This window comes from Kitasatospora sp. NBC_01539 (genome assembly GCF_045040525.1).
Taxonomy (GTDB): Bacteria; Actinomycetota; Actinomycetes; order Streptomycetales; family Streptomycetaceae; genus Kitasatospora.
The window spans coordinates 4119127-4176797 of sequence record NZ_CP109390.1 but is presented as its reverse complement, the minus strand read 5'-3'; the positions used below and the strand labels follow the sequence as shown (position 1 = coordinate 4176797).

General features: G+C 73.0%; 49 protein-coding genes, 2 tRNA genes, 3 rRNA genes, 1 pseudogene and 1 riboswitch (2 of these 56 only partly in view). Of the genes and pseudogenes, 28 read left to right on the top strand and 27 right to left on the bottom strand.

Annotated elements, in window-relative coordinates; all coding sequences use genetic code 11:
* Together OG335_RS17875 and OG335_RS17870 are read left to right on the top strand one after the other, a co-directional pair.
* Nucleotides 1-1037, top strand: partial view of a YhgE/Pip family protein gene (locus OG335_RS17875; protein WP_405012113.1) — the end only. Its footprint begins 1222 nt before the window's first position; the window shows 1037 of its 2259 coding nt (coding positions 1223-2259); its start codon lies beyond the left edge, outside the window; it ends in the stop codon at nucleotides 1035-1037.
* A gap of 152 nt (nucleotides 1038-1189) precedes the next feature.
* Complete coding sequence (locus OG335_RS17870) at nucleotides 1190-1774, top strand: TetR/AcrR family transcriptional regulator (protein WP_405012112.1); 585 nt, start codon at nucleotides 1190-1192, stop codon at nucleotides 1772-1774.
* 88 nt (nucleotides 1775-1862) lie between these two features.
* Here OG335_RS17870 and OG335_RS17865 read toward each other — a convergent pair whose 3' ends face one another.
* The 9 genes from OG335_RS17865 to OG335_RS17825 form a co-directional block, all read right to left on the bottom strand.
* Nucleotides 1863-2972 (bottom strand): cytochrome P450, encoded by a 1110-nt coding sequence (locus OG335_RS17865; protein WP_405012111.1) that lies wholly within the window; start codon nucleotides 2970-2972, stop codon nucleotides 1863-1865.
* Nucleotides 2936-4354: a cytochrome P450 gene (locus OG335_RS17860; RefSeq protein ID WP_405012110.1), complete on the bottom strand. Its 1419-nt coding sequence runs from the start codon at nucleotides 4352-4354 to the stop codon at nucleotides 2936-2938. The genes OG335_RS17865 and OG335_RS17860 overlap by 37 nt, the downstream gene beginning before the upstream one ends.
* A complete protein-coding gene (locus OG335_RS17855; RefSeq protein WP_405012109.1) occupies nucleotides 4351-4953 on the bottom strand; it encodes a GTP-binding protein in 603 nt (200 codons plus the stop codon). The genes OG335_RS17860 and OG335_RS17855 overlap by 4 nt, the downstream gene beginning before the upstream one ends.
* Nucleotides 4931-5299: a DUF742 domain-containing protein gene (locus tag OG335_RS17850; RefSeq protein ID WP_405012108.1), complete on the bottom strand. Its 369-nt coding sequence runs from the start codon at nucleotides 5297-5299 to the stop codon at nucleotides 4931-4933. The genes OG335_RS17855 and OG335_RS17850 overlap by 23 nt, the downstream gene beginning before the upstream one ends.
* Nucleotides 5296-5712 (bottom strand): roadblock/LC7 domain-containing protein, encoded by a 417-nt coding sequence (locus OG335_RS17845; protein ID WP_405012107.1) that lies wholly within the window; start codon nucleotides 5710-5712, stop codon nucleotides 5296-5298. Before OG335_RS17845 ends, OG335_RS17850 begins: the two co-directional genes overlap by 4 nt.
* Nucleotides 5693-7054: an ATP-binding protein gene (locus OG335_RS17840; RefSeq protein ID WP_405015440.1), complete on the bottom strand. Its 1362-nt coding sequence runs from the start codon at nucleotides 7052-7054 to the stop codon at nucleotides 5693-5695. The genes OG335_RS17845 and OG335_RS17840 overlap by 20 nt, the downstream gene beginning before the upstream one ends.
* Before the next feature lie 211 nt (nucleotides 7055-7265).
* Nucleotides 7266-7481 (bottom strand): hypothetical protein, encoded by a 216-nt coding sequence (locus OG335_RS17835; RefSeq protein WP_405012106.1) that lies wholly within the window; start codon nucleotides 7479-7481, stop codon nucleotides 7266-7268.
* Nucleotides 7482-7651: 170 nt separating this feature from the next.
* The gene (locus tag OG335_RS17830; RefSeq protein ID WP_405012105.1) at nucleotides 7652-8077 is read right to left on the bottom strand and encodes a PaaI family thioesterase; all 426 of its coding nucleotides are present in this window, start codon (nucleotides 8075-8077) and stop codon (nucleotides 7652-7654) included.
* Nucleotides 8078-8272: 195 nt separating this feature from the next.
* On the bottom strand, nucleotides 8273-8443 hold the full coding sequence (locus OG335_RS17825) for a hypothetical protein (protein WP_405012104.1): 171 nt from the start codon (nucleotides 8441-8443) through the stop codon (nucleotides 8273-8275).
* A 179-nt stretch (nucleotides 8444-8622) separates the two neighbouring features.
* Between OG335_RS17825 and OG335_RS17820 the strand changes: the two genes are divergently transcribed.
* A complete protein-coding gene (locus OG335_RS17820) occupies nucleotides 8623-8853 on the top strand; it encodes a 4-oxalocrotonate tautomerase family protein (protein ID WP_405012103.1) in 231 nt (76 codons plus the stop codon).
* 28 nt (nucleotides 8854-8881) lie between these two features.
* On the opposite strand, the gene OG335_RS17815 is transcribed toward OG335_RS17820, so the two are convergent.
* Nucleotides 8882-9172: a YiaA/YiaB family inner membrane protein gene (locus OG335_RS17815; protein WP_405012102.1), complete on the bottom strand. Its 291-nt coding sequence runs from the start codon at nucleotides 9170-9172 to the stop codon at nucleotides 8882-8884.
* A gap of 223 nt (nucleotides 9173-9395) precedes the next feature.
* Nucleotides 9396-9556, top strand: a riboswitch (cyclic di-AMP (ydaO/yuaA leader).
* Nucleotides 9557-9567: 11 nt separating this feature from the next.
* Here OG335_RS17815 and OG335_RS17810 point away from each other — a divergent pair.
* Nucleotides 9568-10350, top strand: coding sequence for a M23 family metallopeptidase (locus tag OG335_RS17810; protein ID WP_405012101.1), 783 nt, complete (start codon nucleotides 9568-9570; stop codon nucleotides 10348-10350).
* A gap of 10 nt (nucleotides 10351-10360) precedes the next feature.
* On the opposite strand, the gene OG335_RS17805 is transcribed toward OG335_RS17810, so the two are convergent.
* Entirely contained in the window at nucleotides 10361-11251 is an 891-nt protein-coding gene (locus OG335_RS17805) for a hypothetical protein (RefSeq protein WP_405012100.1), read from the bottom strand.
* 369 nt (nucleotides 11252-11620) lie between these two features.
* On the opposite strand from OG335_RS17805, the gene OG335_RS17800 reads away from it, so the two are divergent.
* Nucleotides 11621-12340: a sensor domain-containing protein gene (locus OG335_RS17800; RefSeq protein ID WP_405012099.1), complete on the top strand. Its 720-nt coding sequence runs from the start codon at nucleotides 11621-11623 to the stop codon at nucleotides 12338-12340.
* Nucleotides 12341-12431: 91 nt separating this feature from the next.
* Nucleotides 12432-13121: a hypothetical protein gene (locus OG335_RS17795; RefSeq protein ID WP_405012098.1), complete on the top strand. Its 690-nt coding sequence runs from the start codon at nucleotides 12432-12434 to the stop codon at nucleotides 13119-13121.
* A gap of 59 nt (nucleotides 13122-13180) precedes the next feature.
* On the opposite strand, the gene OG335_RS17790 is transcribed toward OG335_RS17795, so the two are convergent.
* From OG335_RS17790 to OG335_RS17755, 8 genes are all read right to left on the bottom strand, one after another.
* Nucleotides 13181-14185 carry a hypothetical protein gene (locus tag OG335_RS17790; protein ID WP_405012097.1) on the bottom strand — a complete coding sequence of 335 codons (1005 nt, stop codon included), beginning with the start codon at nucleotides 14183-14185 and terminating at the stop codon, nucleotides 13181-13183.
* 525 nt (nucleotides 14186-14710) lie between these two features.
* Nucleotides 14711-14784: transfer RNA gene (locus OG335_RS17785), tRNA-Met, on the bottom strand.
* Nucleotides 14785-14830: 46 nt separating this feature from the next.
* Nucleotides 14831-16111 carry a PrsW family intramembrane metalloprotease gene (locus tag OG335_RS17780; RefSeq protein WP_405012096.1) on the bottom strand — a complete coding sequence of 427 codons (1281 nt, stop codon included), beginning with the start codon at nucleotides 16109-16111 and terminating at the stop codon, nucleotides 14831-14833.
* Nucleotides 16112-16228: 117 nt separating this feature from the next.
* Nucleotides 16229-17059, bottom strand: coding sequence for a tRNA (guanosine(46)-N7)-methyltransferase TrmB (gene trmB / locus OG335_RS17775; protein ID WP_405012095.1), 831 nt, complete (start codon nucleotides 17057-17059; stop codon nucleotides 16229-16231).
* Between the two features lie 73 nt (nucleotides 17060-17132).
* Entirely contained in the window at nucleotides 17133-18368 is a 1236-nt protein-coding gene (gene lhgO, locus OG335_RS17770) for an L-2-hydroxyglutarate oxidase (RefSeq protein WP_405012094.1), read from the bottom strand.
* A 74-nt stretch (nucleotides 18369-18442) separates the two neighbouring features.
* Nucleotides 18443-20023, bottom strand: a complete 1581-nt coding sequence (locus OG335_RS17765) for a TROVE domain-containing protein (protein WP_405012093.1) — start codon at nucleotides 20021-20023, stop codon at nucleotides 18443-18445.
* 370 nt (nucleotides 20024-20393) lie between these two features.
* A tRNA-OTHER gene (locus OG335_RS17760) sits at nucleotides 20394-20487 on the bottom strand.
* Nucleotides 20488-20621: 134 nt separating this feature from the next.
* A complete protein-coding gene (locus tag OG335_RS17755; protein WP_405012092.1) occupies nucleotides 20622-22043 on the bottom strand; it encodes an MFS transporter in 1422 nt (473 codons plus the stop codon).
* Nucleotides 22044-22830: 787 nt separating this feature from the next.
* Here OG335_RS17755 and OG335_RS17750 point away from each other — a divergent pair.
* The 3 genes from OG335_RS17750 (at nucleotide 22831) to OG335_RS17740 (ending at nucleotide 26486) form a co-directional block, all read left to right on the top strand.
* A complete protein-coding gene (locus tag OG335_RS17750) occupies nucleotides 22831-24978 on the top strand; it encodes an asparagine synthase-related protein (RefSeq protein ID WP_405012091.1) in 2148 nt (715 codons plus the stop codon).
* Nucleotides 24979-25095: 117 nt separating this feature from the next.
* Nucleotides 25096-25599, top strand: a complete 504-nt coding sequence (locus OG335_RS17745; protein WP_405012090.1) for a universal stress protein — start codon at nucleotides 25096-25098, stop codon at nucleotides 25597-25599.
* Nucleotides 25600-25787: 188 nt separating this feature from the next.
* A complete protein-coding gene (locus OG335_RS17740; protein WP_405012089.1) occupies nucleotides 25788-26486 on the top strand; it encodes a DsbA family oxidoreductase in 699 nt (232 codons plus the stop codon).
* A gap of 70 nt (nucleotides 26487-26556) precedes the next feature.
* Here OG335_RS17740 and OG335_RS17735 read toward each other — a convergent pair whose 3' ends face one another.
* Entirely contained in the window at nucleotides 26557-28566 is a 2010-nt protein-coding gene (locus tag OG335_RS17735) for a sigma-70 family RNA polymerase sigma factor (RefSeq protein WP_405012088.1), read from the bottom strand.
* 247 nt (nucleotides 28567-28813) lie between these two features.
* Complete coding sequence (locus OG335_RS17730) at nucleotides 28814-29659, bottom strand: TetR/AcrR family transcriptional regulator (protein WP_405015439.1); 846 nt, start codon at nucleotides 29657-29659, stop codon at nucleotides 28814-28816.
* Nucleotides 29660-30070: 411 nt separating this feature from the next.
* On the opposite strand from OG335_RS17730, the gene OG335_RS17725 reads away from it, so the two are divergent.
* The 13 genes and pseudogenes from OG335_RS17725 (at nucleotide 30071) to pstB (ending at nucleotide 48573) form a co-directional block, all read left to right on the top strand.
* The gene (locus OG335_RS17725) at nucleotides 30071-31480 is read left to right on the top strand and encodes an NAD(P)/FAD-dependent oxidoreductase (RefSeq protein ID WP_405012087.1); all 1410 of its coding nucleotides are present in this window, start codon (nucleotides 30071-30073) and stop codon (nucleotides 31478-31480) included.
* A gap of 183 nt (nucleotides 31481-31663) precedes the next feature.
* Nucleotides 31664-32935 (top strand): annotated as a pseudogene (locus OG335_RS17720) (PP2C family protein-serine/threonine phosphatase); the annotation flags it as partial.
* Nucleotides 32936-33500: 565 nt separating this feature from the next.
* Nucleotides 33501-35022 (top strand): 16S ribosomal RNA (locus OG335_RS17715).
* 280 nt (nucleotides 35023-35302) lie between these two features.
* Nucleotides 35303-38412, top strand: a 23S ribosomal RNA gene (locus tag OG335_RS17710).
* Nucleotides 38413-38509: 97 nt separating this feature from the next.
* A 5S ribosomal RNA gene (rrf, locus tag OG335_RS17705) occupies nucleotides 38510-38626 on the top strand.
* Together the 16S, 23S and 5S rRNA genes form the textbook arrangement of a ribosomal RNA operon.
* 157 nt (nucleotides 38627-38783) lie before the next feature.
* Nucleotides 38784-39761, top strand: a complete 978-nt coding sequence (mshD, locus tag OG335_RS17700) for a mycothiol synthase (protein ID WP_387586388.1) — start codon at nucleotides 38784-38786, stop codon at nucleotides 39759-39761.
* Nucleotides 39762-40025: 264 nt separating this feature from the next.
* On the top strand, nucleotides 40026-42422 hold the full coding sequence (locus tag OG335_RS17695) for an RNA degradosome polyphosphate kinase (RefSeq protein WP_405015438.1): 2397 nt from the start codon (nucleotides 40026-40028) through the stop codon (nucleotides 42420-42422).
* A 101-nt stretch (nucleotides 42423-42523) separates the two neighbouring features.
* On the top strand, nucleotides 42524-43582 hold the full coding sequence (locus OG335_RS17690; protein WP_405012086.1) for a CHAD domain-containing protein: 1059 nt from the start codon (nucleotides 42524-42526) through the stop codon (nucleotides 43580-43582).
* Nucleotides 43567-44127 (top strand): NUDIX hydrolase, encoded by a 561-nt coding sequence (locus OG335_RS17685; protein WP_405012085.1) that lies wholly within the window; start codon nucleotides 43567-43569, stop codon nucleotides 44125-44127. The genes OG335_RS17690 and OG335_RS17685 overlap by 16 nt, the downstream gene beginning before the upstream one ends.
* Before the next feature lie 310 nt (nucleotides 44128-44437).
* Nucleotides 44438-45574 (top strand): phosphate ABC transporter substrate-binding protein PstS, encoded by a 1137-nt coding sequence (gene pstS / locus OG335_RS17680; protein ID WP_387586392.1) that lies wholly within the window; start codon nucleotides 44438-44440, stop codon nucleotides 45572-45574.
* A 137-nt stretch (nucleotides 45575-45711) separates the two neighbouring features.
* On the top strand, nucleotides 45712-46695 hold the full coding sequence (gene pstC / locus OG335_RS17675) for a phosphate ABC transporter permease subunit PstC (RefSeq protein ID WP_387586393.1): 984 nt from the start codon (nucleotides 45712-45714) through the stop codon (nucleotides 46693-46695).
* Nucleotides 46692-47759, top strand: coding sequence for a phosphate ABC transporter permease PstA (gene pstA, locus OG335_RS17670; RefSeq protein ID WP_387586394.1), 1068 nt, complete (start codon nucleotides 46692-46694; stop codon nucleotides 47757-47759). Before pstC ends, pstA begins: the two co-directional genes overlap by 4 nt.
* A 37-nt stretch (nucleotides 47760-47796) precedes the next feature.
* Nucleotides 47797-48573, top strand: a complete 777-nt coding sequence (gene pstB, locus OG335_RS17665) for a phosphate ABC transporter ATP-binding protein PstB (protein WP_387586395.1) — start codon at nucleotides 47797-47799, stop codon at nucleotides 48571-48573.
* A 128-nt stretch (nucleotides 48574-48701) separates the two neighbouring features.
* Here pstB and OG335_RS17660 read toward each other — a convergent pair whose 3' ends face one another.
* The gene (locus OG335_RS17660; protein ID WP_405012084.1) at nucleotides 48702-49697 is read right to left on the bottom strand and encodes an anion permease; all 996 of its coding nucleotides are present in this window, start codon (nucleotides 49695-49697) and stop codon (nucleotides 48702-48704) included.
* 5 nt (nucleotides 49698-49702) lie between these two features.
* The gene (locus OG335_RS17655; protein WP_387586396.1) at nucleotides 49703-50323 is read right to left on the bottom strand and encodes a DUF47 domain-containing protein; all 621 of its coding nucleotides are present in this window, start codon (nucleotides 50321-50323) and stop codon (nucleotides 49703-49705) included.
* Nucleotides 50324-50555: 232 nt separating this feature from the next.
* On the opposite strand from OG335_RS17655, the gene OG335_RS17650 reads away from it, so the two are divergent.
* Nucleotides 50556-50957: a metal-sensitive transcriptional regulator gene (locus OG335_RS17650; protein WP_405012083.1), complete on the top strand. Its 402-nt coding sequence runs from the start codon at nucleotides 50556-50558 to the stop codon at nucleotides 50955-50957.
* 115 nt (nucleotides 50958-51072) lie between these two features.
* Here OG335_RS17650 and OG335_RS17645 read toward each other — a convergent pair whose 3' ends face one another.
* On the bottom strand, nucleotides 51073-51300 hold the full coding sequence (locus tag OG335_RS17645) for a hypothetical protein (protein WP_387586397.1): 228 nt from the start codon (nucleotides 51298-51300) through the stop codon (nucleotides 51073-51075).
* A gap of 138 nt (nucleotides 51301-51438) precedes the next feature.
* Nucleotides 51439-52278: a hypothetical protein gene (locus OG335_RS17640; protein ID WP_405012082.1), complete on the bottom strand. Its 840-nt coding sequence runs from the start codon at nucleotides 52276-52278 to the stop codon at nucleotides 51439-51441.
* Between the two features lie 159 nt (nucleotides 52279-52437).
* Here OG335_RS17640 and OG335_RS17635 point away from each other — a divergent pair, with 159 nt between their 5' ends.
* Nucleotides 52438-52620 (top strand): hypothetical protein, encoded by a 183-nt coding sequence (locus OG335_RS17635; RefSeq protein ID WP_405015637.1) that lies wholly within the window; start codon nucleotides 52438-52440, stop codon nucleotides 52618-52620.
* A gap of 45 nt (nucleotides 52621-52665) precedes the next feature.
* On the opposite strand, the gene OG335_RS17630 is transcribed toward OG335_RS17635, so the two are convergent.
* Nucleotides 52666-53394, bottom strand: coding sequence for a phosphatase PAP2 family protein (locus OG335_RS17630; protein ID WP_405012081.1), 729 nt, complete (start codon nucleotides 53392-53394; stop codon nucleotides 52666-52668).
* A 150-nt stretch (nucleotides 53395-53544) separates the two neighbouring features.
* Nucleotides 53545-54594: an NlpC/P60 family protein gene (locus OG335_RS17625; protein WP_387586400.1), complete on the bottom strand. Its 1050-nt coding sequence runs from the start codon at nucleotides 54592-54594 to the stop codon at nucleotides 53545-53547.
* A gap of 276 nt (nucleotides 54595-54870) precedes the next feature.
* Here OG335_RS17625 and OG335_RS17620 point away from each other — a divergent pair, with 276 nt between their 5' ends.
* From OG335_RS17620 to OG335_RS17605, 4 genes are all read left to right on the top strand, one after another.
* On the top strand, nucleotides 54871-55194 hold the full coding sequence (locus OG335_RS17620) for a hypothetical protein (protein WP_405015437.1): 324 nt from the start codon (nucleotides 54871-54873) through the stop codon (nucleotides 55192-55194).
* 112 nt (nucleotides 55195-55306) lie between these two features.
* Complete coding sequence (locus tag OG335_RS17615) at nucleotides 55307-56122, top strand: hypothetical protein (RefSeq protein ID WP_405012080.1); 816 nt, start codon at nucleotides 55307-55309, stop codon at nucleotides 56120-56122.
* Nucleotides 56112-57365: a hypothetical protein gene (locus tag OG335_RS17610; RefSeq protein ID WP_405012079.1), complete on the top strand. Its 1254-nt coding sequence runs from the start codon at nucleotides 56112-56114 to the stop codon at nucleotides 57363-57365. The genes OG335_RS17615 and OG335_RS17610 overlap by 11 nt, the downstream gene beginning before the upstream one ends.
* A 54-nt stretch (nucleotides 57366-57419) precedes the next feature.
* Nucleotides 57420-57671 carry the start of an SCO6880 family protein gene (locus tag OG335_RS17605; RefSeq protein WP_405015436.1) on the top strand. It continues 1272 nt past the right edge of the window, so 252 of the gene's 1524 nt are visible here — the first part of the coding sequence; the start codon lies at nucleotides 57420-57422; its stop codon lies off the right edge, out of view.

Genomic DNA, 57671 nt, shown 5'->3' with positions numbered 1-57671 from the left:
CCGGCCTCGACCTCGCGGCGGAGTTCGACGCCCGGGTCGCCGCGGTCCACCGGCTCGACGACGGCGCCCACCAGGTCGCCGACGGCGCCGACCGGCTCAAGCAGGGCACCGCGCAGGCCCTCACCGGCGTGCGCACCCTCGACACCGGCCTCGGCCGGCTCGACACCGGCGCCCACAGCCTCACCGGCGGCCTCCACCGGCTCTCCGACGGCGCCGACACCCTCGACTCCGCCGCCGGACGCCTCGCCACCGGCGCGGCCGGCCTCGACGACGGCCTCGGCGAACTCGCCGGCGGTGCCGACCGGCTCGCCGCCGGGCTGCGCGACGGCGCGGACGCGATCCCCGACTACACCGACGGCCAGCGGGCCGCCCGGGCCGCCGCCATGAGCGACCCCGTCGCCCTCGCCCGCCAGGAGCTCAACAAGGCCCCCGACTACGGCACCGGCTTCGCCCCGTACTTCGTCCCGCTCGCCCTGTGGGTCGGCGCCATGGTCACGTACATGCTGCTGCGGCCGCTCTCGCCGCGCGGCCTGGCCGCCAACGGGCCCGCCTGGCGGGTGGCGTTCGCCGGCTGGCTGCCCGCGGCGGCACTCGGGCTCGGGCAGGCCGCCGCGCTGCTCGCGGTGCTGCACTTCGGCCTCGGCCTGGAGACGGCCCGCCCCGCCGGGGTGGCGGCCTACCTGGCGCTCACCGTGCTCGCCTTCACCGCCGTCATGCAGTGGATCAACGCCCGGTTCGGCCCGGCGGGCCGACTGCTCGCGCTGGCCCTGCTGATGCTGCAGCTCACCTCCGCGGGCGGCACCTACCCGGTGGAGTCCAGCCCGGGCTTCTTCAACGCGATCCACCCCTACCTGCCGATGACGTACGTCGTCGCCGGGCTGCGGCGGCTGATCAGCGGCGGCGACCTCGCGGTGGTCCGCACCGGCAGCCTCGTCCTGCTGGCGTTCTGGGCGGGCGCGCTGGCCCTCACCGTGCTGACCGCCCGCGGCCGCCAGGTCTGGACGGTCTCCCGCCTGCACCCCGAGCTGTCCCTCTGACGGCCCGTCCGCCCGCTGCGGCCCGTCCGCCCGCTGCGGCCCGTCCGCCCGCTGCGGCCCGTCCGCCCGCTGCGGCCCGCCGGGCCGCAGCGGCGGGTGCGCGGTACGATCCGCCCGCCCGGCCCGATCCCCCCACCCACCCGGAAGCACCCATGAGCGATCGCCGCAGCGCGACCCGGCAGAAGCTGTACGAGGCCGCCGTCACCCTCATCGCCGAACAGGGGTTCTCGGCCACCACCGTGGACGAGATCGCCGAGCGCGCGCAGGTCGCCAAGGGCACGGTCTACTACAACTTCGCCAGCAAGACCGAGCTGTTCGAGGGCCTGCTGCGGCACGGCACCGGACTGCTCACCGACTCGCTGCGGAAGGCCGCCGAGGGCAGGCCGCCGATCGAGGGCGTCGACGCGATGATGCGGGCCGGCCTCGACTTCATCGCCGCCTACCCGGCGTTCGCGCAGCTCTTCGTCGCCGAGACGTGGCGCACCAACCGCACCTGGCACGACTCGCTGCGGCTGATGCGGGACGGCGCGGTCGCGGTGGTCGCGGAGGTGCTCGACGAGGCCGTCCGGGCCGGGCAGCTCTCCGCGGACCTGGACACCCAGCTCACCGCGTCCGCGCTGTTCGGCATGGTGCTGGTGGTCGCCCTCGACTGGCTGGCCTTCCAGCCGGAGCGCACCGCGGACGACGTGCACGCGGCGCTCGTCCGGCTGGTGCACGGCCGGATCACCCCGGCCTGATCGCCCGGCCCGGCCTGATCGACCGGCGGCCCGGCGGCCCGGCCCGGCCCGGTGGCCGAACGCGCCGCCGGGCCGTGGCCGGGAGCGGTCAGGCGATCCGCACCGGCAGCGTCCGCACGCTGTTGGAGATGAACGAGGCGATCGGCTCCGGGGCGGGCCCGTCCGCGGCGGCCAGGGTCGGGTAGCGGCCGAACAGGCCGCTCAGCGCGGTCTCCGCCTCCATCCGGGCCAGTCCCGCGCCGAGGCAGAAGTGCGGGCCGTGGCCGAACGACAGGTGCCGGCCCGCGTGCCGGGTGACGTCGAAGCGGTCCGCGTCCGCGAAGTGCCCGGTGTCCCGCCCGGCGGAGGCGTACGAGGCGAGCAGGGCCTCGCCGCGGCGGATCACCACGTCGCCGACCGCGATGTCCTCGACGGCGTAGCGCAGCGGGAACTGCCCGACGGGCGAGTCGTACCGCAGGGTCTCCTCGACCACCGCCGACCAGGTCGCCCTGCCGTCCCGGACGAGCTCCAGCTGCTCCGGGTGGGCGAGCAGCGCGCGCACCGCGTTGGTGATCAGGTTGAGCGTGGTCTCGTGGCCGGCGACGAGCATCAGCAGCAGCGTGCCGACCAGCTCCTGCTCGGTGAGCCGGTCGTCGGCCTCACGGGCGGCGATGAGGTCGGTGGTGAGATCGTCACCGGGACGCTCCCGCTTCGCGGCGATCACCGAGCCGAGCAGGGCGAACAGCCCCTGCTGCGCGGCGACCGCGGCCTCCGGGGTGGCCGAGCTGCTGACGAGCGTGTCGGAGAGCGCGTGCAACTCGTCCTGCTGGGCGGCCTCCAGGCCGAGGAGCTCGCCGATGACCTGCATCGGCAGCGGGTACGCGAAGTGCTCACGCAGGTCGAACTCGCCCTCCAGCAGGGCGAGACCGTCGAGGAGGCGGGCGGTGCGGGCCTGGATCGCGGGGGCGAGCTCGGCGATCCGGCGCGGGGTGAACGCCTGCGTGACGAGGGCGCGCAGCCGCCGGTGGTCGGCGCCGTCCACCGTGATCATGCCGGGCACCGTCACGAAGTTGATCAGCGGCCAGCCCTCGGGCAGCCGGCCCTCCCGGAACGTCTCCCAGAGCTGCGGGTTCTTGCCGACCCGCGGGTCGGCCAGCAGCTCCTGCAGGGTGTCGTGGTGGGTTATCGCCCAGACCACCACCCCGCCAGGGAGTTCCACCAGGACCGCAGGGCCGGCCTCGCGGAGCCGCGCGTTCTCCCCGTGCTGGTCGCGGCCGAAGGGGTCGAGGATGACGGGGGCAGGACGGGCGGCGGTGTCCATGTCGGCCTTTCGTGCGGGGCGGTGGGGCGGGGCGGGGTGAACGCGCTGTACAGCACCGGCAGATCGACCAGGGCACGCGACCACGGAGACGGACGCCACGCCAACTCGGGGGCCGGCACGGCGAGCTGGAGGTCGGGCAGTCGGTGCAGCAGGGTCTCGACCGCCGTCTCGACGATCAGCCGGGCCGGGTGCTGGGCCGGGCAGACGTGCCGCCCGGCGCCCCACGCGAGGTGTGCGCGGTTGCCGCCGATGCCGTCCGGCCCGTGTACGGAGGGGTCGGCGTTGGCGCCGGCCAGGCCGAGCACCAGCATGTCGCCGGCGGTGATGTACTGGCCGCCGAGCACGGTGTCGCCCGTCGCCCACCGGCCGGGGAAGTTCTGTGTGGGCGGGTCGCGCCACAGCACCTCGTCGAGCGCGTCGGAGACGCTGAGCCGGCCACCCGCCAGCGTGTTGCGGAAGCGCCGGTCGGTCAGCAGCAGCCGCAGGGTGTTGCCCGTCCAGTTGATGGTCGTCTCGTTGCCGGCGACGAGGATCACCACGAGATGGTGCACCGCCTCCTCGTCGCTCAAACCCGCGTCGTGCGCGAGCAGCCACGAGGTCAGGTCGGCGCCGGGCTCCTCCCGGCGGCTGCGCACGAGGTCGACCAGGATCGCCTGGAACTCCGCGTTCGCCCGGACGGACTTCTCGCTGCTGTCGACGAAGTGGCTGATCAGCTCGATGAGATGGGGCCCGGCCTCGGCGGGCAGGCCGAGCAGCTGGGTGAAGACGAGCAGCGGCAGCCGCCGGGCGTACTGCGCGATGAGGTCGGCGGTGCCGTCCGGCCCCCAGCTGTCGATCAGCGCGTCGGCGGCGGCCTCCGTGGTGGCGCGCAGCTGCCGGTGGTCGATCCGGGCCAGGGTGTCCGCCACGGCGGCGCGCAGCCGCTGGTGCTCGGCGCCGTCCAGGTTGAGCAGGGTGGGCCGCCAGGAGGTCATCGGCAGCAGCCGGGAGTCGGCGGCGAGCCGGCCCTCCTTCGGCACCCGCCAGCGCCGCGAGTCCTTGGAGAACAGCTGCTCGTTGCGGGTGAGTTCGAGCAGTTCCGGGTAGCCGAGCACGAGCCAGGCCTCGACGCCGGGTTCGAGTTCGATCGGGGCGACCGGCCCGTGCTCCGCGCGGAGCCGGGCGTACAGCCCGTGCGGGTCGTCGGCGACGGCGGGTCCGAAGAGCGGCGCCGCCGCGCCCCGGTGCATCGGGCAGCCGGGCGGCGGGGTCGTACCGGCGTCGGGCAGGGGCGTGGTCATGTCTGGAGCTCCAGGACGGACGTGGAGTGCAGGTGGGCGACGAAGTCGATCAGCACGTCGTACGCGGCCTGCCGGTCACGGACGTCGCAGTGCAGGATCGGCACGCCGGGCAGCAGGTCGAGCGCGGTGCGCAGCTCGTCCTCGGGGTGCTGCGGGGAGTCGGGGAAGAGGTTGACGACCACCGCGAACGGGATGCCCTGCTCCTCCAACTGCCCGAGCACGTCGAAGCTCTCGTCGATCCGGCGGCTGTCGACGATGGCGAGGGCGCCGAGCGCCCCGCGGGACAGGTCCTCCCACAGCGGCCAGAACCGCTGCTGCCCCGGCGTGCCGAAGAGGTAGAGCGCGAGCTTCGGGTTGAGCGTGATCCGGCCGAAGTCGAGGGCGACGGTCGTCGTGGTCTTGCCCGCGCGGCCGGTGAGGTCGTCGATGCTGGCGCCCGCCGCCGTCATGGTCTCCTCGGTGCGCAGCGGGGCGATCTCGCTGAGCGAGCCGACGAGGGTGGTCTTGCCGACCCCGAACGGGCCGGTGACCAGCACCTTGACGGCGCCCTGCACGGTGGCGGGCAGGTACGACGGCTCAGCGGAGTTGACGGAGGCCAACGAGCACCTCCTCGAGGAGTGCGGTGGGCAGGCGCTCGGCCCGCGGGACGTCCGGCGACCGGTGGACGGCGGTCGCCGGGGGCAGGACGTGCACGGCGCCGAGGTCCCAGAGGTCGCCGACCAGCACCTTCACGACGCTGAGCGGCAGGTGCAGGTGCGCGGAGATCTCGGCGACGGCCAGCAGTCGGCCGCAGAGCGCGAGGATGCGCCGGTGCTCGCGGTTGAGTTCGGCGCCGGCGGTGTCGGCGCCGGGCACGGTGGAGACCAGGCTCTCCAGGGCGAGCACGTTGCGGCTGGGCCGGCTCCGGCCGCCGGTGATGACGTACGGCCGGACGGGGCCGCTCATCGCACGTCCCCGGCCGGCTGCTCCACCCGGGGCGGGCTCGTCAGGTGGGCGCCGATCCGCTCGACCAGCACCTGCATCTGGTAGGCGACGAGGCCCGCGTCGACGGCCTCGCCGGTGATGACGGCGAGGTGCGTGCCGGCACCGGCGGCGACGATGAACAGGTAGCCGCCGCCGTACTCGACGACGATCTGCCGGGTGGTGCTGGTGTGCCCGCCGAAGCCCTGGGCCACGCCGCGGGCGAGCGACTGCAGGCCGGAGCAGGCGGCCGCGAGCCGTTCGGCGTCGTCGCGGCCGATGTCGGAGCTGCGGCCGATCTCCAGGCCGTCGTTGGACACCACGACGGCGTGCCGCACCTCGGGCACGGTGGCGATGTCCTTGAGGAGCCAGCCGAGGTCAGGGTTGCTGGTGGTCATTGGGGTCTCCTGCCCGCAGGGGCTGTTGGGGGGAGGCGGGGAGCGTGCCGGCCGGCCCGGTGGGGGGCTCGGCCGGTGTGCCGGGGGGCTGGTGGTGCGGGGCGGCCGACCGTCCGCTCGCGGTGCCGGCCTGGAAGAGCGCCATGAACGCCTGTGCCTCCCGCGCCGAGCGCGGCGGCTCGGGGGCGGCGGCGGACACGGTGTCCGGCCGGGGGGCCGCGGGGGCGGCGTTCCGGCGGTTGGACCGGCGCGGCAGGGCGCCGTCCGGTGCGGTGGTGGCGGCCTCGTCCGCGTCGGCCGCGTCGGCTGCCGCGGTGCCCGCGGCCACGGTGTCCGGCCGGGTGCCGGCGCGGTCGGCGGCCGTGTCGCCGGGCAGCGGCCGGTGGGCGCGCGGACGGTCCGCGGACGGCCGGGCCGCGGCGTACGGGTCCGGGGCGCCCGGGCCGCCCATCTCGGGCAGCGGGTCGGTGAGGAGGGCGCTGGGCAGCAGGACGACGATCCGCACGCCGCCGTACGGCGAGGGGGCGGAGCTGAGCGTGACCCGGAAGCCGTACTGCTCGGCGAGCCGGCCGACCGCGGCGAGGCCCAGCTGCGGCACCTCGCCGAGCCGGGACACCTCCAGCCCGCCGCCTCCGGCGAGGGCCGCGGCGGCCTTCTCGACGGCCTGTTCGGGCATGCCGACGCCGGCGTCGTCGATCTCGACGACGGCGCCGTTGTGCACGGGGAGCAGGGTGACGAAGACCTGGGTGCTGGGCGGGGAGTAGCGGGTGGCGTTGTCGAGGAGCTCCGCGACGGCGTGGATGAGGGCCTCGGCGGCGGCGCCGATCACCGCGGTCTCCAGCCGGCTGCGCACCACGACCCGCTGGAACGGGAGGATGCGGGACTGCGCGCCGCGCACCACGTCCTCCAGGGAGACGGGCTCGGGCCAGTTGCGTCCGGCGCGGGCGCCGCAGAGCACCGCGAGGGTCTGGGCGAGGCGGGCCTGCTGGGCGGCGGCGTGGTCGGCCTTGAGGAGGCCTTCGAGCAGGGCCGGGTCGTCGTGGGTGCGTTCCATCTCGTCGAGGCCGGCCTGCTGGTCGTGGGCCATGACGAGGATGCGGCGCGCCACGCTGAGGAAGGCGCGCTGGGTGGCGGCGGTGACGTCCTGTTCCTGCCGGGCGGCGGCGTGCTCGGCGCTGCTGCGGGCGAGTTCGGACGCCAGCTGTCCGCGCAGGGTTTCGAGTTCGTCCTGCTGCTGCGCCTGGCGTCGGCGCAGTGTGAGCCCGACGGCCCGGTAGCGCGCGGCGGTGAGCGCCGCGAGGACGGCGAGGACAACGGCTGCCGCCGCGCACCACTGAGTCATCGTCACGCGGCGAATTCTAAGAGGATGATCCTACGAGAGTGTGAACAGATCGCAGGATTGGTGAGCTGCACGCGTCAACGGACCCTGTCCGACAGGTGGCGGACCGTCACTCCGACGCCGGGTCAACCACCCCGTCCCGGAGCCGGACGACCCCTCCCACCTGCACCGGAACCCGCCGGTCCGCCCGGAGGTCACCGGCCGCGGGCCGCCCTCACTGGCCGTCGACCTCGCCGTACGGCTCCGGAGACCGCGCCGCCACCGGCCGCAGCCCGCGCAGCCCGCGGGCCACCGCGAAGGCCCGGCGGAGCGTCGCGCCGACACCGTCGGCCCGGACCGCCCCGGACCCGGCGGACGGAGGCTCGGTCGGCGGGCGCTGTCCCGGGATGAATCCGGTGGCGGGTGGAGCCGTCCGGGCCGTCTGCGTCATCTCTCCACGTCCTTCGTGTTCCTGCCGGATGCCGCCGGAGGCGGACCGCGCTCGTGTCGTCCCTGCGACACCTACCCCGCAGGACTGCAATTCTTGTCGCGTTTCGGAGACGGGACGGTCTCGGAACCCACCCGAATCGGTACCGATCGCCCGGATCGTCCGGCCCGCCGTCACGGAGCGGAGTCGACCGCGATCATCGTGCCCTGCAGCAGCGCGACCTCCTTGCCCGGAACCCCGGCGGTGACCGACCGTATCTCGGCCCCCACGACGGTGATGGTCCGTCCGCTGCGCACGACGGTGCCGGTCGCCCGCAGCCGCTCGCCGACACCGGGACTGAGCAGGTTGAGCTTGAACTCGACGCTCAGCACGTCCTTGCCCTCGGGCATCAGGGAGAGCGCGGCCGCGCCCGCCGCGGCGTCCGCCAGGGTGGAGATCGCGCCCGCGTGGACGAATCCGTTCTGCTGGGTCACCTCGGGGCGGACGGGCAGGTCGAGCACCACCCGGCCGCGGGCCAGCTCGACGATCTCGACGCCGAGGGTCGCCAGCAGCGGCTGACCGGTGAGGTTGCTGCGGAGTCGGTCGGTGAGCGTTTCCATGCGGCGGTCCAGGTGCGCGGTGCGGGCGGGGCTCCCTGCACCCTCCGTCGGCGACCGGCCCGGCGTCAACCCTCGCCCCGGCCGGCAGGGCGCCCCGGACGCCGGAAAGCACCGAGGCCCGCGCGGCGGCGCGGGCCTCGGTGCTGTGGGGGCCGTGCGGGCCCCGGGGCGGGCGTGGGCGCCCGCGGGAGGGGGTCAGACGAGGTCGGCGTCGCCGTCCGCCCGGTCGTCGGCGCCGCTGTCGGGCAGTTCGCTGCCGGTCACGGCCCTGGCGTCGCCGATGCGGTGCTGCTGCCCGTCCGCGTGGGCGCTGGGTGCGGTCAGCGAGGCGACGACGCCGACGGCGAGGGAGGCAAAGGCGAGCATGCTGCGCTTCTTCATACCCTGCACAACGCGCGGCACGGCAGGGGGTCACGGCCCGGCCCGCGCGGGTGTCCGGGCGGCCCGTCCGCGGGGTTCCGGCGGGCCCTGCGGTACCGTGCGCCCGGCCGGTGGTCCGCCGCCCACCGGGCGGCACCGGCCGCACCACCGAACCGGGAGGCCCCGTGCCCTTCATCACCGTCAAGCAGCTGGCCGGCCGCACCGAGGAGCAGCGCGCCGAGATCGCCCGCGCCCTCACCGAGGCCTACGCCCGGGCCACCGGCCTGGCCCCGGACAAGGTCTGGGTGGCCATCGAGGAGGTGCCCGCCGAGAACTGGGCGATCGGCGGCGAGACCCTCGCCGCCCGGGCCCGGGCGGCCGCCGGCCCCGGCGGAGCCACCGGCGCCACCGGCTGAGCGCCGGCCCGGCGGGGTGCCCGCCGGCTCAGATGCCGTCGACCTTGAACGGGTCGTGCTCGGCCAGCAGCCGGTCGAGCCGGGCCTGGTCGACCCGGGAGGTGATCGCGCCGGCGTCCTGGCGGTCGCGGACGACCTTCGCCAGCGTGAACGCCGAGGTGATCACGTACAGCAGGGCGACGGCCAGGAAGGCGCGCATCCACGCGTCGACCGGCAGGTAGGCGATCCCGATCGCGAGGGCGGCCGTCGCGAGGGCGAACGAGAGGACGGCCTGCGCGTAGTAGGCGGCCGTGGTGCGGGACTGGATCGGTGCGCTCATGACGGCAGCGTCCCGGAGGCGGGTCCGACCGGCATGAGTACGGGTACTCAGCTTCGCAGCTCGTTCACCCTCCGTGACCGCCTCTCCGACAAACCATCGTAAATCGCCCATTCCTCGCGTAGACCGAACGAATCAACCGGCTCAGGCGCTTGGAATCAAGGCAGGCATAGCATTAACGTTTGATAACGCAGCGCGGTCGGCAACGCCGTACCGACTCGGCACCGTGCGCGTGTCGCTCAATCCCGCGGTCTGCCTTCATCGGTGGGCCCGGGAGCCGGGGAACCACTTTCCGTGGGGTGAATCGGCCGGGCCCAGGCCCAGCCGTAGGAGACCTTCCTGCTCCGAACCCGTCAGCTAACCCGGTCGGCGAGAGGGAAGGAAAGGAGTGCGCCTCCGTGGCGTCGACGCACTCGGCGGAGCCCACCGCCGCAGCCACCCAGCTCCTCGACCACCCGCGTGAGCAGGCCGACCAGGCCCGCCACCGGATGCCCCGTCAGACCAGGGGTGCAAGCCCGCTGTTCGGCGTCACGGCCACCATGGCCGCCACCTTCGGCGCCGCCGGCCTGACCGCCGCCGCCGCAGGCCCCGCCGCCGCGGCCGAACCCGCCGTGTCCGCGCCCGACGAGGCGGCCGACGCCGACCCCGCCGCCGACCCCGGTCTCGCCCTCGCCGCCCGCATCCAGCAGCAGGCCGACACCCGTCGCACCGCCGCCGACGAGGCCGCCCGGCTCGCCGCCGCACAGGAGGCCGAGGCCCGCCGCGCCGCCCAGGCCGCCGTCGACGACGCCGCGCTCGCGCTGCCCACCACCGGCTACACCCTCGGCACCTCGTACGGCCAGTCCAGCACCTGGGCCCACCTGTACACCGGCCTCGACTTCGAGGCGCCCGCAGGCACCCCGGTCACCGCCGTCGCGGCCGGCACCGTCACCTCCGCCGGCTGGGCCGGCTCGTACGGCTACCGCGTCGTCCAGACCCTGCCCGACGGCACCGAGATCTGGTACTGCCACCTCTCCCGCCTTGCCGCCACCGGCGGCCAGGCCCAGCGCGGCGCCGTCCTCGGCGCGGTCGGCGCCACCGGCACCGTCACCACCGCCAGGCTCCACCTGGAGGTACGGCCCGGCGGCGGCGCACCGATCGACCCGCTCGGCTGGCTCCGCTCGCACGGCGTCCAGCCGTAACGGCCCCCGCCTAGACGCCGCCCGGCTCGTCCCGGGCGGCGTCCGCATAGGCCTGCAGCTCGGCCGTGCCCGGCTCCGGCGCCAGGTCCGGGTACTCCCACAGCAGCAACTCCGGCAGGCCCGGCAGCGTCCAGTCGCCGCACAGCCACAGCGCGCCGTCCTCCGCCACCTGCTCGAACTCCTCGAACCCGCCCGACAGCTCGTGCGGCATCGGCTCGCCCAGCGCGGTCAGCCCGGCCAGATTGCGGTAGCTGCGCCGCATCAGCCCGTACTCCAGCAGCCGCCGCGCGCCGTCCGTGGCCATGCCGATCGCCAGCAGGTGCGCCGGCCCCCAGCCGAGCCCGCCGTCCGCGTCCTCCATGGCGTCCAGCGTGCCGGCGTCCACCAGTGCCGCGTACGCCGCGACGCGCTCCTCCGGCTCCAGCGCGCGGAACGCGTCCAGCCAGTCCCGCACCGCGTCGATGTCGCCGGTCTCCACCCCGTCGGCCTGCAGCAGCAGGGTGTACAGCCGCGGCCAGGTGAGCAGCTGCGGCCGGCGCAGCAGCGTGCCCAGCAGCTCGCCCTGCCACTCCGCCTCCGCGTGCAGGCGCTCCCACCGCTTCGCGTTGAGCCGCCGCGCCGCCCGCTGACGGTCGATCAGCAGCCGCACCGCCGCCCCGTACGCCTCCGGCTCCGCCCAGGGCTGCACGTACAGGTGGAGCCGCTCGTGCAGCAACTGCTCCACCACCGCCGACCCCAGCTCGGGCCAGCCGTCGTGCAGCGGCGCGCCGCCCAGTTCGAGCAGCGTCAGCACCGCCCGTACGGCCTCCTCCGGCACCGGGGGCAGGCCCTCGGCCTCCGCCCAGGCGAGCAGCTCCTCGGTGCGGGTACGGGGGATGAGCTGCAGGTCTTCGTCGTCCACGCCCCGTACGGTAGCCGGTGCGCCCCGTGCCGCGCGGCCCGGCCGCCCTGTCGGCCGCCCTCGGGGCAGGGTCGGCCGCCATGACCTCGGCCCCTGTCCGCACGGTGCACCCGGAGGGCCCCCGCCTCGCCGTCCGCGGGTTCCGCCCCCGCCCCGGACGACGTCGCCGCCCTCCACCCGGTGTTCGGCGACCCGGAGACCGCCGGTCGGTCTTAGGGGACGGGTGGGGGACGAGCGGGTGCGGCCGTCCGCAGCACGGGGGTAGGGAGAGCCCCACCCCGGACCCGGCAGCAGGCCGGATTACCCCCCGCCGCCCGTTCCGGCACCGTGGACGTCGTCACACCGCGACACCACCGAGGGGACCCCGCCATGACCGCCCAGCCACTGCCGGCCGCAGCCCGGCCCGTGCCCGTCCACGCCGCCGACCCGACGGGCACCCCGCGCCGGCCCGGCTTCCTGCGGGCACCGTTCTCCGCCGCCACCTACCGTGAGATCGGCTTCGCGCTCAGCTCGCTGCCGCTCGCGATCGCCGGGTTCGTCCTCACGGTGACGCTCTTCTCCGTCGGCACCGGCCTGCTGCCCACCGTCACCGGGCTGCCGCTCCTCGCCCTGCTGACGATCGTCGCGCGCGGCCTCGGCGCCTTCGAGCTCCACCGCGTCCGCGTCCTGCTGGGCACCCCGCTCGCCGCTCCGGAGCCCGTCCGGCCGACCCGGCCGGGGGTGTGGGGCGGGATCACCGCCCGCCTCGCGGACGGCGCCGGCTGGCGCGCCGCCCTGCACCACGTGCTCATGTTCCCGTGGGCGGTGCTCACCTTCGTCGTCACCCTGACCTTCCTGGTCACCGGCTGGGTGGTCGCCCTCTACCCGCTCTACCACTGGGTCTTCGCCCGCTACACCGACTGGCCGGGCTACCAGCTCTACGACTTCACCGACGGCAGCGGCCACCACCGGTACTACGTCACCTCGCCCGCCCAGATCGCGGCCCTCTCCGCCGTGGGACTGCTGCTGGTCCTGCTCACCCCGGTGCTGGTCCGCGGACTGACCGCGGTGCAGCGGGCCGCCGCCCGCGGCCTCCTCGCCGCCCGCTGAACCCCGGGCCGGGCCGCGGATGCGCACCCCCGCGGCCCGTGGTCCGATGGGCCGGTACCCCCGCCGCCCGCCGAGGGAGCCCGCCGTGCTGGTGACGTCCAGACCCCTCGACGAGTACTGCGGCTTCTTCGGTCTCACCCGCGCCGCCCTGCGCAGCCTGCCCGGCCCCGTGCTGGACTGCCCGGGCGGCGCCGCCGCGCTCGCCGCCGAGGCCCGCGCCCTGGGCTGCGAGGTCGTCGCCGCCGACCCCCTCTACGCGCTGCCGCCGTCCGACCTGCTGGCCCTCGCCCGCACCGGCCGCGACGTCATGGCCGAGGCGATGCGCACCAGCCCGCGGCTCTACCCGGCCCGCCCGCAGCTGCGCCCCGAGAAGTACCTGCGCAGCTGGGACCGGGCCCGGGCGCTCTTCGCCGCCGACCGCACCGCCCACCCGGAGCGGTACGTCGCCGCCGCCCTGCCGCAGCTGCCGTTCGCCGACGGGGTGTTCGCCCTCACGCTCAGCTCGTACCTGCTCTTCGCGCACCCGGAGCACTTCACCGCGGAGGGCCGGCTCGACGCCCTGCTGGAACTCGTCCGGGTCACCGACCCGGCCGGCGAGGTGCGGGTGCACCCGCTGCACGACGGCGCAGGCCGCCGCTGCCCGCAGCTGGACGCCCTGCGGGCCGAACTCGGACGGCACGGCGTGGCCAGCGAGATCGAGGTGCACCGGGCGGCAGGGCGCCCCCGGCGGATCCTCCGCCTGCGGGCCGTACGCAGCCGGGCGGGCCTCCGCCGCCCGTGACGAGGGCGCTGTCGTGACGGGGGCGCTGTCGTGACGGGGGACCGGTGCGGCCCCGGACCTCAGGACGTGGTGGTGGTGTCCGGCGCCTGCACCTGGGCCGGGACGACCGGCCCGGTGGGCGTCTCCGCCGTCCCGGCGGCCTGAGGTCCGGCAGGTCCGGCCTTGGGCTCGACGGGCCCGACGGGCTCGGCGGTTTCCGCGGCCGCGGCCGGCAGCACCCGCAGGATCTCGTCCGCGACCGACTTCCGGCGCGAGTACGGCGGCACGTTCCGGGTGTTGCGGACCTTGTAGGCGACCGCCGCCCGCAGCGCCGCCCGCTGCTCGGCGGAGAGCGACGACTGCGCCGCCATCGCCCGCGCGGCCATCAGCGCCTGCAGCAGCTCGAACGGCGACAGGTGCCGGTCGATCGCCGACACCACCAGGTCGACGTTCTCGGGGTCCGGCTTGCCCTGGATCAGGGCGAGGGCCTGCACCCGCAGGCCCTCCACGCCGGTGCCGAAGAGGTCGCGCACCTGCTGCGGGCTGAAGTTGAGGCTCTCGGCCGCCAGCACGGTCTGGTTCACCGAGTCGGCGAGCGTCTGCCGGTCGGCGGCCGACAGGGCGCGGGCCAGCAGCAGCCGGGTCAGCAGCCAGCCCGCCAGGAAGCCGAGGATCGTGAAGTACACGGCGAGCGAGGCGGCGAACCCGGCAGCGCCCGACCCGCCGCCGACGGCGGGGGCGAGCGCGTCGCCCAGCTGCCGCAGCCGGTGCGGCAGGGAGCCGATCTGGGTGAGGCCCGCGCCGAGGAGGATCTTGGTGAGCCAGTCGGAGACCTGCTCAAGGTTGGTGTTCGGGGCGTAGCCCGCGGTGGAGGTCGCGCTCCGGTCGTCCGGGTCCGCGGCCGCGCCGCTGGTCAGAAGTTTCGGGATGCCGAACAGGAAGCCGAGCAGGCCGCCGCCGACCGCGAAGGTCGCCGCGACGATCAGGCCTCCGCCGAGCGCCCGCACACCGTGTTCGCTCGCCAGCGCGTGCAGCACCAGCCCCACCAGCCCTGCGCCGACCACCCCGGCCAGTCCGTACCTCACAGCCGGTCCCGGCTGTCCCCCGTGCTCCAGCTCCACCGAGCCACTCCCCACCCACGGTCCGACGGTCCGCAGTGACTGTAGCGGACCGCCCGATCACTCCGGGAGGTCGCCGGACGAGGCCGTGCCCGGCGGCGGCCCGCGACGGGCGGCGTGGGACGGGGCGGTGTGGGACGGGGCGGCGTGGGAGCGGGCCCGGACATGCAGACGGCCCGTGGGCTGTCTCCTCGACGTGCCGCCCCTGGGGGCCGCACGCGCGAGGCACCGGGGATGTACCGGTGAGCCCACGGGCCGGGTGACTGCTTGGGTCTGCGCCTGCCGCCGGAGGCCGTCAGGCCTCCTACTGCCACAGGCAGGGGCGGCTCTAGCGAGCAGCCACCTCACGCATCCTGATGGAACTCAATTCAGGATCACCTCCTTTCAGTGTGCGGCCACCTTAGGCACGCACCCGCCGGAGGGGCAACGGATTTTCGATGAAAAAGGCCGAAGACCCGGCAGACGGATCTGCCGGGCCTTCGTGCTACTGAGTAGCGGGGACAGGATTTGAACCTGCGACCTCTGGGTTATGAGCCCAGCGAGCTACCGAGCTGCTCCACCCCGCGTCGGTGAACACCACCCTACGGGAGTGCCGCGCCGATGGGAAATCCGTTACCCGGGGGGCCCGCCGGAGGGCGGGCCGCCGGGCCGCGCGCGGGGGACGGGCCGGCCCGCGGGGCGGGTGCCGGCCCACACGGCGAAGGCCACCAGCAGGGCGAAGGCGGGCACCATGACCAGCCCGTACACCAGGAGGAAACCCTCGGTGCCGAGCTCCGCCGCGGCGTTCCACGCCCCATGCAGCGCGACCGCCGCGGCCAGGCCCGCCGGGGCGGCGAGCCGGGCCAGGCGGCGGCGGCCACTGGTCAGCGCCACCGCGATGCCGAGCCCGGTGAGCGCGGTGAACAGAGGGTGGGCGAACGGCGAGAGCAGCACGCGCAGCACGAAGGTGTGCACGGTGGTGTCGAAGTCGCGGAGCGTGGGCGGCTCGCCGAGGCCGAGGGAGTCCAGCCGCGCCCGCCGGTCGTCGGTGAAGGCGCGGCCCAGGTAGAGGGCGTTCTCGGTGAAGGCGAAGCCGCAGGCGGTGACGGCGCCCAGCACGGTGCCGGCGGCGAGGGTGCGCGGGCTCGAACGGGCCCGCGCGTGCCGCGGCACGCCCGGCGGCAGCCGCACCGGCGGCCGGAAGTACGGCAGCGGCCGCAGGTGCGGCCGGAGCCGGGCCAGGGCAGGCGCCTCCCGGCCGTCGCGCGGGCGGGGCACGGCCCCCGCGCCGCCCGTTGCCAGCAGCGCGCAGCTGCGGTCCGTCCGGCACGACGGCCGGCGGCGTACGGGCACGAGCAGCACCAGCAGTGCGCCGCCCTTGCACAGCTCCTCGATGAGCGGGGTGACGAACGCGGCGCCGAACGCCTCGCCGCGGCCCGTCCCGTGGTGGGCGGCGAGGTAGTCGCCGGCCCAGCCGTTCGCGAGGATCGCGACCGTCGTCGCCGTGCACGCCCCCCAGGCCAGGCAGAACAGCGCGTGCCGCAGCGGCACCCGGGCGGCCTGGTTGAGCCAGGCCACCGAGCCCAGCACGAACGGCAGCGGCAGCAGGGCGAGCCCCAGGCCGACCAGCAGGCCCGTGGTGCCGGTCTGGCGCTGCAGCAGGTGCAGGATCAGTGCGCCGCTGCCGGCCAGTGCCAGACCCCCCGGTACGGCGGAGGCCGCCGGGTGCCGCCGTACGCGGCGCAGGGCCCGCAGGAGGGCGCCGGACGGCGGCGTGCGGGTGCGGCCCGCCCGCGCCCCGGCCGCGAGGGCCGCCAGGCGGGCAGGAAGGCGCGCGGGCAGGCCTGCGGGCGGCACGGCGGCGGGGTGCGCCGCGGCGCCGGGGGACGGGATGCCGCTGGGGGGACGGCTCACGCCGAAAGCGTAGGTGAGACGTGCACCGCGGGGGGAGCCCCCCGGACGATCCGTCGACCGGCGATCACCGTAGGTGACGGGCCGTCGGTCCGTTCCCGGCCGCTCCGGCGGCCCGGGTCAGCGCCGCCGGAACAGCAGGTCGTGCACGACGTGGCCCTTGGCGATGCCGGTGCGCTCGAACTTCGTCAGCGGGCGCCAGTCCGGCCGCGGCGCGTAGCCGGGCACACTGCCCGCCGGGCGCGCGTCCGGCTCCAGCCAGCCGCTGCCGTCCCCCTCCGGGTGGAGGTTCTCCAGCTCGGGCGCGGCCGAGAGGACGTCCAGCATCTGCTCCGCGTAGTGCTCCCAGTCGGTCGCGCAGTGCACCAGGGCGCCCGGCGCGAGCCTCGGCAGCAGCAGCTCCAGGAAGTGCGGCTGCAGGAGGCGGCGCTTGTGGTGCTTCGGCTTGGGCCACGGGTCGGCGAAGTACAGGCGCATGCCCGCCAGCGAGGCGTCCGGCAGCATGTCGCGCAGCAGGATGACCGCGTCGCCGGCGGCCAGGCGGACGTTGTGCGAGCCGTCCTGCTCCAGCATCTGCAGCAGGTTGCCGTGGCCGGGCGTGTGCACGTCCGCGGCGAGGATGCCGGTGGCAGGGTCCGCGGCGGCCATCGCGGCCGTCGTCTCGCCCATGCCGAAGCCGATCTCCAGCGTGACCGGGAGGTCGCCGAACAGCGCCGGCAGGTCGAGGGGGCTCCCGTCGATCGCCAGGCCGTACCGCTCCCACAGCCGGTCCAGGGCGCCGGCCTGGGCGTTGGTCATCCGGCCGCGGCGCGGCTGGAAGCTGCGGATGCGCCGCTCCCGGTGCTGGGCCTCGGTGGCCTTGTGCGGGTACATCGGCGCCGGGTACGCGGCAGGGGCCGCGGAGAGCCGGGCGGACGGGGACAGCTCGGGGCTGGGGGCGGTGGCAGTCACAATCGCCCCATTCTACGAGGGCCCCGCGGTGCCCCGGCGGGGCGCGGGTCCCGGCCTCGTCCCCGGGCGGCCGTCAACCGCCCGCCTCCAGCGCCGCCAGAGCCCGCCGCGCCACCTCCCGGCCGATCGGCAGCGAGGCCGTCGCGGCCGGTGAAGGGGCGTTCAGCACGTGCACGGTCCGGCGGGCGGACGCCGGGTCGTCCGGGTCGAAGCCGGCGAAGGCGAAGTCGTCGAGCAGCGTGCCGTCCCGCGCGACGGCCTGCGCGCGGACACCCGCGGCGGCCGGCACCAGGTCGGCCGCCGTGACGGCCGGCAGCAGACGCCGCACCGCCGCCGTGAACGCCCGCTTCGACAGCGAGCGGTGCAGCTCCCCGACCTCGTACCGCCAGTGCCGGCGCAGGATCCGCCAGGTGCCCGGGAAGGCCGCCGTGCCGGCCACGTCCCGCGGGCGGACCGTCCGCCAGCCGTAGCCCTCGCGGGCCAGCGCGGGCACGGCGTTCGGCCCGACGTGCACGTCGCCGTGCACCCCCCGGGTCAGGTGCACGCCCAGGAACGGGAACGCCGGGTCCGGCACCGGGTAGACCAGGCCGCGCACCAGCGACCGGCGGTCCGCCGCCAGCTCGTAGTACTCGCCGCGGAACGGCACGATCCGCACCCCGGGATCGTCGCCCACCGCGCGCGCCACCCGGTCGCTGTGCAGGCCGGCGCAGTTCACCAGCACCCCGCAGCGCAGTTCGCCCGCCGACGTCCGCACCGTCACCCCGTCCGCCCGGCGGGCGGCGGACCGCAGCCCGGTGCCCGTACGCAGCTCGGCACCGTTCGCCTCGGCGAGCTCCGCGTAGCGCCGGGCGACCGCCGGGAAGTCGCAGACGCCGGTGGTGCCGACGTGCAGCCCGGCCACCCCGCGCACCTCGGGCTCGTACCGGGCGATGCCCGCCGCGTCGAGCTCGGCGACCGGGATGCCGTTCGCCCGGCCGCGCTCCGCGAGCACCGCCAGCCGCGGCAGTTCGGCCTCGGCGGTGGCCACGATCAGCTTGCCGGTGACCTCGTGGGCGATGCCCTGCGCACGGCAGAACTCCACCATCTCGGCGGCGCCGCCGGTCGCGTACCGGGCCTTCAGGGAACCCGGCCGGTAGTACACGCCGCTGTGGATCACCCCGCTGTTGCGCCCGGTCTGGTGCGCGGCGAAGACCGGCTCCTTCTCCAGCACCGCCACCGCGATGCCGGGCCGCGCCCGGGTCAGCGCGTACGCCGTGGACAGCCCCACGATGCCGCCCCCCACCACCAGGACGTCGACGTCGTACCGCACTTCGGCCCCTCCGTTCGCTGCCCCCGCCCGCTGCGATGGTGCCACGGCGGGCGGGGGCGGTCGAGGAGGCCGTCCTAGACCTGCTCCCACGGCCAGTGGGCGTCGCGGCCGGCCTCCAGCAGCGGGATCAGGCGGAAGGCGGCGTCGGTGAGGCCGCCGAAGGTGTGGCGGTGGGCGCCGCCCGAGGGCGCGTGGCCCGCCCGGTAGCCGGCCAGGTTCCAGGTGTAGACCGGGACCTGCGCCGGGACCGCGGCGAGCGGATCCCTGCCCGCCCATCCGCCGTGCGCCTGCTCGTCGGTGACCACGACGACGCGGTCGTGCCCGCGGTAGTGCGCCTCGACGGCCTTCGCCGTCTCGGTGCCGCCGAGGGAGGAGAAGCGCTGCAGCACACCGAGCACCGGCTCGGCCCGGCCGATCCGGATCGTCCGGCTGGCGGAGCCGAACTCGACCAGGTCGGCGCCGGCGGCCCGCAGTGCGAGCGCGGTGCCGAACACGGCGGCGCTGTCGGCCCGGTTGAGCTGGGTCTGCGCGCTCGGCCGGTCGAACATCGAGCCGGAGCGGTCGACCAGCACCAGGGTGCGGCCGGGCAGCGCCGGCACGTTGGCCAGCGAGTGCCCGAGCGCCTGTTCCAGGGCGTGGCCCCACCGCAGCGACGGGGCGTGCCGGTGCGCGGCGAGGTAGCGGAACGGGAACTGCCGGGAGCGGGCCACCTCGGCCGGGTCGGCGATCCGCCGCGCGACCTGCTCCGCGACCCCGTCCGCGACACCTGCCTGGTCGAAGTTGCGCAGGTTGCGCACCAGCGCCATCGGCCCCATCGAGGGGATGACGGCCTCCCAGACCGCCGCGTCCAGCGGGCCCTGCAGCCAGCCGGCCAGCGCCTCCCAGGTCATCCCGGCCGCCGCCAGCCGCTCGGCGCCGCCCGGGCCGGTCACCACGGCACGGCGCTCCTCCACCGGCAGCGCCAGCAGCGCCCGGTGGGCGGCGAGCAGGGTGTCGCCGGCCGGCGGCACGGCCTCGTCCGGGTGGTGCCGGCGGTCCAGCGCGTACCGGAACAGCGGCCCCTGCCAGGGCTTCTCGGCGTGCGGCGACGGGTGCGTCAGCTCCAGCACGTCACCGAAGCGGTAACCCTTCGACGCGGTGTCGTACTTGAGCAGCGCACGGCCGGTGTACAGCCGCTGCACGGCGTCCGCGACACCCCGCTTGAGCGGCTTCGGCAGCGCGCGGCCGTACCGCGAGGTCCAGTAACCGAGCAGCTCGCCCGGCTCGTCGGGGCGCTGCAGCACCGCGGCGACCGCCTGCCGGGAGAAGCCGGGGGCCCCGGCGTCCAGCCGGGCGCGGGTGAACTCGGCGGCACCGACCAGCGAGGCCGTGCGCATCGCGGCGCCGTCCCGCAGCCAGCGCAGCAGGCCGAGGGTCCACTCCGGGTCGCTCACGGCGAGGGAGCGGACGAGCGCGGTGAAGCGGTCGTCGCGGTCGCCGCCGCGCTCGTAGAAGGTGTCCTGGCCGACCAGGTTGCCGACGGCGAGCAGGAACAGCTCGGACTTCTCGTCACGCAGGAAGCCCGCGCCGCCCGCGTGGTTCGCGGTGCGCGGCCCGGTCGTGGTCACGGGCGAGGTCGGGGCGGTCTTCGGACGGCGGACGTTGAAACGGGACATGGCAGTGGTTCCCCCTGAGGGGAGGCAGGCCGCGCAGGGGCGTCCGAGATCGTGCCGGCGCGGTGGCCGGCCCCGGTGGAGGTGACAGTCAGGTGCTCTGCCGATTGAGCTACCGGCCGTGCTCGCGCACGGACCGGCCGGGACTCGAACCCGGAACCGCCCGAACCGGAAGGAACCCCCGCCTGCGCACCGGACGCCCCGGCGCGGTGCCCCCCGAGATCGAAAGCGGCGCCGGCGGATTCGTGAGAGGAAGGAGCCGGAGCCTGCGCACCGGGAGGTGGCAAGTCGTATGCAGGTATGAGGTGTCCAGAGAACCGAAGCGGCGGAGGTGACGTGTGCTGCTCTGCCCGACTGAGCTACACCGGCCCGGAGCCGGTGACGGGACTCGAACCCGCGACCTGCCCATTAACAGTGGAAGTAACCCCTGCCTGCGCACCTGGACAGGCACGACGTTAGCCACCGGCCGGCCACCGCCGCATCCGAATTACGGCGCGCGCACCAGGCCGCGCGCACGGCACACCCGGAGGCACCTGCCCGTCCCGGACGCACCCTGCCCGTCCCGGACGCACCCTGCCCGTGCCCGGGTGCGCCCTGCGGGCTACTGCGTGCCGGCCAGCACCAGCCGGGCCCGCTCGGTCAGTTCGCGCACCCGCCGCTCGTCCTGGAACGGCGCCAGCCTGCGCAGCATCTCCAGCACGTACTCCCTGCTGCGCTGCGAGGAGATCCGGCCGGCCACCTCCACCGCCCGCTCGCCGGCCGCCACCGCGGCGTCCAGGTCGCCCGCCTCGGCCTCGGCCATCGCCGAGACGATCAGCCGCAGCGCGTGCGAACGCACGTAGCCCTCCGTCGGCCGGGCCAGCGCCTCGCGGGTGAACTGCCGCACCTTGGACGGCATGCCCAGGTCGCGGAAGCACTCGGCGGCGTCCGCGGCCAGCCGGTCGTAGGTGTAGAAGTCGATCCAGGTCGGGTCGGCGTCACCGGGGCGGGCCCGGTCGAGCGCACCCTCCGCCGCCGCGAGCGCCGTCGCGCAGGCCGCCGCGTTGCCTGCCCTGGCCCGTGCCCGCGCCTCCACCAAGTGGAAGAAGCTCATCGTGCGCGCCGTCGCCAGGCCGCGGTTGCGCTCCAGCGCCGCCTGCGCGAGATCGACCGCCTCCTCGGGGAAGTTGCGGTACACCGCCTGCAGGCTCATCGACGCCAGCACGTACCCGCCCAGCGGCACGTCACCCGCCGCCCGGGCCAGCCGCAGCGCCTGGATGTAGTACCGCTGCGCCGCCTCGTGCTGCCCGGTGTCGAACGCCATCCACCCGGCCAGCCGGGTGAGTTCGGCCGTCGCGCCGAACAGCGCCCGGCCCACCGCGTCGCTGTACGAGCCGAGCAGCAGCGGCGCCGCCTCCAGCCGCAGGCACTCCGGCACCATCGACGAACGCCAGTCCCCGCCGCCGTACTTGGAATCCCACCGGCGGGCCTCCTGGGCGGCCTCGCGCAGCTTCGCCGCATCCGAGTGGCCCACCCGGTACCCCGAGCGGTCGGCCACCGCGGGCTCCCGCGCCACCGAGCCGTCGGCCGGCGTGATCAGCCAGCGCGACACCGGCGTCGCGTACGCCGACACCGAGAACGTGCCCGCCAGGCTGTCGCTCCAGCGGCCGCCGCCCGGGCCGCGCCGCAGGTCGAGGTCGACCCGCCACAGCTCCGTCGCCGACCGCACCGCCTCCGGCACCTCGCGAGGGAACTCCAGGCCCAGTTCAGGGGTCGGCTGGGTGTCGCCGAGACCGATCTCCTCCAGCGGCACCGGCCGGCCGAGCTTGCTGCCGAGCGCCGTCGCGATCAGGTGGGGCACCGGCCGCTGCGGCACCATGCCCTTGGTGACCCACCGCGCCACCGACGTCTTGTCGTACCGGAGCGTCAGGCCGCGCTGCGCCCCGAGGTCGTTGACCCGGCGGGCCAGGCCGGCGTTGCTGATCTGGGCGAGGGAGAGGAGCGCGCCGAGCCGTTCGTTCGGCCCTCGTGAGCTGGCGGTCATGGTGGCGGTGGCACCCCCTGGCGAGGTCGTGCGCGGAAGGCGGCCCGCACGACGGGGCCACCCACTGCACCTAGCGTAGTCGGACGGGTTCCGAGGGTTAAGAGGCTGCATTCCGGATGGCGGGATAGCGCGCCCGAACGGCCTGTCGGCGACGGTCCGTCCGCACGGCCGCGGAACGGTCCCCTCCGCCGCGCGGGGTCCCGGACTCCCGTGCTCCGGTCCCGTGCCGACGTGCGCCCGTCCGTGCCCCCTGGCCGCAGCGGCAGGTCGGCGATTCGCTGGACCCTGTGGATCGGCCCGCCGTCGAGGACCCGGCGGGCCGGGGGAACCGCTGCCGCCGTCCCCGCGGGCAGCGGTGGGTCCGGGAGGGCATGCGGATGCCCTCCCGGGCAGTGCGACGCCTTTCGGCCATCCGTTGATGTCCATGCCAGGAGGCGCAGGCGCGGCCCGGGCCTCGGAGGGGGCGGCCCGGTCCGCCGGGGAGCCGCCGCGGCCCGCCCGGCCCGTCCGCCGGCGGGCCGCGCGGGACCACCGGCAGGCACGCGAGGGCGCGAACGGCGCACGTACGGCGCAGGTGCGGTGCCCGCCGGTGCGGCCCGGAGCCGCGCCACAGCGGCACGCCGACGACCCGCCGCCGCCCGGAGAGCCGACCTGACGCCGGGTCACCGGCCCACCCGGCCGCATTCACTCGCGCAACCCGGGTCACACCCCGCCCGACCGGTGGCACGATGTCTCCTGCGGCGCCCTCGACACCCGTGCGCCCGACCCCTCGTCAGGTGGAGGCGCGATGCGGTGGCTCACCGGCTGGAGCGGGACACCGACCGGCGACGGCGGGCCGCCCCTCGGCGGAGTCCGGCCGCTCGCCGCCACCACGCTCTGGAACGGACCCGGCCCGCTCTGGGCCGTCGGCGACTGGCGCCCCGACGAGATCCGCCTCGTCACCCTGCGCCCCGGCGCCGACCCCGTCGTCACCACCGGCCCGGCACCCGCCGCCGGCGCCGCCGGGCAGCACGGCCCGGGCGCCGACACCGACACCCCCGCCACCACCCGCCTCGCCGTCCTCGGCCGCTGCGGAGCCACCGACGCCGAACTCGCCGCCGGCCTCGCGGCCGCCCGCGGCGGAGCCGTCCGCCACCTCACCGGCTGGCCGGGCAGCTACACCGCCGTCCTGCGCACCGGCACCCGCTCCACCGTGCTGCTCACCGACCTCGCCGGCGCGCAGCCCGTCTTCCACACCCCCTGGCACGGCGGCACCGCCTACGCCACCGCGGCCCTCCCGCTCGCCGACCTGATCGGCGCCCCCGTCGACACCGGCCACCTCGCCGCCCTCCTCGCCTGCCCCGAATCGCCCGAGGCGCTCGGCCACGGCACCCCGTACGCCGGCGTGCTCCGCGTGCCCCCCGGCCACTCGCTCGGCATCCGCGGCGGCCGGCCCTACCTCGCGGGCTACGAGCAGGACCCCGGGCCCGCCCGGCGCGACGACGCCCCCGCCGTCCGCGAACTCACGCGCACCCTGCTCGAAGCCGTCCGCTGCCGGGTCCGCACCACCGCGGCGGACGCCCCCGAGGGCCCCGACCGGCCCCGCCTCGGCGTCGACCTCTCGTACGGCACCGCCTCGGCCACCCTCGCGCTGCTCGCCGCCGCCGTGCCGCCCGGCCCGGCCGCCGCCGCGCCGCCCGCCAGGCAGACCGCCGTGCCCGCGCCGCGCACCGGCGCCGTCAAGGGCTCCTGGGCCCGCGCCCTTCCCGAACCGGCCGCCGACCGGTCCGCCGAGACCCTCGCCGCCGTCACGCACGCCGGCCCCGAGGGCCTCACCCCGGTCGTCGACGTGCCCCGGCTCCACCACGTGGTCGTCCCCGCCGGGCTGCCCTACGCCGAGGTCGCCGGCGACCCGCTCGCCGGACCCCTCACCGACGAACCCGGCCCCGCCCTCACCGCCGCCGCCCACCTCTGCGCCCGCTTCCGCGCGGGCGGCTCCGACCACCTCACCGGCTACGGCGCGCGGCAGGTCCTCGACGGACACCCCGCCCGGCTCGCCGACCTCTTCCGGTCCGGCCGGGCCCGCGAACTCCTCGCCCCCGTCGCCGCCCTCGCCGGCGCCGACCGCGTCCTCGCCGGCCCCCTGACCGGCACCATCCGCACCCCCGTCACGGTGCTGCGCGCCGCCCACCGGCTCGCCCGCGCCGTCCACGCCGACTCCCTCGACGACCTCGCCGTCCGGCTGACCGTCCGGCACTTCGACGAACCGCACGACACCGCCGGCGCCAGCTCCGCCGCCGACCTCGCCTGGGCCGTGCCCGGGCCCGCCGCCCGCTGGCTCTCCGACGAGGCCCTGACCACCGTCGCCCAGCGCCTGCGCACCGCCGCCCGCGGCCCCGCCCCGGCCGAACCGCCCGGCGCCCGCCGGGCCCGGCTCGCCCTGCACCGCCACGCCGCCGCCTACCGCACCCTCGTCCAGGCCGCCGAACAGCGCGGCCAGCGCCTGCACGCGCCGTACCTCGACAACCAGGTCGTCCGCGCCGCCCGGCTCCTCCCCGACGACATCCGCCTGCAGCCCGGCGCCCGCCACGCCCTGCTGCGGTCCGTCCTCACCGGCGCGGGCCGCACCGACCTCCCCGCCGACTGGGGCCGCGGCCCGCGGCCCGACCGCACCGGCGCCGCCCGGAGCGGCCTGCGCCTCGCCGCCGACGGGCTCGCCGAGCTGTTCGACCGGCCGCTCCTCGCCGAAGCCGGCCTCGTCGACCTGCCCGCCGTCCGCAAGACCCTCGCCGCCGCCGCCGAACCCGCGGCCGACCTCCCGCCCGGCACCCTCGCCGGGCTCGCCGACCTCGTCGCCACCGAGCTCTGGCTGCGCCGGTTCGCCGCCCGCCGCCACGGCTCCTGCTGGACGGGCCTGCCCCCGGCCCGGCGCCGCGCCCTCGCCCGGCCGGCCTGACGGACCCGCCGCCGTCCCGGCACGTAGCCCGCCGTCCCGGCACGCTGCGGGCCCGCGGCGGCCGGGGTCCGGCGCGTCCGCGCAGGTCCGGCGGACGGCGGCGGGCATCATGGGCGGGTGGCCGCCGCGATGGTTCCCCTGCCCGTGCTCCGCGAGCCGCCCTCGGCGGTCCGCCCCGGCGTCCTGGCCGCCTGCGACGGCTCCGACGGCTCGCTCTGGGCGCTGGACCGGGCCATGACCGAGGCCGAGCTGTTCGGCCTGCCGCTGTACGTCCTCGCGGTGGTCAACCCGTCGCCGACCGGCTATCCGCCCGGCATGGTCGAACTCGTCCGGCAGAGCATCGACCTGCTGGCCGCGAGCATGGCGGACGGGCTGCGCCGCGCGGTCGACGCCGTGCAGGCGGCCCGCCCCCGGCCGTACGGCGGCGAACTCGTGCTGCACGTGGTGCTGGGCAGCGTCATCGAGGTGCTGCTCGCCGCCACGGCGGGCCAGCACACCCTGGTGATCGGGACCCGCGGCAACGGCGGCTTCACCCGGCTGCTGCTGGGCTCCGTCAGCACGGCCGCCGTGCACCACGCGAACTGCCCGGTGCTGGTCGTCCCGGCGCCGACCGCGGGCTGAGCCCTCCGGCGGCTGCCGCGCGGCGGTCCGGTGGACCTCGCTCCGGGGCTGGTCAGGGGCGCCGTTGTGCGGGCCGGTTCGGGGCACCGGGGAATGCGGGGCGAACGGTTGACCGTTCAACCCCGAGAGCCGCGCCCGGCCCGTCCGGGGACGGCCGGGAGACCCCACCGAACAGGAGCCCCACCGTCATGAAGGTCGAGATCTACTCCGACATCGCCTGCCCCTGGTGCTACATCGGCAAGCGCCGCTTCGAGCAGGCGCTGGACCGCTTCCCGGGCAAGGACGCCGTCGAGGTGGTCTACCGGCCCTACCAGCTCGTCCCGGACGCCTCCGAGCAGGCCACCCCGCACCGGGCCTGGCTCGCCGAGCGGTACGGCCCGCAGTCCGCCGCGATGGACGCCCGGGTCACCGAGCTCGGCCGCGCCGAGGGCATCACGTACGACTTCGACACCGCGCTGCACGCCAACACCTTCCTCGGCCACCGGCTGCTGCACCTCGCGGAGACGGAGTACGGCGCCGCGGTGCAGGGCGAACTCAAGGAGCGGCTGCTGAAGGCGCACTTCTCCGACGGCGTCGACATCGGCGACCGGACGCAGCTGGCCGCCGTCGCCGTCGCCGCCGGGCTGGACGGCGACCGGGTCGCCGCCTACCTCGCGGGCGACGAGGGCGCGGACGAGGTCCGTGCCCAGCTCGCCGAGGCACAGGCGCTCGGCATCTCCGCCGTGCCGACCTTCGTCTTCGAGGGCCGGTGGGCGGTGCAGGGCGGGCAGGAGGCCGACACCTTCCTACGGGTCCTGCAGCAGGTCGCCGAGGAGACCGGCGCGCTCGTCCCGGTCGCCGGCGCCGACGACGGCGAGGCCTGCGCGGACGGTGCCTGCGCGGTCTGACGGTCCCGGTGGTGCGGCGGCTCCGGCGGTGTGACGGCTCCGGCCGCCGGGGTGCCGCGGCCGGAGCACCTCAGCAGGTGAGCCTGGCCTCGGCCCAGTCCGCGACGTCGATCAGGGCCCAGCCGCCGGCCCGTTCGGCGACCAGCCGGAACGACCGCTGACCGGTGAGCGGCGCGTGCACCCGCACCGGCGCGTCACCCGTCCGGACGGTGCCCGAGCTCCACAGCACGGTGCCGTCGCCGCCCACCACCCGAAGGACCACACCGCCCCGGCCGACCGCGACGTCGTCCGGGCCGGCCACCGCGTCGAACGACGTGCAGCTGCGGCCGAGGTCGACGGTGACCCGGGACGGCACCTGCACGGCCAGGCCGTGCAGGTAGCGCCGACCGGCCATCCACAGCACGGACCGCCGGGCCAGCGCCCCGCCGCCCCGGCGGATGCTCGGGGTGCCGTCCGCGGCGTCACGCCGGCCCGCCGCGCCGAACGGCAGGTCGTCCAGCCAGAACGCGGACGGCTCCGGCGGCGTGACCGTGGGGCTCGGCTCAGGCCGGGGCGTCGGGGTGGGCGTGGGCTCCGGCTCCGGGGCGGTCGCGGACGGCGCGGGCACCGGCTCCGCGGGCACCGGCGGGGGCACCGTGCGGGCGGGCACGGGCGGGCTCGTCGTCCGGGCCGGTGCCCGGCTCGGCACCGGCCCGGGCAGCACCCGCGGGCCCCCCGGCGTCGGACTCACCGACGGCTCTGGGGAGGGCTCGGGGGCCGGCGGCGGAGCCACGGTCGGCCGCGCCGGAGCAGGCACCGACGCCGGTACGGGTGCCGCGGCCACGCGCGGCGGAGCCGCCGAACCGCTCAGCGCGTACGCCGCGGCGGCGGCCGCCGCCAGCGCGACACCCGCCGCGATGCCCGCCTTCGCGGCGACCCCCAGGCCCTCGCCGGCCAGCGCACCGGCCGTACCGCCACCCGTGCTCCCGCCCGCAGCGGCACCGCCGGCGGCACCGCCCGCGGTCGCACCCGCCGCGGCCCCCGCCACCGCGGCCCCGCCCAGCACCGCACCCGCACCGACCGCTGCCGCGGCGACCGCCGTGTACCCCGCCCCGATCCAGACCAGCACGCCGCCGGGCAGCACCGCACGCAGGCTGTGGTTGATGTCGGTCAGTTCCAGGCAGGCCGCCGTGCAGCGGGCGCACCCCTGCACGTGCCGGCCGACCTCCGCGGAGGCCCGCTTGCGCAGCGAGCCGCGCGCGTAGGCGCCGAGCCGGCCCGCGTAGGCCGCACAGCCCTGCTCCTGGCTCCCGGAGACGTGCGCCTGCAGGAAGGCGGCGGCCAGCCTGTCCCGCGCCCGGTGCGCCTGCACGGCCGTGGCGTTGGCGGTCTTCCCGAGCATCACCGCGACGGTCTTCGGCGACTCCCGTTCGACCTCGGTGTGCCACAGCACCACCCGGTCCTCCTCGGGGAGTTCCGCGTAGGCCCGCATCACCATCCGCTGGTCCGCCAGCGCCATCGCCCAGGCGTCCGCACCGGGATCCGCCAGGTCGTAGTCGATGCCGGCGCCCGCACTCCGGGTGAACGAACCGAAGTCGTCGACGAGTTGTTCGCGCCGCTCACTGCGCGCCCAGGCCGCGGCCACGTTGCGCACCGCCGTCAGAAGGTACGCGCGGACGGCGAACTCCGGTCCGCGGCCCGCCTTCAGCGCCTGCAGGGTCCGGGCGAACACCTCGCCCGCCAGGTCCTCGGCGGTGAAGCTGTCCCGGCAGCAGGTCCGCGCGTAGCGCCGGACCGGCTCGGCGTGCCGCCGGTAGATCTCCGCGTACGCGGAGTCGTCCCCGCCACGCACCCGGGCCGTCAACTCGGCATCCGAAGGCGGGCGTTCTCCGTCCACCGGATCCGCCGGGGCCGGCACCACGGCCCGTACGGGAAGCTCCTCGCCGACGAACGCCTCCGGCGTCACCCCGCCCCGGCCCGCCGCGGCCTGACCGGGCACCCGGCCGACCAGCGACTCCCTCAGCGGGGCGCCCGCCTGGTCGGGCACATGGCCCGACGGCGCAGGCCCGGAACCGGCCTCGCCCGGCTCGTCCGCGCTCACCTCACGCCCCCCGTCACTGCGTCGGCCACAGCCCCGGATCGGGGCCCGGCCGGCCCGGCAGGACGCCGGACCGCAGGAGGCGGGGCCACGGCGCCGGCGACCACCCGCCGGCAGCGAGCCGCCGGAATGGCACGCAACGGGACAATGGCTCCAAGCACGGGCAAAGAATGGCATAGCACGGCGTCAGCCGGTAGCCGGGACCACCGCGACCCACCCGTACGGGCAGCCCGCGGACCGGTCCGGCAGATCACAACTCCGGTGCCCGGTGCGCCTGCAGACCCTGCAGCAGGATCTGCAGCAGTCGCTCCCGCGGCGCGTTGCCGGGTTGACCGCCGACCGCCCCGGCGTCCGCCGCGGACTCCGCCGAACGCGACCCGGCCGCCTCGTCCGGCACCGGCTGCGCACCGGCGGAGGTCGCGTGCACCGGCACCGCGGCCGTCAGCACGAGCACCACGTCGGACACCGTCACCCCCGGACGCAGATCGCCAGCCGCACCGGCCCGCGCCACCAGGGCCGCCACCAACTGCAGGAGCAGCCGCGGATCGGAGTCCGCCGCGCCGGACCCGGGCAGCTCCGCCGCCCCCTCCGCCCCACGCCCGTCCGCGCCCCGCTGCCCGGGCACCCGGCCCACCTCGGCCGCGTACCGGAACGCCTCCGGCGGCAACAGCCGCCCGGCGCCCGACGCCACCGCCCGCCCCAGGAAGTCCGCCAGGGCCTGCCACGGCGCCCCGCCGCCGTACAGCGACTCGCGGGCCTGGCCCGTCAGCCAGGCGACCTCCTCCGCGGCGATCCGCCGGACGAGCACCTCCTTGCTGGGGAAACGCCGGTACACGGTGCCGACACCGACCCCGGCCCGCCGTGCGACCTCCTCCATCGGCGCGTCGTAGCCGAGTTCGCCGAACACCTCACGCGCCGCCCGCAGCACGCTCTCCAGGTTGCGCCGGGCGTCCACCCGCAACCGGCCGGGCCGCCCGGACACCACCGGGACACCGGCGGCCGGCAGCTCCGCACCGGCCGGGCCGCGCTGCTCCGGCACGGCGCCGACAACCGGCCCGCCCCGCCCGTGCACCGGCGACACCACGCCACCCGACATGCGCTCCTGATCCGTCACTTCACCCTCCCCCGCGGACCCCTTCAGGAGCCCGCCCCCAACCGGTCGCACCCCCCGGCGCGTCCACACGGCGTCCGTCGCGCACGGGTGCGGACTACACCTTCCCCACTTCGCCGCCGACCAGTCGACCGGCCGATCGATCGACCGCGACCTTGACGGGACACAATCCGACCATAGTTCAGGCGAGTTCGTGGCAGAAGTGGACCTCTCGCCGCCGACCGGCCGGTCGACCGGCCGCCGCCGGCCCCCGCAGCGCGACCCGCCGCACCCTCGCCCCGCAACCCCGCACGGCCGGACCCGGCCCCGCCCCGGCCCGAATCCGGCCCCGAACACCGCCTCCGGCCATCGGATCCGGTTCGCGCTGTGGACAAGAGCCCCCCGGACAGTGCGTCATTGGGGGACGTACTCGACGGACGTGAATCAGGTCACACAACCCCGACGCGGCCCACGGGCGGCAGGAGGTGCCCCATCAGGATTCTCATCGTCGGCGGCGGATGTGCCGGCACCGCCGCCGCCCTCGGACTCCAGCACGCCCTGGCCGCCCGTCTCAGGACCGGGGACGCCGAGATCACCGTCGTCGAACCCCAGCCCTACCTGACCTACCGCCCGCTGCTCGCCGAGGTCGCCGCCGGCAGCATCGACCCCCGCCACGTCGTCGTCCCGCTGCGCCGGCTCCTCCCGCAGTGCCGCGTCCTCACCGCCCGCGTCACCCGGATCGACCACGCCACCCGCACCGCCCAGGTCGACACCGCCACCCGCGGCGGCACCGGCACCGTCACCGAACTCCCCTACGACCACATCGTGGTGGCCCCCGGATCGGTCTCCCGGACCGACCCGGTGCCCGGACTCGCCGAGCACGGCCTCGGCTTCGCGTCCGTCGGCGAGGCCGTCGCCCTCCGCAACCACGTCCTCGAACAGCTCGACCTCGCCTCCTCCACCCGCGACCCCGAACTCCGGCAGTCCGCCCTGACCTTCGTCTTCGTCGGCGGCGGCTACGCCGGCGTCGGCGCCTTGGCCGAACTCGAGGACATGGCCCGGCACGCCGTCCGCGGGTACCACAACCTCACCGCCGACGACCTGCGCTGGGTGCTGGTCGAGGCCACCGGCCGCATCCTCCCCGAGGAGCCCGCCGACCTGGCCGACCACACCCTCGCCGAGCTCCGCGAACGCAGCGTCGACGTGCGCCTCGGCACCACCCTGGAATCCGCCGCCGACCGGCTGATGACGCTCTCCGACGGCAGCCGCTTCGCCGCCCGCACCCTCGTCTGGACGGCCGGCGCCCGCCCGGCCCCCCTGCTCCGCGACACCGACCTGCCGCTCGACGCCGACGGCCGGATCCGCTGCCTGCCGACCCTCCAGGTACGCGGCCCCGGAGGCACCCCGCTGGCGGGCGCCTGGGCCGCAGGGGACAGCGCCGCCGTGCCGGACGCCACCGCGGACGGTGCCCCCTGCGCCCCGAACGCCCAGCACGCGCTGGCCCAGGCCCGGCTGCTCGCCGACAACCTGCTCGCCGACCTCGACCGCCGCGCCCCCGCCGACTACCGTCCCGACCGCATCCACTGCTCGACCTCCCTCGGCATCGGTCGCGGCGTCGCCCACACCCGGCGCGGCCGCGTCACCGGCCGCCGGGCCTGGTGGTTGCACCGGGCCCGCCACCTGCGCAGGCTGCCCAGCGCGGACCGCCGCGTCCGGGTGCTCACCGACTGGCTGCTCGGCGCCCTGTTCACCCGCGAGGTCGTCTCCCTCGGCGCGGTGGAGCACCCCCGGGCGGAGTTCGAGTCGGGCTTTCCCGAACACCGCTGACGACCACGCGGGCACCCCGCGTAGCGAACACGGGGCCGGCGACGATACGACTTCCGCAACCACACGTCCGCCTGACAGGATCAGCCGGAGCGGCCATCACCACACGTGCCACCACGGACACGTCGCGTGACAGCCGGTCGACACGCCCGACCCGTCCCCACACCCCCGAGGAAGCGGCCGACGTTGAACCTCATGCGCTGGAGCGCGCGGCTCGCCGGAGCCCCGCGGCGTGTCGCCCTGCCCCCGGCGTCCACCGAGCCCGTCGCCCTGCCCGGCCCCCGCGGTCACGACGCCGCGGCCGCCCTCGGCCTCCGCGAGGTCCACGAGCTCTACGAACTCCGCGACGTCCTCGACCGCCTCCCCTCCCCGGTCGCCGTCACCTACGGCCCGCTCCACCAGCTCGGCTACGCCAACGACGCGTACCGCGAGCTCTTCGGCGAGCGCACCACCGGGCTGCCCGCGGCCGAAGGACTCCCCGAGCTGGCCGCCCTCGGCGTCCTCCCGCTCATGGACCAGGCGCTGCGCAGCGTGCGGCCCCGCAGCGTCAAGGCCCGCTGCGTCGTCGGCCCCGACGCCAGCCGCTACTACAACGTCGCCGTCGTGCCCCTCGCACCCGCGGCCGCGGCCGCCCACGGCGACCGTGCCGCGGCCGGCGGCCCGCGACCGCCCGCCGGACTCGTCATCTACGCGGCCGAGGTCACCGACCAGGTCCAGGCGGCCGGCCGGGTCCGCGAGGCGGAGCGCAGGCAGCGCGAGGCCGCCGTCACCCTGCAGCGCAGCCTCCTCCCGCAGAAGCTCGAACAGCCCGCGGACCTGCGGGTCGCCGCCACCTACCAGCCCGGCGGCGCGGACGCCGCGGTCGGTGGCGACTGGTACGACGTCATCCGCCTCGGCGGAGGCCGCACGGCACTCGTCATCGGCGACGTCATGGGCCGCGGCCTCCGCGCCGCCGCCGTCATGGGCCAGCTCCGTACCGCCGTCCGTGCGTACGCGCGCCTCGACCTCCCCCCGCACGAGGTCATGGCCCTGCTCGACGGCCTCGCCATGGAGATCGACGCCAACCAGATCGCCACATGCACGTACGCCGTCTGGGACCCCATGCCCGGCACGCTCGTCTACGCCTCCGCAGGACACCTGCCCTTGCTGCTCCGCGGCCCGGACGGCAGCGTGCTCCAGGCCGACGAGCAGAACGGTCCGCCGCTCGGCACCGGCAGCGGCGAGGGCAGCCACGTGTCGCACACCCTCAAGCTGCTGCCCGGCACGACGGGCGTCCTCTATACGGACGGCCTGGTCGAGCGCCGCGACGAGGACATCGACCACGGCCTGGACCTCCTCGCCCGCACCCTGGCCGGCGCGGTCGGCGGTCCGGACGTCGTCTGCGCCCGCCTGCTCCGGGCGATGGGGGTCACCGCGGAGCACGACGACGACGTCGCCGTGCTCGCCTTCCAGCTGCCACTTGAACAGGACGAGGAAGGTGTGTAAAGTTCTTCGAGCTGCCTGCCTGGGAGCACCGGACGCGCACTCTGCACGGACGGTCCCGCGGCGGCCAATCCTCTGAACCACCACTTCCCGATTCCCGGGCAGGGCTGTGTCTTTGTCGCGCCCCTGTGCGAATTCGGTGTGCGCGTTTATATGGGTTGCGGTCGGATTCGCTTTTCGGGGCGGGGATCGGCTAAGGTTTGAAACGTCGGACAGGCCGTCAGGCCGGTTCCGGTGAAAGAAATCGAAAGCAAGTCGGGAAAGAGCACGAGCTCGGATCTGATAAGCTGGGAACACGAAAGAGCGAAACACCCGGAGGGTCCGCTGGAAGGCGGTCCGAAGGAAGTGTCCGTTCCTTGAGAACTCAACAGCGTGCCAAAAGTCAACGCCAGATATGTTGACATCCCCGGCCTCAGGATTTCCTGGGGTTGGAGATTCCTTTTGTAGTAAATAACACAGCGAGGACGCAGTGCGCGGGGCTCCCTATTCCGGGGGTTGCCGTGCCGCTCAACGCGGGTGTGAACCCGATGACGGGTAATCATTCACGGAGAGTTTGATCCTGGCTCAGGACGAACGCTGGCGGCGTGCTTAACACATGCAAGTCGAACGGTGAAGCCCTTCGGGGTGGATCAGTGGCGAACGGGTGAGTAACACGTGGGCAATCTGCCCTGCACTCTGGGACAAGCCCTGGAAACGGGGTCTAATACCGGATATGACCGTCTTCCGCATGGTTGACGGTGTAAAGCTCCGGCGGTGCAGGATGGGCCCGCGGCCTATCAGCTTGTTGGTGGGGTAATGGCCTACCAAGGCGACGACGGGTAGCCGGCCTGAGAGGGCGACCGGCCACACTGGGACTGAGACACGGCCCAGACTCCTACGGGAGGCAGCAGTGGGGAATATTGCACAATGGGCGAAAGCCTGATGCAGCGACGCCGCGTGAGGGATGACGGCCTTCGGGTTGTAAACCTCTTTCAGCAGGGAAGAAGCGCAAGTGACGGTACCTGCAGAAGAAGCACCGGCTAACTACGTGCCAGCAGCCGCGGTAATACGTAGGGTGCGAGCGTTGTCCGGAATTATTGGGCGTAAAGAGCTCGTAGGCGGCCTGTCGCGTCGGATGTGAAAGCCCGGGGCTTAACCCCGGGTCTGCATTCGATACGGGCAGGCTAGAGTGTGGTAGGGGAGATCGGAATTCCTGGTGTAGCGGTGAAATGCGCAGATATCAGGAGGAACACCGGTGGCGAAGGCGGATCTCTGGGCCATTACTGACGCTGAGGAGCGAAAGCGTGGGGAGCGAACAGGATTAGATACCCTGGTAGTCCACGCCGTAAACGTTGGGAACTAGGTGTTGGCGACATTCCACGTCGTCGGTGCCGCAGCTAACGCATTAAGTTCCCCGCCTGGGGAGTACGGCCGCAAGGCTAAAACTCAAAGGAATTGACGGGGGCCCGCACAAGCAGCGGAGCATGTGGCTTAATTCGACGCAACGCGAAGAACCTTACCAAGGCTTGACATACGCCGGAAACGTCTAGAGATAGGCGCCCCCTTGTGGTCGGTGTACAGGTGGTGCATGGTTGTCGTCAGCTCGTGTCGTGAGATGTTGGGTTAAGTCCCGCAACGAGCGCAACCCTTGTTCTGTGTTGCCAGCATGCCTTTCGGGGTGATGGGGACTCACAGGAGACTGCCGGGGTCAACTCGGAGGAAGGTGGGGACGACGTCAAATCATCATGCCCCTTATGTCTTGGGCTGCACACGTGCTACAATGGTCGGTACAAAGGGCTGCGATGCCGCGAGGCGGAGCGAATCCCAAAAAGCCGGCCTCAGTTCGGATTGGGGTCTGCAACTCGACCCCATGAAGTTGGAGTTGCTAGTAATCGCAGATCAGCATGCTGCGGTGAATACGTTCCCGGGCCTTGTACACACCGCCCGTCACGTCACGAAAGTCGGTAACACCCGAAGCCGGTGGCCTAACCCTTGGGAGGGAGCCGTCGAAGGTGGGACCAGCGATTGGGACGAAGTCGTAACAAGGTAGCCGTACCGGAAGGTGCGGCTGGATCACCTCCTTTCTAAGGAGCACATAGCCGCTTGCGAGCGAATGTCTCGCACGGTTGCTCATGGGTGGAACGTTGACTATTCGGCACGGTCGGTGACGACTGCTAGTACTGCTCTTCGGGGCGTGGAACGTGGTGGTGATCCGGTCGGGTCGGGCACGCTGTTGGGTCCTGAGGGGACGGCCGTTTGGCTGTTGCCTCTGGGTGCCGGCCTCACGTGACTGCACCGTTCGGTGTGGGAGGGTGGGTGTCTGGTCGTTGTTTGAGAACTGCACAGTGGACGCGAGCATCTGTAGGCCAAGTTTTTAAGGGCGCACGGTGGATGCCTTGGCACCAGGAACCGATGAAGGACGTGGGAGGCCGCGATAGGCCCCGGGGAGCTGTCAACCGAGCTTTGATCCGGGGGTGTCCGAATGGGGAAACCCGGCAGTCGTCATGGGCTGTCACCCATACCTGAACACATAGGGTATGTGGAGGGAACGCGGGGAAGTGAAACATCTCAGTACCCGCAGGAAGAGAAAACAACCGTGATTCCGGGAGTAGTGGCGAGCGAAACCGGATGAGGCCAAACCGGCATGGTGTGAGACCCGGCAGGGGTTGCCATGACGGGGTTGTGGGAAAGTTCTTCAGTCGTCTGCCGGCGGCTGGGCGAGTCAGAAACCGTATGGGTAGTCGAAGGACATGCGAAAGGTCCGGCGTAGAGGGTAAGACCCCCGTAGACGAAATCTGTACGGCTTGCTTGAGCTTCTCCCAAGTAGCACGGGGCCCGAGAAATCCCGTGTGAATCTGGCGGGACCACCCGCTAAGCCTAAATATTCCCTGGTGACCGATAGCGGATAGTACCGTGAGGGAATGGTGAAAAGTACCGCGGGAGCGGAGTGAAATAGTACCTGAAACCGTGTGCCTACAAGCCGTGGGGGCATCTCCTTGTGGGGTGTGACTGCGTGCCTTTTGAAGAATGAGCCTGCGAGTTTGCGGTGTGTAGCGAGGTTAACCCGTGTGGGGTAGCCGTAGCGAAAGCGAGTCCGAATAGGGCGGTCATAGTTGCATGCCCAAGACCCGAAGCGGAGTGATCTAGCCATGGGCAGGTTGAAGCGCGGGTAAGACCGTGTGGAGGACCGAACCCACCAGGGTTGAAAACCTGGGGGATGACCTGTGGTTAGGGGTGAAAGGCCAATCAAACTCCGTGATAGCTGGTTCTCCCCGAAATGCATTTAGGTGCAGCGTCGTGTGTTTCTTGCCGGAGGTAGAGCACTGGATAGGCGATGGGCCTCAACGGGTTACTGACCTTAGCCAAACTCCGAATGCCGGTAAGTGAGAGCGCGGCAGTGAGACTGTGGGGGATAAGCTCCATGGTCGAGAGGGAAACAGCCCAGAACACCGACTAAGGTCCCTAAGCGTGTGCTAAGTGGGAAAGGATGTGGAGTCGCAGAGACAACCAGGAGGTTGGCTTAGAAGCAGCCACCCTTGAAAGAGTGCGTAATAGCTCACTGGTCAAGTGATTCCGCGCCGACAATGTAGCGGGGCTCAAGCACACCACCGAAGTCGTGTCATTCACAGAATACGCCCAACGGCGCTGTGGATGGGTAGGGGAGCGTCGTGTGCCGGGTGAAGCAGCGGAGGAATCCAGTTGTGGACGGTTCACGAGTGAGAATGCAGGCATGAGTAGCGATACAAGAGTGGGAAACTCTTGCGCCGATTGACCAAGGGTTCCTGGGTCAAGCTGATCTGCCCAGGGTAAGTCGGGACCTAAGGCGAGGCCGACAGGCGTAGTCGATGGACAACGGGTTGATATTCCCGTACCCGCTTTGAAGCGCCAACGTCGAACCTCTTGATGCTAAGCCCGCGAAGCCGGCCCGGAGTCTTCGGACAATGGGACGTGGTGGAGCCGGTGACCCAACGGGGTAGTAGGTGAGCGATGGGGTGACGCAGGAAGGTAGTCCAGCCCGGGCGGTGGTAGTCCCGGGGTAAGGGTGTAGGCCGAACGGTAGGCAAATCCGCCGTTCATTGAGGCTGAGACCTGATGCCGAGCCGATTGTGGTGAAGTGGATGATCCTATGCTGTCGAGAAAAGCCTCTAGCGAGTTTCATGGCGGCCCGTACCCCAAACCGACTCAGGTGGTCAGGTAGAGAATACCGAGGCGTTCGGGTGAACTGTGGTTAAGGAACTCGGCAAAATGCCCCCGTAACTTCGGGAGAAGGGGGGCCATTCCTGGTGATGAGTCTTGCACTCTGAGCTGGGGGTGGCCGCAGAGACCAGCGAGAAGCGACTGTTTACTAAAAACACAGGTCCGTGCGAAGCCGTAAGGCGATGTATACGGACTGACGCCTGCCCGGTGCTGGAACGTTAAGGGGACCGGTTAGTCCGATTTCGGTCGGGCGAAGCTGAGAACTTAAGCGCCAGTAAACGGCGGTGGTAACTATAACCATCCTAAGGTAGCGAAATTCCTTGTCGGGTAAGTTCCGACCTGCACGAATGGCGTAACGACTTCTCGACTGTCTCAACCACAGGCCCGGTGAAATTGCATTACGAGTAAAGATGCTCGTTTCGCGCAGCAGGACGGAAAGACCCCGGGACCTTTACTATAGCTTGATATTGGTGTTCGGTTCGGCTTGTGTAGGATAGGTGGGAGACTTTGAAGCCGTGACGCCAGTCATGGTGGAGTCGACGTTGAAATACCACTCTGGTCGTGCTGGATGTCTAACCTGGGTCCGTGATCCGGATCAGGGACAGTGTCTGGTGGGTAGTTTAACTGGGGCGGTTGCCTCCTAAAGAGTAACGGAGGCGCCCAAAGGTTCCCTCAGCCTGGTTGGCAATCAGGTGTTGAGTGTAAGTGCACAAGGGAGCTTGACTGTGAGACTGACGGGTCGAGCAGGTACGAAAGTAGGGACTAGTGATCCGGCGGTGGCTTGTGGAAGCGCCGTCGCTCAACGGATAAAAGGTACCCCGGGGATAACAGGCTGATCTTCCCCAAGAGTCCATATCGACGGGATGGTTTGGCACCTCGATGTCGGCTCGTCGCATCCTGGGGCTGGAGTAGGTCCCAAGGGTTGGGCTGTTCGCCCATTAAAGCGGTACGCGAGCTGGGTTTAGAACGTCGTGAGACAGTTCGGTCCCTATCCGCTGTGCGCGTAGGAGTGTTGAGAAGGGCTGTCCCTAGTACGAGAGGACCGGGACGGACGAACCTCTGGTGTGCCAGTTGTCCTGCCAAGGGCATGGCTGGTTGGCTACGTTCGGGAGGGATAACCGCTGAAAGCATCTAAGCGGGAAGCCTGCTTCGAGATGAGCACTCCCACCTCCTTGAGAGGGTAAGGCTCCCAGTAGACGACTGGGTTGATAGGCCGGATATGGAAGCCCTGTAAGGGGTGGAGTTGACCGGTACTAATAGGCCGAGGGCTTGTCCTCAGTTGCTCGCGTCCACTGTGTTGTTCTGAAACAACGACCCCCATCGCACCAGGCTGTGTCCTGAGTTCGCGGGTGGGTGGTGACAGTTTCATAGTGTTTCGGTGGTCATAGCGTGAGGGAAACGCCCGGTTACATTCCGAACCCGGAAGCTAAGCCTCGTAGCGCCGATGGTACTGCAGGGGGGACCCTGTGGGAGAGTAGGACGCCGCCGAACAATCATTCCAGTCAAGCCCCCTCCCACCCGGGAGGGGGCTTGACTGCGTTTACGGCACACATTCACCGCGCGGCCGGGCCGGATGGCTCGGGGGTCGTCGGGGCTCTTCTCCGGGGTTCCCCCGAGAGCTCGATCCTCGGCGACGTAGGGTCGCAGCATGGAGACCACCCCCGCGTCGCCCGGCGGCGAGCGCATCCGTGTCACGTCCGTGCTGTCGTCCGACGACCTGGCGGTCGCCCGGTCCGTCCTGACCTCCGCCGCGGTGGACGACGGCCGGGAGGCGGTCTCCGAGGCCGGTCGGCTCCGGTTGCGCGAGGGCGCGGGGCGGCCCGGTGTGCGGCACGTCCTGCAGACGCTCGACGGGCGCCCCGCCGGTTACGGCCAGCTGGACGTGCCGGAGGCCGGTGGCCGGGCCACCGCGGAGTTCGCCGTCCATCCCGAGCTGCGGAGGCGAGGTCTCGGCGGCCGGCTCGCGGCCGCCGTGGTGGCCGCGGCGGATCCCGCGGAGGCGGGTACGGCGGAGGCGTCCGGCCTCGACGTGTGGGCGCACGGCGGTCACCCGGGTGCCGGCCGGCTCGCCGAGCGCTACGGCGCCGTCCTGGTGCGGGAGCTCCGGCAGATGCGCCGGCCGTCCGCCGAGGTGCCGCCGGTCGTGCTGCCCGACGGTGTGGAGCTGCGGACCTTCCGTCCCGGCGCGGACGACGAGGCGTGGCTGCGGCTCAACGCCCTGGCCTTCGCCCACCATCCGGAGCAGGGCGCCTGGACGGAGGCCGACCTGGCCGACCGGTTCGCGGAGCCGTGGTTCGACCCGGCGGGCTTCTTCCTGGCGACCCGCGGTGGCCGGCTGGTCGGCTTCCACTGGACGAAGACGCACCCGGACGGCCTCGGCGAGGTCTACGTGGTCGGCGTGGACCCGGAGGAGCAGGGGAGCGGCCTCGGCCGTGCGCTGACCGCGGCCGGTCTGCGGCACCTGTACGGCGACCGCGGCGTGCCGTCCGTGCTGCTCTATGTGGACGCTGACAATCCGGCCGCCGTGCGGGTATATGAACGGTTGGGATTCACCGTGCACGAGGTGGACCTGATGTACCGCGTGCAGGCGGGCGCTGTTCCGGGGGGCTCCGACCCACAGGGGTGACCGACTCAGCTTTCCTCCTGGCCATGCGGTGTTTACCGTGGATTCAATTGACGCCGCGAAGATCACAGGATGACGCCCGTAGTGCCTCGTCCCCGCTCCGCCCGCCGGTCGGCCGCGCATCCCGCGGCCGCCCCCGGAGGGTGGGCACTGGTGTGGCAGGACGACGACACTGCGTACGGCACGACCGCGAACGGCGCCGCGAGTGCGGCGGACGCCCGCGGGACGTGCTTCCGGGACTTCGCCCTGCAGGAGGAGCTGGCACCGATGAGCATTCCTGGCCCTGTCTCCGCTTCGTCCGGCGCGGGCTCGAGTGCCGCCTCGTCCGCGGGCTCCGGTGCGAACCCGGGCCCGGCCGGCGAGCCGGCGGCGAAGAGCCGCGCGCGGGCGCCGAAGACGTCCCGTGCCGCGGCGCCGTCCGCCGTGCCGGCCCCGGTCCCCCGGGCGGCGGCCGTCCCGCCCGCCGGGGTGTCGGCCGCTCTCGGCCTGCCGCTGAAGGACGCGCCGGTCGCCGGAGCGCTGTCCCGGGTGGGGCGGACCCCCGCGGCGGGCGTGCTGACGGCACCTGCGGACATCGAGTCCGAGTTCGGTGAGCTTCCGGAGGGCCGGTTCCTCGACCGCGAGCGCAGCTGGCTGGCGTTCAACGAGCGGGTGCTGGAACTCGCCGAGGACCCGGACGTCCCGCTGCTGGAGCGGGCGAAGTTCCTGGCCATCTTCGCCAGCAACCTGGACGAGTTCTTCATGGTGCGGGTGGCCGGTCTCAAGCGCCGCATCGCCACCGGCGTCGCCACGCGCAGCGCGTCCGGTCTCCAGCCGCGCGAGGTGCTCGACCTGATCTGGCGCCGCTCGCGCGAACTGATGGCCCGGCACGCGGCCTCGTTCCAGCACGAGGTGCTGCCCGACATGGCCGCCGAGGGCATCGAGGTGGTGCGCTGGCCGGACCTCCCGGAGAAGGAGCAGGCCCGGCTGCACACGCTCTTCCGCCAGCAGATCTTCCCGGTGCTCACCCCGCTCGCCGTGGACCCGGCCCACCCGTTCCCGTACATATCCGGGCTGAGCCTCAACCTGGCCGTGGTGGTGCGCAACCCGGTGTCCGGCCACAAGCACTTCGCCCGGGTGAAGGTGCCGCAGTCGCTGTCGCGCTTCCTGGAGTCCTCGCCGCAGCGGTTCGTGCCGCTGGAGGACGTGATGGGCGCCCACCTGGAGGAACTGTTCCCGGGGATGGAGGTGCTCGCCCACCACGCCTTCCGGGTCACTCGCAACGAGGACCTGGAGGTCGAGGAGGACGACGCCGAGAACATCCTCAAGGCGTTGGAGAAGGAGCTGATGCGGCGGCGCTTCGGCCCGCCCGTCCGGCTGGAGGTCGAGGAGTCGATCGACCCCTACATCCTCGACCTGCTGGTGCGCGAGCTGAACATCACCGAGGCGGAGGTCTTCCCGCTGCCCGGGCCGCTCGACCTGACCGGGCTCTTCGGCATCGCCGGCCTCGACCGGCCGGAGCTGAAGTACCCGGCGTTCGTCGCCGGCACCGCACGCGGACTCACCGACGTCGAGTCGGCGTCGCAGCCGGACATCTTCGCCGCCATGCGCGAGCGGGACGTGCTGCTGCACCACCCGTACGACAGCTTCTCCACCTCGGTGCAGGCCTTCCTGGAGCAGGCCGCGGCCGACCCGCACGTCCTCGCCATCAAGCAGACGCTGTACCGGACCTCCGGTGACTCGCCGATCGTCGACGCACTCATCGACGCGGCGGAGTCCGGCAAGCAGGTGCTCGTGCTGGTGGAGATCAAGGCGCGGTTCGACGAGCAGGCCAACATCAAGTGGGCCCGCAAGCTGGAGGAGTCCGGCTGCCACGTCGTCTACGGCCTGGTCGGCCTCAAGACGCACTGCAAGCTGTCGCTGGTCGTCCGGCAGGAGGGCGACACGCTCCGCCGGTACGCGCACGTCGGCACCGGCAACTACCACCCGAAGACCGCCCGGCTGTACGAGGACCTCGGCCTGCTCACCGCCGACCCGCAGGTCGGTGCGGACCTCTCCGACCTGTTCAACCGGCTGTCGGGCTACTCGCGCCGCGAGTCGTACCGGCGGCTGCTGACGGCACCGCGCGGGCTGCGGGACGGCCTGGTCTCGCGGATCCACGGTGAGATCGCCCACCACCGGGCCGGCCGCCCGGCGTACGTGAAGCTGAAGGTCAACTCGATCGTCGACGAGGCGCTGATCGACGCGCTGTACCGGGCCTCGCAGGCCGGCGTGCCGGTCGACGTGTGGGTGCGCGGCATCTGCGCGATCCGGCCCGGCGTGGCCGGCCTCAGCGAGAACATCCGGGTGCGCAGCGTGCTCGGCCGGTTCCTGGAGCACTCGCGGATCTTCGTGTTCGGCAACGGCGGCGAGCCCGAGGTCTGGTTCGGCAGCGCGGACATGATGCACCGCAACCTCGACCGCCGCATCGAGGCGCTGGTGCGGGTCTCCGACCCGGCGCACCGCACCGAACTGTCCGGGCTGCTCGACCTCGGGCTCTCCGACGAGACGGAGTCCTGGCACCTCGGCGCGGACGGCAGCTGGACGCGGCACGCGACCGACGCCGACGGCAAGCCGCTGCAGCACGTCCAGGATCTGCTGATCGCCTCACGCCGGCGCCGCCGCAACGCGTCTTCGGGACGCTGACCGACCACTGCCCGGGCCCGTCGGCCGTCCCGGTCCCGGCGGTGGCCGGGGCGGGCGGCCACGGAGCCGGCCCGGGACGACCACACGGGGGAGTCCTTGTCATGACCGATTCGCCGATGACGGCCCCGACGGCGCCGGGTGCGTCCGCCGGGGAAGTCCTCTCCGGCTACCTCACCACCCAGGCCGGCGCGTTCCTGCGCGCCCTGCCGCAGGCGGTGGGCGAGGCCGGGTCGAGACCGGGATCGCTCCCGGCCTCGGCGGCGGGTGCGGACGACCTCCTCCGGGCGGCCCGTCGGATCGGCGGCGCGCTCCACACCTTCGGGCCCGTCTTCGAACCCGGCTGGTCCGGGGAGCTCCGCACCGAGCTGCGCTGGCTGCTCGACCTGCTCGGCCGCGAGCCGGGCTACCGTCGCCGCGCCGCCCGGCTGCTGGCCGCCCTCGACTCCCTCGGCGGCACGTCCGCCGACACGCCCGGCATGCTGGCCGGCCACGCCGGCACCCCGAAGGCGCGGGCCCTGCTGGAGCGCCAGCTCACCCTGGCCCGGACCCGGGCGCACACGAGCCTGCTGCAGGAGCTCCGCTCCTCCCGGCTGCACGCCCTCGCCGACCGGATGACCCTGCTGACCGGTGACGTGCCGCTGGCCGGCGACGCCGCGGGCCGCTCCGGGGCGGCCCTGCTGGGGCAGGCCGGCGCCGCGTTCGCCGCCCTCGCCGCCGGGGTCGGCCGGCTTCCGCTGGACCGGGCCGTGCAGCCGTACGGCGGTGACGGCCTGCACCGGCTGGCCGCCCTGCCCGCACCCCGCAGCGGGGCGGCGCCCGCTCCGTCCGACGCCGACAGCCTGATCGCGGCGGACGACGAGCCCTGGCACCGGGTCCGCATCCTGCTCAAGCGGATGCGGTACGCCCTGGAGGTGTGCGGGGCGCCGGCCACCGGCCTCGACGGCCTCGCCCGCGCGCTCGACCGGCACCGGGACGCCTCCGACGCCGCGGCCACCGCCTCCCTGGCGGCACGGACGCCGAGGATCACCCCGGCGACGGCGTACGTGCTCGGAGTGGTGCATGCTGATCAACGACTGGAGGTGGAGGCGGCCCGGTACGCCTTCGGAGTCCAGTGGCCGAAGCTCCCGCACCACGGATGGCATGAATGGGCGACCGTCTGACCGCAGCGCACACCGGCGCCGCCAACCCCTTCACCGTCCGTCCGGACGGCGGATCCGGCGGGCCCGCGTCCGGGGGCGGCCCCGTACCCGTCGTACGGCGCGGCACGGGCCGCGGCTCCACGGTGCTGGCCGCCGGGGCGGTGCTGTGGGTGCCGGGCCCGCCCCGCAAGGACGGCCGGGGCTGGAAGAAGCCCCGGATCGCGCTGATCCACCGGCCCAAGTACGACGACTGGAGCCTGCCGAAGGGCAAGCTCGACCCCGGCGAGGGCTGGCGGGCCGCCGCGCTGCGGGAGGTCCGGGAGGAGACCGGGCTGGCCTGCGTGCTCGGTCCGGAGCTGCCGGCCCAGCACTACCTGGTCGACGGCCGCCCCAAGGAGGTCCGGTACTGGGCCGGCTCGCCGACGGGTGGTTCGTTCACTCCCAACCGCGAGGTCGACCGGCTGGAATGGCTGCCCCCGAAGAAGGCCCGGGCCCGCCTCACGCACCCCCGCGACCGGGCGCTGATCGACGCGCTGCTGCAGTTGCTGGGCTCCGGAGAGGGCTGACCGGGGAGGTCCGGGGCCGTTCCGCCGGGCGCCGCCGCGCCGCAGGTCGGACCCGGTGGCGACGACCGGCGCCGGGAGACCTCACCGCGCCCTCACCGTGACGCAACCGTTACTACCGGACGCGGTTTCCTGCCATCCGTTCGAGGTTCACTCTCCGTTCATTTGCGACCGGGTGATGCGTCACCTGTCCGGCCTACCTTCGGGACTACCGGAGGGCCGAACGGGCCCCGGACCACAGCACGACCTGCGCCGATCGAGCCATCGACGAGCTCGCCACGGGCACTGGTCGTGCGTCAGAAAGGGACACCCAGTGAAGCTCCAGCGGAACGGCCGCTCCAAGGCCCTCGCCATCGGTGCCGTGGCGCTCGTCAGCTCGCTGTCGCTTGCCGCCTGCGGCACGGACGACAACACCACCACCACCGGCACCGGCTCCTCGGCCTCCGGCGCGGCCTCCGCCGCCTCGATCGACTGCGGCAAGGGCGGCCAGCTGCTGGGCGCCGGCTCCACCGCGCAGACCAACGCGATCGACGTCTGGAAGGCCGCCTTCGGCTCCGCCTGCTCCAGCTCGACCGTCACCTACGGCGGTGGCGGCTCCGGCGCCGGCGTGCAGCAGTTCAACCAGGGCAAGGTCGCCTTCGCCGGCTCCGACTCCGCCCTGAAGCCCGCCGAGGTCGACGCGTCCAAGGCCGCCTGCAAGACCGGCCAGGGCATCAACCTCCCGATGGTCGGCGGCCTCATCTCGATCGTCTTCAACGTCGACGGTGTCGACAAGCTCGTCCTCGACGCGCCCACCGTCGCGAAGATCTTCGACTCGCAGATCACCAAGTGGAACGACCCGGCCATCGCCGCCCTCAACGCGGGCGTCACCCTGCCGGACGCGCCGATCCAGGCCATCCACCGCTCGGACGACTCCGGTACCACCGCCAACCTGACCGGCTACCTCGCGAAGGCTTCGGCCGGCGCCTGGAAGTACCCGTCGAGCAAGACCTGGGCGGGCCAGGGCGGCCAGTCCGCCAACGGCTCGGCCGGCGTCTCGGCGCAGGTCAAGCAGGTCAAGAACTCGATCAGCTACGTCGAGCTCTCCTACGCGCAGACCAACAGCCTCAAGAGCGCCGCCATCGCGACCGGCGCCTCCAAGCCGGTCGACGCGACCGCCGAGAACGCCGCCACCACCTTCGCCACCGCGAAGGTCACCGGCACCGGCAGCGACCTGGCGCTGAGCCTGGACTACGCGACCAAGACGGACGGTGCCTACCCGATCGTCCTGGTCACCTACGAGATCGTCTGCGACAAGGGCAACAAGGCCGAGAGCCTCGACACCCTCAAGGCGTTCCTGACCTACACGATCAGCGACGCCGGCCAGCAGGCCATCGGCGCCAAGGGCTACGTCCCGCTGCCGAAGGAGCTCTCCACCAAGGTCCAGGCCGTCATCCCGACCCTGGCCTGATCCCGCGCCACCGGCGGAGCGGCCCCCTAGGGGGGACGGGCCGCTCCGCCGGAGCACCACCCACAGCACAGTCCGGGGCACCGCCGCCAGGTGCCGTCCCCCACGGGGACAGCGCCGTCAGACCGGAGTAGACGATCATGACTTCATCCCCCCCTGCCGCCTCACGAGGCAGGGCCCGCCGCAGCCGGAGCGACAGCCGGCTCGGCGACAGCATCTTCTTCAACCTCTCCCGAGGGTCGGGCATCCTGCTGCTGGTCATCATGGCCGCCATCGCAGGGTTCCTCGCCTACCGCTCGGGCATCGCCCTCTCCAAGAACGAGGGCAACTTCCTCACCACCTTCGAGTGGAACCCCGACGCGCCCCAGCCGGTCTTCGGCATCGCCGTCCTCGCCTTCGGCACCGTCGTCAGCGCGCTCATCGCCATGGTGATCGCCGTCCCGGTGGCCGTCGGCATCGCGCTGTTCATCTCGCACTACGCGCCGCGCCGCATCGCCCAGCCGTTCGCCTACCTGGTCGACCTGCTCGCGGCCGTCCCCAGCATCGTCTACGGCCTGTGGGGCGTGCTCTTCCTCGTCCCGCACATCGACGGCCTGACCTCCTGGCTGGACGAGTACCTGGGCTGGACCTTCGTCTTCGACCAGACCCAGCCCGGCGTCACCCCGCGCAACCTCTTCACCGTCGGCATCCTGCTGGCCATCATGATCCTGCCGATCATCACCGCGGTCAGCCGCGAGGTCTTCCGGCAGGTGCCGCGGATGCACGAGGAGGCGGCACTCGCCCTCGGCGCGACCCGCTGGGAGATGGTCCGCACGGCCGTCCTGCCGTTCGGCCGCCCCGGCATCATCTCCGCCTCGATGCTCGGCCTCGGCCGCGCGCTCGGCGAGACCATCGCCGTGGCCATCGTGCTCTCCGCCAACAGCGTCCTGTCGCTGCACGTGCTCGACACGGGCGGCGGCACCTTCGCGCAGAACATCGCGCTGAAGTTCAACGAGGCCCAGCCCTTCGGCCGTGACGCGCTGATGGCCTCCGGCCTCGTCCTTTTCGTGATCACCCTGCTGGTGAACGGCGCCGCCCGACTGATCATCGCGCGCCGCAAGGAGTACTCGGGGGCCAACGCATGAGCACGGCAACACTCTCCGACACGGTGCCGGTGCGCCGTGACCTGACCTCGGCCCGGCTGCCGAAGTGGGCCCCGGCCGGCGTGGCCGTCCTCTCCGTGGGCGTCGGCTGCGCCGTCGGCGCGGGCGCGGGACTCGCCAGCCACCTGCAGTGGGGCATCATCGCCGCCGCCCTCTACGTGGTCGTCAGCTACGCGCTCTCGGCCCGGGTCGAGGGCCGCCGGCAGGCCAAGGACCGGCTGGCGACCGCGATCGTCTGGGTCGCCTTCATCACGGCGGTCGTGCCGCTCGCCGCGCTGACGTTCTACACCGTGCAGCAGGGCCTGGCCGTCGTGGACGGCGACTTCCTGTCCCACTCCATGAAGAACGTGATCTCCTCCGGCCCCGGCGGCGGCATCTACCACGCCATCATCGGCACCTTGGAGCAGGTCCTCCTCGCGACGGCCATCGCCGCCCCGATCGGCCTGCTGACCGCCGTCTACCTGGTCGAGTACGGCCGCGGCCGGCTCGCCGCGTGGGTGACCTTCTTCGTCGACGTCATGACGGGCGTCCCGTCGATCGTCGCCGGTCTGTTCATCCTCTCGCTGTGGAACCTCATGCTCGGGTTCGACTACTCGGGCTTCTCCGGCAGCCTCGCGCTGGCCATCCTCATGATGCCGGTCGTCGTGCGCTCCACCGAGGAGATGCTCAAGCTCGTCCCGAACGAGCTGCGGGAGGCCTCGTACGCCCTCGGCGTGCCCAAGTGGAAGACCATCCTGCGGATCGTCCTGCCGACCGCGATCGGCGGCATCACGACCGGCGTCATGCTGGCCGTCGCCCGCATCACCGGCGAGACCGCGCCCGTGATGATGCTGGTCTTCGGTGCCGACGCGATCAACGGCGACCCGTTCAACGGACCGCAGCAGTCACTGCCGCTCTACATCTGGCAGCAGTACTCGATGGTCAACAACGACTTCGGCTATGCCCGTGCCTGGGGTGCCGCGCTGGTGCTGATCGTCCTCGTGATGGGGCTCAACCTCATCGCGCGGGGCATCGCCCGCTGGCGTTCGCCCAAGGGCGGACACTGACCCGCCTGACGTACGAGAAGACGAGAGAAGAAGAATCATGGCCAAGCGCATCGACGTCAGCGGACTGTCCGCCTACTACGGCTCCACCCGCGCCATCGACGACATCTCGATGACCATCGAGCCCCGCTCCGTGACGGCCTTCATCGGCCCCTCCGGCTGCGGCAAGTCCACCTTCCTCCGCACCCTCAACCGGATGCACGAGGTGATCCCGGGCGCCCGCGTCGAGGGCAAGGTGCTGCTCGACGACGAGAACCTCTACGCCGCCAACGTCGACCCGGTGGCCGTGCGCCGCTCGATCGGCATGGTCTTCCAGCGACCGAACCCCTTCCCCACCATGTCGATCTACGACAACGTGGCGGCCGGCCTCAAGCTCGCCGGCGTCCGGAAGAAGTCCGTGCTGGACGGCGTCGTGGAGAAGTCCCTCAAGGGCGCCAACCTCTGGAACGAGGTCAAGGACCGCCTCAACAAGCCGGGTGCCGGCCTCTCCGGCGGCCAGCAGCAGCGCCTCTGCATCGCCCGCGCCATCGCGGTCGAGCCCCAGGTGCTCCTGATGGACGAGCCCTGCTCCGCCCTCGACCCGATCTCCACCCTCGCCATCGAGGACCTGATCGGCGAGCTGAAGGCGCAGTACACGATCGTGATCGTGACGCACAACATGCAGCAGGCGGCGCGCGTCTCCGACCGCACGGCCTTCTTCAACCTCGCCGCCGTCGGGCAGCCGGGCAAGCTGATCGAGCTGGACGACACCCAGCGGATCTTCTCCAACCCGTCCGTCCAGGCCACCGAGGACTACATCTCCGGCCGTTTCGGCTGAGCCGACCCGCACGGAGACACGAACTGCTCCGCGGCGCTGCATGGCGGTGCCGCCGCGGAGCACGAAGGGCCCGCCCCCGTGATGTGGGGGCGGGCCCTGCCCTGTGCCGGCCGTGCGGCCGACGGGGCTCAGAGGAAGATCAGGTCGACGATCCCGTACATGGCCGCCGCCACCAGGGCCGCGGCCGGCATGGTGATGAACCAGCCGAGCACGATGTTCTTCGCGACACCCCAGCGCACCGCGCGGATCCGCTTGGTCGCACCCACACCCATGATCGCCGAGGTGATCACGTGGGTGGTGGAGATCGGCGCCGCGTAGACGAACGAGGTGATGTACATGACGCTCGACGCGGTCGCCTCGGCGGCGAAGCCCTGCGGCGGGTCCAGCTCGATGATCTTGCGGCCGAGGGTGCGCATGATGCGCCAGCCGCCCGCGTAGGTGCCCAGCGAGAGCATCGTCGCGCAGGAGATCTTCACCCAGATCGGGATGTCGCTGCCGCTCTGGTGCCCCGAGATGGTGAGCGCCAGGACCACGATGCCCATCGTCTTCTGCGCGTCCTGGAGACCGTGCGCCAGGGCCATCGCCGCCGCCGAGGCGGTCTGCGCGACCCGGAAGTTGCGCTTGGCGCGGTGCGGGTTGGCCCTGCGGAAGATCCACAGGATGGCCAGCATCACCAGGAAGCCGCCGATCAGGCCGACGACCGGCGAGACGAACATCGGAATGATGATCTTATCGACGACGCCGCTCCAGATCACGTCGGTACCGCCGGCCAGCGCCGCACCCACCATGCCGCCGAACAGCGCGTGCGAGGAGGAGGACGGGAGCCCGAAGTACCAGGTGATCAGGTTCCAGGTGATCGCACCGACCAGGGCGGCGAAGAGGATCGCCATGCCCTGGCTGCCGGTGGGTGTCTCGATGATGCCCTTGGAGACGGTCTTCGCCACGCCGGAGCCCAGGAAGGCACCCGCCAGGTTCATCACCGCCGCCATCGCCAGCGCCGCCCGCGGGGTCAGCGCCCGCGTCGAGACGGAGGTCGCGATCGCGTTGGCCGAGTCGTGGAAGCCGTTGGTGTACGTGAAGAAGAAGGCCACGCCGAGGACGGCGATCAGTGCTGCCATGTCCACGGGGGTCAGGACTCCTTGACCGCGATGGTCTCCACGGTGTTGGCCACGTGCTCGAACGCGTCGGCGGCCTCTTCGAGGACGTCCACGACCTGCTTCAGCTTGAGGACCTCGATCGCCTCGTACTGGCCCGAGAACAGGTGGGCGAGCAGCTTCCGGTGGATCTGGTCGGCCTGGTTCTCCAGCCGGTTGATCTCGATCCAGTACTCGGTCAGGTTCTGCATCGACCGGAGGTTCGGCATCGCCTCGGCGGTCAGCTCCGCAGCCCGGGCCAGCACCTCGATCTGCTGCTCGACACCCTTCGGGAGGGCCTCGATGTCGTAGAGGACGACCAGGTCGACCGCCTCCTCCATGAAGTCCATGATGTCGTCCAGCGACCCCGCGAGGCTGTAGATGTCCTCACGGTCGAAGGGCGTGATGAAGGAGGAGTTCAGCTGGTGGTAGATCGCGTGGGTCGTGTCGTCACCCGCGTGCTCGGCGGCGCGCATGCGCTCGACGATCTCCGCGCGGGCCGACACGTCTGCCCCCAGCAGTTCCAGCAGGAGCTTCGATCCGACGACGAGGTTCTCCGCCGCGGCGGCGAACATGTCGTAGAAGCTCGTCTCCTTCGGGGTCAGGCTAAAACGCACGGATATCTCCGATGTGCGGGGTAGGGACTGAACGACTCTAGGCGCTCGTCGTCCCGGACGTGCAAACGGGGTCTTGAAGCAGTTCCCCAGTCTGGCGGAACATCGGCCGGAATGCTCCCGCGCTGCACGGAGAGATCCGCCCGGCCGCCCGGACGGCGGAACACCGGAAAGGGCGGGCGTGTTGGACACTGAAGGTCCAGGCACGGCGAGCAGGGAGACAGAGGCGGGTCGGATGACCACGATGCACACGGGCACCGCGCGGACCACCACCCCCGACACGGCGGCCACCCCCGACCCGGGGCCCGGCGGTGACGACGTCACCGCCGAGGCGGGCGCCGCCCACCCCCACGGCCCGCACGGCTACAGCTCCCAGAAGAACGAGCACCTCAAGCGGCTCCGGCGGATCGAAGGCCAGGTCCGCGGCCTGCAGCGGATGGTCGACGAGGACGTCTACTGCATCGACATCCTCACCCAGGTGTCCGCCGGCACCAAGGCCCTCCAGGCGTTCGCCCTCTCGCTCCTCGAGGAACACCTGCGGCACTGCGTGGCCGCCGCGGCCGAACAGGGCGGCGCCGAACTGGACGGCAAGGTGGCGGAAGCGACCGCTGCCATCGCTCGCCTGCTGCGCACCTAGTGCGCCGGGGTCCGACGCCGGGCGTTCGCCCCGCGGACCTGCGGACCCGCGATCCCGCAGGACGGGCGGCTCCGCGGGCAGGGCTCCCCGCCCGGGCAGGGACCCTGAGGACCGATCAGTTCAGGCCACCGGCCGGCTCCGCCAGCCCGGACCGATCCGGACACCCGGGGCCCGGACGGCCGCCGGGCCCGGGGACCCGGTCCAGCAGGACCCGGTCGATCTGCTCGGTGGCGAGCCGGTCGTCGGCACTGGTCGACGCGGCGATCATCAGCTCACCGGCCAGCTCGATCTCGTCGAGCGCCGTCTCGTCGTGGCCGCCCGCGCGGTCGTCCGAGGACGCCACCTGCACCACCCCCCTCCAGCGCCGCCTCCGGCCGGGGCCGCGACGCCCCCTCCCCAGGGTAGGGAAGTACGGGGCCGTACCGTATGGCACGGACGGGTCATCTCTGCGGCCGCAGGCACTAGGCCGCGGCCCGGACCGTCACTTCGCCGGGGCCGAGGGCTTCATCGAGTAGATCTCCGACGCCGCCGGCTCGGCGGCCTGCACCGGCGCACCGAACTCGGCCAGCGAGGTGGTCGAGACCACCGTGACCTGGTCCTTCGCCTCCTTCGACCCGGCGACCCCGGCGAACGCGAACGTCTCCACCACCTTGCGGAGCCGCCCCTGGGCGTCCAGCCACGCCTCGTACGGCACCTGCTTCACCGTGAACGTCTGCGCGGCCATCCGCAGGCCGTCCGCGCCGCGGCCGCCGGTCGCCTCCGCGGCCTTCGCGAGGTCCAGCGTCCCCTTGTACCGGGTGAGCAGCACGCCGCCCACCGTCTCGGTGCCGACCAGCTCGGCCGACTGCGCCCCGCGCAGCGCACCCGCGGCGCTCGCCGGATCGGTGGCGCCGCTGCTCACCAGGTTGCCGTCGGGGAGCTGGCGGACGTCCAGGCGCACCCACTTGCCCTCGGGCACCTTCGCACCGCTGTTCTGCAGGTAGACGGTGCCGGGCAGGACGATCTCCCGGATGGTGCCGGTCGTCGCGGCGCCGGGCGGCACGGTGACCTCCAGCGTGCCGACCCGCTTCACGTAGTCGTAGCCGCCGGTGCCGTTGAAGACCGCCTTCTTGTCCGCAGACTCCGTCACCAGCTCGGTGGTGGTGCGTGCGGAGCCCGTCCGGCCGGTGATGTCTGCCGCGGAACGCACCGCCGTCAGCGGGTCGGCGGAGAGCTCGTCCGCCGAGGTGCCCTGGGCCCGGCTCCCGCCCGAGCACCCGGACAGCACGGCGGTGAGCACGGCCACGGCGGCAGCGGCACGCACGGGCTTCAGCTTCTTCACGATCGACACAACCCCCTCGGGCCCCGCGGCCCGGCAAGCACCACCCCGGATGGGCAGAGCTCTCCTGCGCCCAACGAGCAGGTGGCCGAGGGGTTACGGGTAGTCCGGCGTGCGGGAATCCGCCGCGCGCCGGGTCTGCCGGGCGCTACCGTGAGGCACGTGCGCAGTGAGCTCCACGTCGGATCCGGACCGGCCCCGACGGACACCCACCGGGTGGCGGTCGAAGAACGAGGTTCCTTCAGCTTCGCCGTCTGCAGCTGCGGATGGTCCGCCCCCGCGCGGCGGTCGCGGGACAAGGCCCGCAGGGACGCCGACGAGCACCTGCGGTGCGGGGAGGACTGAGACCCGCAGGGGCCGGGGCTCCGTCCTCGGCCGGACGACCCGGGGTCAGGCGGCCAGGTCCGACCCGGCGGCCGGGTCGTCGGAGGACACCCGCTCACGCCTGCGGCGGCTGCGATCCGCACCGGCCGTACCGCCCGTACCGCCCGTGCCCCCGCGGTTCCGGGCGACGACCAGCGGCGCCGCGGCCGTCCGGGTCAGCGCGTGGCAGAGCGGCACCAGCACCGCCATGGCGATCGGGGCCAGCAGGAGCACCACGGCCGTGGCGAGGGCGAAGCCGCCGATCACGTCGGTCGGGTAGTGCACGCCCATGTACATGCGGCAGAAGCCCTGCAGCAGCGCGAGCGCCCCCGCCAGCAGGCCCAGCCGGCGGTTGACCAGCAGCAGCGCGACCGCGATGCCCATCGACATCGCGGAGTGGTCGCTGACGAAGGAGAGCGTGCCCTCCTTGCCCTCGACCAGCACCTCCAGGTCGGGATGGTCGACGAAGGGCCGCGGCCGGTCGACGATCGCCGAGATCGGCAGGTTGGCGAGCTCGCACACGGCGACGGCGAGCGGGGCCCACAGCAGGCCTGCGACGGCGACCGGCGCGTCCGGGCGGCGGCGGGCCTGCAGCCAGGCGGTGAGGCAGACGGCGGCCAGGCCGAGCAGGATGCCGTACTCGCCGATCCACGAGACCAGGGAGTCCAGCGGGCCGGGCGCGGACCGCGCCAGACCGTTGATCGCACGGAGCAGTCCGAGGTCCGGGTTGGCCGTGTCGGCGAGCAGCGTCGACATGCCGCACCTCCCTATCTGTTCACGCACCTGCGGGTGCCCCGTCAGCACCGGACAACGTCATGAGCAGGCCACAGGGTTCCACGGAAACCGCGCGTTATGGAAACTTGACTCACCGTCCACCGGCCTCGCACACCTCGCCGCGGGCCCGGATCAGGTCTTTGCCGGGCCTTGACCGCTGGTGATGGTGCCGTCGGCGTTCCGGACGGGGAGTGCCCCGGCGCCGTCCGGCGTGACCCGGGTGGCGCCGATGTAGTCGCGCTGGTCGATCGTGTCGTAGCGGATGACGGCCCCGGTGTGCGGGGCGTCGATCATGTAGCCGCCGCCGACGTAGATCCCGACGTGGTGGATCGACCGCGGGTCACCGAGGTCGTTGGCGAAGAAGACGAGGTCGCCCGGGCGCAGCTGGTCGCGGGAGGGGTGCTCGCCGGCGTACCACTGGTCGTTCGCGACGCGCGGCAGCGTGATGCCCACGCTCGCGAACGCCGCCTGGGTCAGCCCGGAGCAGTCGAAGCGGCCGCTCTGCGACGGCAGGCCCTCCCCGCCCCAGAGATAGGGGGTGCCGAGCTTCGTCTGCGCGAAGTAGATCGCCCCGGCCGCCTGCGCGGAGAGCGCCACCCCGGCCGCCGGCTCGGGCGCGGTGAAGCTGCGGGCCAGTGACTGGATGTTCTTCACGTAGCCCTGGGTCTCCCGGTACGGCGGAATGCCGCCTGCCCTTATCACCGCGTACGGTCCGGCGTTGTACGCGGCGAGCATGTTGGCCTGCCGGTCGCCCGGCACGCGGGAGACGTCCTTGGCGAGAGCGCAGTCGTAGGTCGCGGCGGAGGCGATCGCGTCGGCCGGGTCCCAGATGTCGCGCTTTCCGTCGCTGTTGGCGTCGACGCCGTAGGTGGCCCAGGTGGCCTCCAGGAACTGCGCCATGCCGTACGCCTTGGCCGGGCTCTTCGCCGACGGGTCGAACCCGCTCTCCTGGTAGAGCTGTGCCGCGAGCATCGGGGGCGAGATCTCCGGGCAGAGGCTGCCCCACTGCTGGATCATCGGCTGGTAGGCGGCCGGCACGGTGCCCGCCGACAGGGTGGCGGCGCCGTTCCGGGTGCCGACGGTGCCGCTGGCGGCGAACGTGCCGACGGCGACGATGCCGATCAGACCGACCGTCACGACCGCGGCCGCCGCAGCTGCCGCGCCCGCTCTGCGGAGTACCATCTGCACCATCCCCGACGTGGCGTCAGTTACGAGTGTCCCGGAAGGCGTTGCTCAGAGCAATCAGCGCAGATACGAAGGGTGAGCGGTATCCTTCGTACGGTGGACATCCTGTCGTACGTGTCCTATGCCTCACGACCAATCCGCGAGATATAGCCAAGTCGACATCAGATCTGGCCAAGAATAGGTCCTGCCCCTTCGCGAAGCCGTGCTCCGGGGCCTTGAATTTCCCTGATCGGGCGGTGAGATGGAATGAACCTGAGCAGCGTGGACAACAAGATGATCGGCTACCTGGCCGAGGACCCACCCAAGAAGGCCAACATCGACACCATCATCGGCGGAATCGCCCCGGACTGGGGGCCGTTCGCCAGCCTCGGCTCCGAGGCGCGCGTGATGGTCGAGGTCGTGATGGCGGTCGCCATCCTCGGCTGCCTGGCCATCGCCGTCTGGGGCGCCGCCAAGCAGCGGATCGGCGCCACCGCGATGCGTGACACGTTCAGTGCCGAGCAGGGCAAGGGACTGATCATCGCGGGGTTGACCGGCGTGTTCATCATCGGATCGCTGGGCACCCTGTTCACCATTGTCTACGGCATGGCGATCTGACGATCGTACGGATCTGATAGTCATCCCGGCGGAGCGGCCGTGCCCACTCTGCCGGCGCAGTCGTGTTCGCGTCACCGGGGCCCGCCGGGCCCCCCGCACCAGGAGGGCCGCCGTGCCGTTGTCCGACGACCAGCCGCACACCCGAACGCGGCTGCCGGTCGGCGAACAGCCCTCGGTGGCCCCCCGTCAGCCGAAACCCGTACGGACCCTGCTGACCGTCCTCGTCGTCGTCACCCTCCTCGTCGTCGCCGTCTCCGTCGCCAACCGCGGCAAGCCCGACCCGACCGGCCCCACCACGGGCACCGGAACCGGCTCCGGCGACGGCAGGGCCGCCGGCGCGGCACCCACCACCCCCACCGGACAGCAGCCTGTCGGCACCACCGACAACGGCATCGCCAACGGCTACCCGCACACCGACCAGGGCGCGCAGTCCGCCGCCGCCAACTACGCCACCGCACTCGGCTCCGCCGAGATGTTCCAGACCGGCAGCCGGCACACCATCGTCGACACCGTCGCCGACCCGACCGTCGCCCCCCAGCTCCAGCAGCGCCTCGACACCGCCTTCAGCGCCGACAACAACGCCCGCTTCGGCCTCGACGCCCAGGGCAGGGCCCCGAAGGGGCTCACCTTCGTCAGCCGGACGATCCCGGTCGGCACCAAGACGGTCAACGCCGCCGACACGGCAACATCGGTCGAGGTGTGGTGCACGGGGCTGAACGGGCTGGCGGGCGAGAGCTCGACCAAGCCGGTTTCCCAGGACTGGTACACCCTCACCCTCACCATGCGCTGGACCGGCAGCGACTGGAAGGTGACCGACTTCGAACGGGCCTCGGGCCCTGCTCCCGTCCCGGGCGACCAGCAGGCAGCCACGGCGCAGGAGATCACTGACGCAGTCCAGAAGTTCGGAGGCTTCCGCTATGCCCGGTGACGGCTCGACAAGGCCGGTCGTACGCCGGGCAGGCGTGCTCGGCGGCGCACTCGTGATGTTCCAGGCGACGGCGCTGATGACCGCCCAGCGGGTACTGGCCGATCCCAGTCCCTCACCCTCGCAGTCGTGCGCCGCGCAGAGTGTGCCCCTGCCCGGTGCGGGCGCCCAGTGCGCCCCGCCCGGCACCACCGTCATCCCCGGCTCCGGTGCCGTCGGCACGGCCGCCGACCCGCTCGGTTCGCTCGCCAAGGGCTGTGCGCAGGCGGCGGCGTGGGTGGTGCGGAGGCTGTCGGAGGCGATCGACGGTACGACGCAGGTGGACTTCACCAATGCCGCGTTCCTGCAGCAGTACGCCGTGGTGTTCGCCGGTTCGACCGTCATCACGCTGGTGCTGTGGCTGCTGGCGGTGACGAAGCGGGCGGTGCGCGGTGCTCCGTTGACGCAGGCGTTCTCGGAGGCGATCGGCTTCCTGTGGCTGACGGTGGTGGCGTCGGCGTTCACCCCGCTGATCCTGTACACGGTGGTGTCGGCGACGGACGGCCTGACCGCGGCGGTCGCGGCTGGCACGAAGTCCGACACCGGTACGTACCTGGGCGGGTTCGCGGACACCCTGGAGAAGGGGTCGATCGGCGGTGGCCCGCTGATCCTCATCATCGTGTCGCTGGTGGCGGTGCTGGCCGCGGCGGTGCTGTGGGTGGAGCTGCTGATCCGGGCGGCGATGCTGTACGTGGGGGCGCTGCTCGGCACCGCGGTGTACGCGGGCCTGGTCGACAAGCAGCTGTGGAAGCACGTCCGCCGCTGGGCGGGGCTGATGCTCGCGGTGGACCTGGCGAAGCCCATCGTGGTGATCATCCTGGGGCTGGCGGGCGCGGTCGCCACTGGCGCGGGGGCGAACGACGACTTCGCCCGGGTGCTGTCGGGTCTGGCGATCCTCTTCCTGTCGATCTTCTCCAGTGCGGCCGTCTACCGGTTCGTGCCCGGTTTCGGCGACGAGCTGCAGTCGATGCGCCATGCCCGGGCGAGCGCGGTGTCGGCGGGCTCGGCGATGATCAACGGCCCGGCGAACCTGGTGAAGCAGGGCATCTCCGCGCACGGTTCGCGCGGCGGCGCGCAGGCCGGCAGCGGCTCCCCGGGCGCTGGCGGGGGCTCGGTGGCCCCCGGCATCGCCGCGCACGCCGGCCGTACCCCCGCTCCGCCGCCGCAGGCACCCGCCCCGGTCAACAACCCCACGAACGGAGGCTGACCGGTGAGCAGCGACCAGCTCGGCCAGTTCGGCGGCCAGTACGGCCAGCCGTACATGCACCAGCGCCGCACCTACCTGATCGGCAAGTCGCGGCCGAACGCGCCGATCGGGCGCAACCGCGAGTCCGGCGAGATCGTGCTGATCATCTTCGGTGCGTTCCTCGGCATGATGTGGGGTCTGCTCATGCCGATCCTGCCGCTGCGCATCGCGGGCCTGGTGGGCCTGCCGCTGCTCGCGATCATGGCGGTGTACGTGCCGTACCGGCGCCGCACCTTCTACAAGTGGGTGGAGATCAACCGCACGTAC

Coding starts and splice junctions, on each gene's coding strand:
- OG335_RS17870 (WP_405012112.1), top strand. CDS start 1,190: ATGAGCGATCGCCGCAGCGCGACCCGGCAGAAGCTGTACGAGGCCGCC.
- OG335_RS17860 (WP_405012110.1), bottom strand. CDS start 4,354: ATGACCACGCCCCTGCCCGACGCCGGTACGACCCCGCCGCCCGGCTGC.
- OG335_RS17850 (WP_405012108.1), bottom strand. CDS start 5,299: ATGAGCGGCCCCGTCCGGCCGTACGTCATCACCGGCGGCCGGAGCCGG.
- OG335_RS17845 (WP_405012107.1), bottom strand. CDS start 5,712: ATGACCACCAGCAACCCTGACCTCGGCTGGCTCCTCAAGGACATCGCC.
- OG335_RS17840 (WP_405015440.1), bottom strand. CDS start 7,054: ATGACTCAGTGGTGCGCGGCGGCAGCCGTTGTCCTCGCCGTCCTCGCG.
- OG335_RS17835 (WP_405012106.1), bottom strand. CDS start 7,481: ATGACGCAGACGGCCCGGACGGCTCCACCCGCCACCGGATTCATCCCG.
- OG335_RS17830 (WP_405012105.1), bottom strand. CDS start 8,077: ATGGAAACGCTCACCGACCGACTCCGCAGCAACCTCACCGGTCAGCCG.
- OG335_RS17825 (WP_405012104.1), bottom strand. CDS start 8,443: ATGCTCGCCTTTGCCTCCCTCGCCGTCGGCGTCGTCGCCTCGCTGACC.
- OG335_RS17815 (WP_405012102.1), bottom strand. CDS start 9,172: ATGAGCGCACCGATCCAGTCCCGCACCACGGCCGCCTACTACGCGCAG.
- OG335_RS17800 (WP_405012099.1), top strand. CDS start 11,621: ATGACCGCCCAGCCACTGCCGGCCGCAGCCCGGCCCGTGCCCGTCCAC.
- OG335_RS17765 (WP_405012093.1), bottom strand. CDS start 20,023: ATGTCCCGTTTCAACGTCCGCCGTCCGAAGACCGCCCCGACCTCGCCC.
- OG335_RS17755 (WP_405012092.1), bottom strand. CDS start 22,043: ATGACCGCCAGCTCACGAGGGCCGAACGAACGGCTCGGCGCGCTCCTC.
- OG335_RS17750 (WP_405012091.1), top strand. CDS start 22,831: ATGCGGTGGCTCACCGGCTGGAGCGGGACACCGACCGGCGACGGCGGG.
- OG335_RS17740 (WP_405012089.1), top strand. CDS start 25,788: ATGAAGGTCGAGATCTACTCCGACATCGCCTGCCCCTGGTGCTACATC.
- OG335_RS17730 (WP_405015439.1), bottom strand. CDS start 29,659: ATGTCGGGTGGCGTGGTGTCGCCGGTGCACGGGCGGGGCGGGCCGGTT.
- mshD (WP_387586388.1), top strand. CDS start 38,784: ATGGAGACCACCCCCGCGTCGCCCGGCGGCGAGCGCATCCGTGTCACG.
- OG335_RS17695 (WP_405015438.1), top strand. CDS start 40,026: ATGAGCATTCCTGGCCCTGTCTCCGCTTCGTCCGGCGCGGGCTCGAGT.
- OG335_RS17690 (WP_405012086.1), top strand. CDS start 42,524: ATGACCGATTCGCCGATGACGGCCCCGACGGCGCCGGGTGCGTCCGCC.
- OG335_RS17685 (WP_405012085.1), top strand. CDS start 43,567: ATGGGCGACCGTCTGACCGCAGCGCACACCGGCGCCGCCAACCCCTTC.
- pstC (WP_387586393.1), top strand. CDS start 45,712: ATGACTTCATCCCCCCCTGCCGCCTCACGAGGCAGGGCCCGCCGCAGC.
- pstA (WP_387586394.1), top strand. CDS start 46,692: ATGAGCACGGCAACACTCTCCGACACGGTGCCGGTGCGCCGTGACCTG.
- pstB (WP_387586395.1), top strand. CDS start 47,797: ATGGCCAAGCGCATCGACGTCAGCGGACTGTCCGCCTACTACGGCTCC.
- OG335_RS17650 (WP_405012083.1), top strand. CDS start 50,556: ATGACCACGATGCACACGGGCACCGCGCGGACCACCACCCCCGACACG.
- OG335_RS17630 (WP_405012081.1), bottom strand. CDS start 53,394: ATGTCGACGCTGCTCGCCGACACGGCCAACCCGGACCTCGGACTGCTC.
- OG335_RS17625 (WP_387586400.1), bottom strand. CDS start 54,594: ATGGTACTCCGCAGAGCGGGCGCGGCAGCTGCGGCGGCCGCGGTCGTG.
- OG335_RS17620 (WP_405015437.1), top strand. CDS start 54,871: ATGATCGGCTACCTGGCCGAGGACCCACCCAAGAAGGCCAACATCGAC.
- OG335_RS17610 (WP_405012079.1), top strand. CDS start 56,112: ATGCCCGGTGACGGCTCGACAAGGCCGGTCGTACGCCGGGCAGGCGTG.